Consider the following 56,316-nt stretch of genomic DNA (forward strand, 5'->3'; position numbering starts at 1 on the left):
CCATACATTTGCATCTGCGTGCGCCCCCTAAAATCCTCTCTACCTCCCGCCCCCCCCCCCCCCCCCCCCCCCCGGGGCGGTGACATCGCCGCGCCGGCGCGCCTGGCGGGCTACGAGCGGGGTCATCGGCTGGCCTCGCGGCCGCTGTATGAGGCCACCAATGCCATCGCCACGCTGTACACCGACGACCGCCTGCCGGCCCGCGCGCTGCGCAGTGCCGGCCTGCGCCTGGCCCAGGGCGTGGCCCCGTTCCGGCAGTTGATCGCCGCCCAGCTGACACGCGCCTCCTGACGGCGGGCGCGTCGCTGTGGCGGCCGCCGCTCAGGGTGCGTCGCTGTCGGCGATGATGTGAATGGTGGTATCGCCGAACTGCACCTGCTGGCCTGCGCGGATCTTGCAGGCCTTGCGCAGTTCGACTTCCCCGTCGACGAGGACCTGGCCGTCGCCGATGACGGTTTTGGCCTCGCCACCGCTGGTCACCAGGTCGGCCAGCTTGAGCAGCTGCTTGAGCTCGACGTAGTCGCGGTCCAGTTCGAATTCGAGGGTCTGCATGAAGCGGGTATCCTGGGAAGGGGCACGGACGGTCGACCGGGCCGGGAGAGGGCGCGTATTGTGCGCCAGCCCGGGGCCGGAACGGCATTCAGGCGGAAATCTGTACGCGTGGTTCAGGAACGATGCGGTATCATCGCGCCCTGAGCGAGTGAATTCTCCTCCGACCGAGCAGCGCCAGGGCACGCGATAAGAAAGGGCGCCCAAAGCGCGGACCATCCCCTTTTTTTATCGCATTGCCCGAAAAATGGCAGTGCCTTCGGAGTTTCCCATGTCCCAAGAATCCCCCGCGCCGCTGCTGTTCGCAGACCTCGGCCTGTCCGACGCTGTGATGAAGGCCGTCGCCGCCGTTGGCTATGAAACGCCGTCGCCGATCCAGGCCGCCACCATTCCGGCCATGCTGGAAGGCCGCGACGTCCTCGGCCAGGCCCAGACCGGTACCGGCAAGACCGCCGCCTTCGCGCTGCCGGTGCTGTCCAACCTCGACTTCAACCAGGCCAAGCCGCAGGTGCTGGTGCTGGCGCCCACCCGCGAACTGGCCATCCAGGTCGCCGAGGCGTTCCAGACCTATTCCTCGGGCATCCCCGGCTTCCGCGTGCTGCCGGTGTACGGCGGCCAGCCCTACGGCCAGCAGCTGCAGGCGCTGCGCCGTGGCGTGCACGTCATCGTGGGCACCCCGGGCCGCGTCATCGACCATCTCGACCGCGGCACCCTGGACCTGTCCGAGCTGAAGACCCTGGTGCTGGACGAAGCCGACGAAATGCTGCGCATGGGCTTCATCGACGACGTCGAAGCCGTGCTGAAGAAGCTGCCGGAGACCCGTCAGGTCGCCCTGTTCTCGGCCACCATGCCGCAGCAGATCCGCCGCATCGCCCAGACCTACCTGAAGAACCCGGCCGAAGTCACCATCGTCAGCAAGACGACGACCTCGGCCAACATCCGCCAGCGTTACTGGTGGGTGAGCGGCATGCACAAGCTGGACGCGCTGACCCGCATCCTGGAAGTGGAACCCTTCGACGCGATGATCATCTTCTCGCGTACCAAGGCGGCGACCGAAGAGCTGGCTGAAAAGCTGCAGGCACGTGGCCTGGCCGCGGCCGCCATCAACGGCGACATGCAGCAGGCCCAGCGCGAGCGCACCATCGGCATGCTGAAGGAAGGCAAGCTGGACATCCTGGTCGCCACCGACGTGGCCGCGCGTGGTCTGGACGTGGAACGCATCAGCCACGTGCTGAACTACGACATCCCGTACGACACCGAAAGCTACGTGCACCGCATCGGCCGTACCGGTCGTGCCGGCCGCACCGGCGACGCGATCCTGTTCGCCACCCCGCGCGAGAAGGGCATGCTGCGTGCGATCGAGCGCGCCACGCGCCAGCCGATCGAAGAAATGCAGCTGCCGTCCGTGGATGCGGTCAACGACACCCGTATCGCCAAGTTCATGAGCCGCATCAGCGACGTGCTGGATGCCGGCGGCAACGATTTCTATCGCGATCTGCTGCAGCGCGTGGAAAACGAGAAGAACGTGCCGGCGATCGACATCGCCGCTGCGCTGGCCAAGCTGCTGCAGGGCGATGCCCCGTTCCTGCTGACCCCGCCGGTGCGTGGCGCGCGTGAAGAGCGTGCCCCGCATCAGCGCAACGAGCGTGGCAATGACCGTGGCGAACGCCCGGCACGCTTCGAGCCGCGTTTCGAGCGTGGCCCGCGCCGTGAAGACGACCGTGGTCCGCGTCCGCCGCGTGCCGAAGGCGACTTCGGCGGCAACGACGGTGGCTTCGAGCGCGCCCCGCGCCGTGAGATCGCCCCGCGCGGTGCACCGGAGCAGGGCATGGAAACCTTCCGCATCGAAGTGGGCCATGTGCATGGCGTCAAGCCGGGCAACATCGTTGGCGCGATCGCCAACGAAGCCGGCCTGGAAAGCCGCTTCATCGGCCGCATCGACATCCATGACGACTTCTCGGTGCTGGACCTGCCGGCCGAGATGCCGAGCGACCTGCTCACCCACCTGAAGAAGGTGTGGGTGTCCGGCCAGCAGCTTCAGATGCGCAAGGTGGAGCCGGGTGAAGACCTGACCCCGTCGCCGCGCGCGCCGTTCAAGCCGAAGTTCGGCCGCGGCGGCAAGCCGGGCGGCCCGGGTGGCCCGGGCGGTCACCGTGGTCCGGGTGGTCCGGGCGGCAACGACCGTCCGCCGCGCCGGGACGGCTTCAAGCCGCGCGGTCCGCGCAACTTCTGATCGCCCCTGGCGGTCCCTGCAACGCCAGCCTCCGGGCTGGCGTTGTCGTTTCCGGGGGGAGGAGGGAGGGGGGGGCAGGTTTCGCGCCATCTCAACATCCTTGGCCCTAGCCTCGGCGATGGACCACGCAACGGAATCGGAACCCACACAACGACAGCGTCCAGGGGAATCGGCGATGCTTGGAAGTGGCAGGGCGGTTGGCGCCAGGGAAATACCGTATCCAACGCGGGGCCTGATCCTGCGTTTCGCGTTGCTGACCGGCATGGCCATCGGTCTGGTCGGCATTTCGGCCCTTATCCAGGAACTTCAGGCCGCCTCGACGGCGTGGATCGTCGGGCAGAGCCACTGGTCGCGGGCGCAGCAGCACGCCACCCTGGCTCTGTCGCGTTACCTGGCCACCGCCGATCCGGGCGACCTGGCCGACGCGCGCACGGCGCTGGCGGTCCCGCTGGGCGACCTGCAGGCGCGGCATGCGCTGGAGGCGCCGGACGCCGACCTGGCGCTGGCGCGTCGGGGCTTCCTGGCCGGCGACAATGCGCCCGGTGACGTCAACCGGCTCATTGTCTCGTTCCGCTATCTCGGGCACCTGGGCTATTTCCGCGATGCGGTCCGGCTGTGGCGCACAACCGATGCCGACCTGCTGCAGCTGCAGGCACTGGCCGACCAGGCGCAGGCCCTGCATGGCCGGGACGGCATGACGCCGGCGCTGCACGACGCGTTGCAGGCCCGGTTGCAGACATTGGATGTCAGCCTGCGCACCAAGGCCCAGGCGTTCTCGGCCTCGCTGCTGCGCACCTCGGGCATTGTGCGCATGACCACCCTGGTGGTGGGTGGGTTGTCGGTGCTGATGATCACGCTGGTGGCGGTGATGCTGGCGCGGCGCGTGCGCAACGATCTGATCGAACAGGAAAGCCGCTTCCGCGCGGCGTTCTACCAGGCCACTGTCGGCATGCTCAAGCTGGACATGGCCGGGCGCGTGATCGAGGCCAACCAGGCGATGGCCGATATCCTTGAGTACCGCCGCGATGCCCTGCTGCACCTGTCGCTGCAGGAGCTGCTGGTGGAGGGGGAAATGGTCGTCGACGGCACCGGCGCGATCGACTGGATGCGCCAGCTGCGCCCGGCCGAACTGCGTTTCCGGCGCGCCGATGGCGGCCTGCTGTGGGGGCGCTGGAGCGGCACGGTGGTGCATACCAAGGGGCGTGAGCCAGCCGCGTTCGCCATCGTCGAGGATGTGTCGCAGAACCATGCGCTGGCGCGTGAGGTGGAGCACCACGCCAGCCACGATCCGCTGACCGGGCTGGTCAACCGGCGCGAGATCGAACGCCTGATCGAGCTGGCGCTGCTGGACGTACGCGATCGCGGCGGCGTACATGCGCTGTGTTATCTGGACCTGGACTACTTCAAGCTGGTCAACGATGGACTCGGCCATGCCGCCGGCGACCAGCTGCTGCGCAATTTTGCCGACTATCTGGTGGGCGCGGTCCGCGAAGGCGACTGGGTCGGGCGGCTGGGCGGCGACGAGTTCGCGGTGTTCCTCGCCGATGCCAACCAGGAGGAAGCCAAGCGCGTGCTGCAGCGGGTGACCCGCACCCTGGGCCAGGTCAGTTTCCAGCACGGCGAAGGGTCGCCGAAGGTGAGCTGCAGCATCGGCGTGGTCGAAATCACCGCTGAAGCGCAGGACGTCAACTGGTTGATGAGCGCGGCCGACAGCGCCTGCTACGCGGCCAAGGAGGCAGGCCGCAACCGGGTGCACTGCTTCAACGAAAGCCGCATGGCGCTGGACGAGCGCAGGCTCGAGGCCGAGCGGTTGTCCAGCGTTGCCAGCGCGATCGCCGAGAACCGCATGCTGCTGTACGCCCAGCGCATCGAACGGGTCGGCGATCCGGGCTTCCTGCATTACGAGGTTCTGGTGCGCATGCGCACCCCGGAAGGCGCGCTGCAGGGCCCGGGCGAATTCATGGGCGCGGTCGAGCGCTACGGCATGGCGATGGCGCTGGACCGGCACGTGCTCGGGCTGTTGTTCCGTCACCTGCAGGTGTGCCCCACGCATGTGAAGCTGCTGGGCCTGTGCAACGTCAACGTGTCGGCACAATCCATCGCCGAGCCGACGTTCCTGGCGTTCGTGACCGACCTGCTGGAGCGCAATCGCGGCCTGGCCACCAAGCTGTGCTTCGAGATCACCGAGACCGCCGCGGTCAGCAACCTGGCGCAGGCGCGGATCTTCATCGACGCGGTCAAGGCGCGCGGCTGCCGGATGGCGCTGGACGATTTCGGCTCGGGGCTGTCCTCGTTCGGCTACCTGCGGCAGTTGCCCGCGGACATGCTGAAGATCGACGGCATGTTCGTGCGCGACATGGAGTCCGATCCGATCAACCGCGCCGCCGTGCGCGCCATCACCGAAGTGGGCCGCGAACTGCACATGACCGTGGTGGCCGAATGGGTGGAATCGGCCGACGTGGCCCGTCAACTGGCCGAGCTGGGGGTGCAGGGCCTGCAGGGCTACGCGATCGAGCGGCCGATCCCGCTGGAGCGGATGACCCAGCAGGGCCTGTGGGCGATCCACCCGGGCGCGGCGTCCGATGGGGCGCATGGGCCGGCGTGAAGACCCCGCCGGGGCCGGCAGCCGCGGCCCCGGCCCCGGGTCATCACCGCCGCGGCGGCGGTTCTTGCGATAATCCGCGCCAGGGGCGATGCACGGTGTGTGCGTTGGCGTGAAGCACGGGCAGGACGTTGTTGTGACAGGCAGGCACGGCTGGTGCGGGAAACAGGCAGTAGCGATGCTGCTGCTGGTGGTACTGATGCTGTGCGCCTGGCCCGGGCGGGCCGATGTGCCGCGTGCCGGCGTGGACTACCTCCTGCTGGGCCAGGCCACCTCCGAGCCGACCCCGCAGCGTGCGTGCGCGCCGGGGGTGCTGGCACGCCACCAGGACGTGCTCTCGATTGCCGCGCCTGCGCAGGGCTGGTCCGGTGAGCCGCAGGCGGTGGACGTGTTCGGCGTGCTGTCCGGTGAGGTGCGCATCAGCCACGGCCAGCGCCAGGTCTGCGGCAGCATGCATGACGCCCGCACCCGCGATTCGCGCTTCCGTGCCGGCGTGGGCATGGTGGTGGTGCCCAAGGCCGGCGACCGCGAGCCGATCGTCGTGTCCTGGACCCGGCCCCTGAAGGAGCGCTGGGTGCCGACCCTGCAGCTGGGTGCGCCCAGCCCGGTGCAGCAGAACGACACCGCGCGCCTGCTGGTCCGCGCGGCCTGCATTGCCGTGGCGATCGCGCTGGCACTGTCGGCGCTGATGGGGTTTGCCACCACGCGCGACCGCCTGTTTCTGCTCTACGTGGTGGTCTGCCTGGTGTTCGTGCTGTGGCAGGCGGTGCTCGGCGGGCTGAGCGGCTATCCCGAGCCGTGGCTGCCGGTGCATGACCGCGCCTCCTGGTGGCTGGTGGGGTTGACCGCCTTCTCCGAGGCGCTGCTGCTGCCGATCCTGTGGCGCCTCAATGGCGGCGACCGGCGCTGGCCGCGGTCGCGCGCGTGGCAGCAGGGAGTGTTGTGGGGCCTGGTGGCGGCCGGCTGCAGCGTGCCCTGGCTGGGCCTGCCTGCCTTGGGAACGCTGGCGCACACCCTGGAGATGCTGTACGTGCTCGGCTGCGGGGTGTGCCTGGGCGTGGGCATCTGGGCACTGTGGCGCGGCGATACGCAGGCGCTGGCCGGGTTGGGCGCGCTGCTGCCGTGGTGGATCCTGATCGTGGCCGAAGCGGTCGGCGCGACGTGGCTGATCGCCTACCGGATCGAAGCGCTGCAGGTGGCCACCACCTGGTTCCTGATGATGGCCGCGTTCGCGCTCAATCTGCGCCTGGGCCGGCTGCGCCAGCAGCGCGATGAGATGCGCCAGCTGGCCGACACCGATATGCTGACCGGCCTGCCCAACCGCCGTGCCGGGCTGCGCCTGCTCGCGGCGTATCTGGAGCAGGCGCGCGCGCAACCGCAGGCGCTGGCGATCGGCTTCCTGGACATCGACCTGTTCAAGGACATCAACGACCAGCACGGGCATGAAGTGGGCGACCAGGTCCTGGTGGCCGTGGCGCGCGCGTTGCGGGCCTCGGTACGCAACCAGGCCGACGTGATCCGGATGGGCGGCGAGGAGTTCCTGGTGCTGCTGCCGGGCGCCGGCCGCACCGCCGCCGCCGCGCGGCTGGAGGACCTGCGGCAGAAGGTGGCCGCGCTGACCCCGGGGCTCGGCGTGCCGGGCCTGAACGTGTCGGCCAGCATCGGCCTGGCGGTGCTGCGCGCCGACAGCGACGACCTGGCCGGCCTGCTGCGTCGTGCCGACCACGCCATGTACTGCGCCAAGCGGGCCGGTCGCAACCAGGTCTTCGATGCCGAGGCCCTGGCCGGGCAGCCCGATCCGCAGGTGGCGTGAGCCCGATTGCAGGCAAATCCGCAGCCGGACCCGGCTTTGCCGGATAATGGGCGGATGACCATCCGACTCAACAAGTACATCGCCGACACCGGCTTCTGTTCCCGGCGCGAAGCCGACCGCCTGCTCGGCGAGCGCCGCGTCACCGTCAACGGCATGCCCGCCGGCACCGGCGCGGTGGTCGGGGAGGGCGACCAGGTGCTGGTCGACGGCCAGCCGCTGCGCGCCCGCGAGGCGAAAAAGGCCGGCGGCCGCCGCCACGTCTATATCGTCCTGAACAAGCCGGTGGGCATCACCTGCACCACCGAAAGCGCGGTCAAGGGCAACATCGTGGACTTCGTCGGCCACGAGCAGCGCATCTTCCCGATCGGCCGCCTGGACAAGGATTCCGAAGGCCTGATCCTGATGACCAGCAACGGCGACATCGTCAACCAGATCCTGCGCGCCGAAAACAACCACCAGAAGGAATACCTGGTGGCGGTCAACAAGCCGGTCACCGACGAGTTCCTGCGTGGCATGGCCCGTGGCGTGCGCATCCACGACCAGACCACGCTGCCGTGCCGGGCCAGCCGCATCGCCAAGTTCGGTTTCCGCATCGTGCTGCAGCAGGGCCTGAACCGGCAGATCCGCCTGATGGCGGCCGAGTTCGGCTATCGCGTCACCCAGCTGCGCCGCGTGCGCATCGACAACGTCAAGATCGGCGCGCTCAAGCCGGGCCAGTGGCGCAACCTCACCGATGCCGAACTGCGCGGGCTGTTGCCCAAGCAGTTGGATTGGTGAGGGTCCGCTGACACCGGCACCGGCGCGGATTGGCTAGACTGCGACCGACTCGCCGGGAGCCGACACATGATCAAACCGTCCAGACCGGACAATGAGGAACAGCGCCTGCAGGCGCTGTTGCGTTATCAAGTGCTGGATACCCCGGCCGAACGTTCCTTCGACGACCTGGTCACCATCGCCACGGCGCTCTGCGGCACGCGCATGGGCGCGGTCACGCTGGTGGACCGCGACCGCCAGTGGTTCAAGGCGCGGCAGGCCCTGGACGTGCCGCAGACACCGCGCGACATCTCGTTCTGCGGCCACGCCATCCTGCAGCCGGACCAGGTGATGGTGGTGGAGGATGCCCGCGAAGATCCGCGTTTCTTCGACAACCCGGTGGTGGTCGACGACCCGCACATCCGCTTCTATGCCGGCGCGCCGCTGCTCAGCTTCGAAGGGCTGCCGCTGGGCACGCTGTGCGTGTTCGATGCCGCGCCGGGCCGGTTGTCGCCCGAGCGCATGCAGGCGTTGACCGCCTTGTCGCGGCAGGTCTCGCTGGTCATGGAACTGCGCCGATACGCCCACGAAATCCAGCAGCACATGAGCGAACGTGCGTGGTACGAGCAACGTCTGTCCGAGTACAACGCGCTGCTGGAACGGCAGAACGCCGACCTCGCCGAACAGAGCCGGACCGATGCGCTGACCGGCTTGCCCAACCGCCGGGCGATGGGCGCGTTCCTGGACGCGTCGCTGCACGATGCCGACGGCGCGCCGCGCGCGGTGTCGGTGGCCCTGCTCGATATCGATCACTTCAAGAACGTCAACGACCTGTACGGCCACGCCAGCGGCGACCATGTCCTGGCCGAACTTGGCCGGTTGCTGCGTGCCACCTTCGCCGGCAGCGGCATGGCGGCGCGCCACGGCGGTGAGGAGTTCGTGGTGGTGATGCCGGATACGCCGCTGGGCGTGGCCGAGATGCAGTGCGAATTCCTGCGCATGGCGGCGGCCGACCTGCCGCTGGGCATACCGCTGACGGTGAGCATCGGCGTTGCCGCCCACCGCCAGGGCGACACGGTCGAACAGACGCTGGCGCGTGCCGATGCCGCGCTGTACCGTGCCAAGCGCGAAGGCCGCAATCGCGTCGTGCCTGCCGAATAAGGATGTTCATGAACGTTGTTTCCGTGGTGCCGCTGTTGGCCGTTGCTTTGGCCGCGGCGCTGCCCGCGCATGCCGCCACGCCGGTGTACCGCCAGTTCCAGGACTGGGTCGTGGCCTGCGACAACGTCGCGCGCTGCGTGGCCTCCGGTGCTGCCGAAGGCGTCGATGGACGCATCACCGTGCAGCGCGCTGCGGGCCCGCAGGGCGCCATCGAGGTGAGCGTGGTGCTGCCCACGCGTGGCGGCAGTGCGCCGCTGCTGCTCGACGGCAAACCCGTGGCGCTGGCCGCGCCGGGCTGGACGCGCGCGCCCGATGGCGCCGAGCGGGTGCTGCGACAGACCCGCAGTCTGGCCGCTGCGCAGGGGTTCATCGATGCGGTGCGCAACGGCAGCGCGCTGCGCTTCGGTACCGGCGAGCGCGACGCGATACCGCTGGGTGGGCTCAGCGCGGCGCTGCTGCTGGTCGATGAAACCCAGGGCCGCCTCGGCGGCGGCACCGCGCTGCTGCGACGGGGCGATGCAGCGGCCAGCAAGGTGCCGGCCGCGGCGCCGTTGCCGCGGGTGACGCTGGCGCCGCCGCCGCGCCGCGCCCTCGACGCGGCCACCCAGGCACGGCTGATCGCCCAGGTGCGGCGCAGCCAGTCGGCCGTGATCCAGCGCGAAGACTGCAGCCAGCATGGCGGTGACGATGCCTTCGATGAGGCCGCGGCGCTGGACGATACCCAGGCGCTGGTGCTGATCGAGTGCCTGCGCGGCGCGTACCAGAGCTCCAGCCTGGTGTTCCGCGTGCCGGTGGCCGACGCGTCGCGCGCCACCCGCGTGACGCCGACCCTGCCGTTCGCGCTGCCTGGCGTGCGCACGCGCCTGGACATGCTGACCTCGGCCGCGTTCGAGGATGGCGTGCTCACCCATTCCGGGCGTGGTCGCGGCATCGGCGACTGCGGCAGTGGCGCGCGCTGGGGCTGGACCGGCACCACCTTTGCACTGCTCGCCTACGAGCACATGGGGGCCTGCCGTGGCGATGATGCGGCCGAATGGCCCGCGCTGTGGCGTACCGCCAACGCCCCCTGACGGCATCGGCACGGTCGCAGGCACTGCGACCGTGCCCCGCCACAACACAGGCCCCCCCTGTTGTCCCAACACGCATGTTCATAGACATACGCCCTTCCTCCCCCCCCCCCCCCCCCCCCGCCACACTGCGCGCTCTCCCTGTCGTCAGGACGCGCCCATGCTGCAGACCCTTGCCATCTCGCACTACCGCTCGCTGCATGGGCTGGTGGTGCCGATGCAGCGCCTGAACCTGGTGACCGGCGACAACGGCAGCGGCAAGTCCAGCCTGTACCGCGCGCTGCGCCTGCTGGCCGAAACCGCGCAGGGCGGGGTGGCCGCCGCGCTGGCCCGCGAAGGGGGGCTCGGCTCGGCACTGTGGGCCGGCCCGGAAGAGATCGACCGCCGCATGCGGGCCGGCGAGGTGCCGGTGCAGGGCACCGCGCGCCGCCATCCGGTGTCGCTGAAGCTGGGCTTCGCGGCCGAGGCGTTCGGCTATGCGATCGACCTCGGCCTGCCGGTGCCGGGCATGTCGATGTTCGACCGGGAACCCCAGATCAAGACCGAGTGCATCTGGGCGGGCCCGTTCGCACGCAGTGCCAACCTGCTGGTCGAGCGGCGTGGCCCGCGCGTGCGTCGCCGTGCCGGGCGCGGCTGGGACATGCTGGAGGAACCGCTGTCGGCGTTCGACAGTCTGTTCACCCAACTGGCCGATCCGCAGCGCATGCCCGAGGTGATGCAGCTGCGCGACTACATCCGATGCTGGCGCTTCCACGACCATTTCCGCACCGACATGGCCGCGCCGGCGCGGCAGCCGTGCCTGGCGATCCGCACGCCGGTGCTGGCCAACGATGGCCATGATCTCGCGGCCGCCTGGCAGACCATCGTGGAAATCGGCGATGTCGACGGGCTGACCGGTGCGGTGGACGATGCCTTCCCGGGCGCGCAGGTGGCTATCGACGCCTACGACGGCCGCCTGTCGCTGACGTTCCAGCAGCCCGGCCTGCTGCGGCCGTTGGCGGCCACCGAATTGTCCGACGGCACGCTGCGCTACCTGCTGCTGATCGCCGCGCTGTACACCCCGCGCCCGCCGCCGCTGCTGGTGCTCAACGAACCGGAAACCAGCCTGCATCCGGACCTGCTGCCGGCGCTGGCGCGGCTGCTCATCGCCGCCAGCGTGCGCAGCCAGGTCTGGGTGGTATCGCACGCGAGCCACCTGATCGCCGCGTTGCAGGAAGCGCCCGCCTGCCATGCAATCCGGCTGCACAAGGAAATGAGCCAGACCCGCGTGCTGGGCCAGGGGCTGCTGGATGCGCCGGCCTGGTACTGGCCCGCGCGTTGATCCCCGGCGTCAGTCGGCGATGTTGCGGGCTTCGGCCGTGCCCAGGATCTCCGGATGCTCGACCGGCTTGCGGCGGTTGAGCAGCGGATGCAGGAACACCGCGCCGACGATGATCGCCACGCCGGCGTAGAACAGGGGGGTGAGCTCGCGCTGTTCACTCAGCAGCACCATCGCCAGCAGGATCGCGTAGACCGGTTCCAGGTTGGTCACCAGCTGCACGGTGTAGGCACTGAGATGGCGCAGCGCCACCAGGGCCAGCGCGAACGGCAGCAGCGTGCACAGGCCGGCCAGGGCCAGCAGCAGCATGCCGTCGTGCAGGTCGGGCACCACCCATAGCGGGCTGGCCAGCGCCGGCAGCAGGAACGGCAGCAGCGGCGCAAGCAGCGTCAGCGTCACCGTGCCCGCGCCCAGCTCCAGCGCGGTGACTGTCAGCGGGTCGGCATGGCTGACCAGCCGCTTGTTGAGCGAACCGAACACCGCCACCAGCAAGGCCGACAGCGCGCCGATCAGTACGCCCAGGCGCATGCCGTGCGGCACGCCGCCGACCACCAGCGCCACCCCCGGCAACACGGCGATGCCGAACGCCAGTTCGCGCAGCTGGAAGGGGCGTTTGGCCACCCACGGTTCGATCACGGCGGTGAACACCGGCGCCAGCGCGATGCAGGTCGCCGCCACCGAGGCGTTGGCCAGCTTCACCGCGCCATAGAAGGTCAACCAATGCAGCGCGACCAGCGCGCCCACGCCGCAGTACCCGGCGAACAGGGCCGGCGAGAGCTGGCGCAGGCCGCGCCAGACCCGCGGCAGCAGCGCGAGCATGGCCACCACCAGCAGCATGCGCCACCACACCAGCGGCAGCGCGGGCAGGGTGATCAGCTTGCCGAGGATGGCAGTGACGCCCCACAGCAGCACACAGAAGTGGATTTGCAGCAGGGCTTTGCGGGTATCGGTCATCGGCATCCGCATATTGTGCGGGAAGCCGGCGGCCATCGCGATCCTGCTGCTGCCTACCGTCGCTGCGTGGCATGCTGCGCCAATGGATACCGACCACGCCTTGCCCCCCGTTCCGGCCCCGACCGTGGCCGCGCGCGCCTGGGCCGCGCTCACCGGCCTGGTGGCGGTGGCCGCGCTGGCCCTGCAGTACGGCCTGCTGCTGCAGACCGTCGGTGCCGCGGCCGGAAATGGCCAGGCCACGCTGCAGCTGCTGGGTTACTTCACCATTCTCAGCAACATCGCGGTGGCGGCGGTGTGCCTGGCACGGCTGCGCGGCAGCCGGAGCGGCCTGGCCGCGCCCGCCCCGAGTGCCGCGGTGGCGCTGTACATCGGCATCACCGGCCTGGTGTACGCACTGGTCCTGCGTCCGCTCTGGCAGCCGCAGGGCTGGCAGTGGTGGGCCGACGTCGGCCTGCACACCGCGGTGCCGCTGCTGTACCTGCTGGGCTGGCTGGCCGGGCCGCATGTCGGTCTGCGCTGGCGCGACCTGGCAGGCGCGCTGGTGTTCCCGACGCTGTACCTGGGCTGGGCCCTGCTGGTGGGCCGCTGGAGCGGCCACTATCCCTATCCGTTCCTGGACCTGGGCGTACTGGGCGGGGCCACGGTCGCGCGCAATGCGGCGGTGGTGGCAGCGGCGTTCATCGTCGTCGGGGCGCTGCTGTGGCGGCTGGATGCCCGCCTGGCACGCCGGGCTCAGGTGGCGCCCACCCGCCGCAGCTGATCGCGCAGCGCCATCGCCGCGCCGGGATTGCGCTGCTTGGCCGCGCCGATGAACAGCACGTACACCTCGCGCGCGGCGGCAAGCGGTGCCTCGGCAACCACATGCGGCAGGTCGGGGTTGTCCTCGCCGCGTGCCCAGCGCATCGCGCGCAGGCACCACTGTTCCAGCGCACGTTCGGGGTAGCCGGCGCGCAGGTTGCCGCGGGCGTGCATCAGCCGCGCGTAGATGAAATCGGCGGTGGGGTCGGCGAAGCTCGGGTAGTCGGCCGAGCCGCTGTACACCAGCGCGGCACCCTGCGCGCGGGCGGTGGCGATCAGGTCCGGCGTCCATGCTGCCGGGTTGCGCACCTCCAGCGCATGCTGCAGGCGAACGCCGCCGGCCTCGCGCGGCAGGCGCTGCAGGAAGGCGTCGAACGCCTCCGCATCGGCCGGGTGGCTGTCGCCGAACTGCCAGACCAGCGGGCCGAGCCGGTCGCCCAACGTGGCGATGCCCTCCACGAACGCGTCCACGCGCGGGCCGACCGTGGTCAGGTCGTGGGTCTGGGTGATGGTGCGCGGCGCCTTGGCCGAGAAGCGGAAACCGGCCGGGGTCTGGTCGCGCCACTGGGCGTACACCGCCGGTTTCTGCGCACGGTAGAAGGTGCTGTTGATTTCGATGCAGCCGAGCGCGCGGCTGGCGTGCGCCAGCTCATCGCGCTGGGGCAGCCCGGGCGGATAGAACATGCCGCCGCGCCAGGCCGGAAACACCCAACCGCCGATGCCGGTACGGATACGGCCGGGCGCTGCGCTCATGCGCCGCCTGCGTGGGCCTGCCACGGATCGTAGCTGCCGAACCACCACAGGTAGCCTTCGGGATCGCGGCAGGCGTAGCCGCGCCCGCCGTAGTCCTGGTCGGCGATGTCGATCACCACCTCCGCACCGGCCGCGACCGCGCGTGCGTAATGGGCATCGGGATAGGCCACGATCACGCAGGCGCTCTGGGTCTGGCGGCCGCCGACCTCGTCGGGCTGCACGCTGTGGCGGCCCCACGCGCTGCCGTTGTCCACCGAACCCAGCATGATCATGCCGTGGCCGTAGACCAGCTGGGCGTGGTGGACGGTGTCGCCATCGGCATACACCGCCTGCGGTTCGAAGCCGAACGCGCGCTGCAGCCAGGCGATCGCCGCCCGGGCGTCGCGGTAGCGCAGGCAGGGGATGATGGTGGCGACGGTGTTGGCTGGCGCGGTCATGCGGGCTCTCCGGGGCGGGCCGCCTTTCGGCACAGGCGAGCGTGAAGGGGCAGGCGTTACCATCGTGCGAAACCGGCGGCGAGCATCCCGGCGATCTCAACGCCCCCGCGACACGCAACTGGAGACACTGATTGAACACATCCTGGATCGGAGGCGTCGTGCTGCTGGCGTGCGCACCCCTGGCGTCGGCGGCCGTGCCGGCCGAACTGCAGCGGCTGGACGCGACGGTCGAGCGCGTCCGCAGCGAATTTGACGTGCCCGGCATCGCGGTGGCGGTGGTCAAGGACGGCCAGGTCGTCCTCGAACGTGGCTACGGCGTGCGCGAACTGGGCAAGCCGGCACCGGTGCAGGCCGATACGCTGTTCGCGATCGCATCCAACACCAAGGCCTTCACCGCCACCTCGCTGAACCTGCTGGCCGAACAGGGCAAGCTGAAGATGGACGACCGGGTGATCGACCACCTGCCGGGCTTCCGCATGTCCGACCCGTACGTGACCGGCGAAATGCGCATCCGCGATCTGCTTTCGCACCGCAGCGGGCTGAGCCTGGGCGCCGGGGACCTGCTGTTCTGGCCGACCACCACCTACACCAACCAGGAGGTGGTGCAGCGCCTGGCCAAGGTGCCGCTGAAGGCCGGTTTCCGTGACCGCTACGCCTACGACAACATCCTCTACGCCGTGGCCCAGCAGGTGATCGAACAGGTGTCCGGGCAGTCCTATGCGGACTTCCTGCAGCAGCACATCTTCACGCCGGTCGGCATGGCCGGTACGCGCTACAACGCCGATCACCTGCAGCCGGGCGACAACGCGGCCGTGGGGCATGCCAAATATGATTTCACCGCCCTGCGCACGGTGGCGCCGCTGACCTGGTCCAACAACGCCGGCGCCGGCGGCATCTACTCCAGCGTGCATGACATGGCGCGCTGGATGAACGTGCAGCTGGCCCACGGCACGCTGGAGAACGGCACCGCGCTGTTCAGCGCCAAGACCCAGAAGGCGATGTGGCAGATGATCACGCCGCAGACGGTGCCCGAGCCGAGCGTGCCGCAGCTGGCGGCGGCCCGGCCGAATTTCGCCGGGTACGGCGAAGGCTGGAGCCTGAGCGATTACCGGGGCCAGAAGCTGGTATGGCACACCGGCGGCTGGCCGGGCATGGTGTCGCGCGTGACCCTGTTGCCCGAACAGAACCTGGGCATCGTGGTGCTGACCAACCAGGAAGTCGGGGCGGCCTTCAACGCGATCACGATGGACGTGCTGGACGCCTATCTGGCGGCACCGCAGACCGACTGGGTCGGTGCCTATGCCGCGGCGGTCGCCAAGGCCCAGGACAAGGCCGACGAGGGCTGGGCCCGGCACCAGGCCGCGCGTGATGCGAAGGCCCGCCCGTCGCTGCCGCTGTCCGGCTACGCCGGTGGCTACCGTGATCCGTGGTACGGCGATGTGTTCGTGGAGCAGAAGGCCGGCACGCTGCGCCTGCGTTTCGGCAAAACCGCGCAGCTGGTCGGCACGATGGAGCCGTGGCAGCACGATACCTTCCTGGTGCGTTGGGACGACCGTTCGCTGAATGCCGATGCGTTCGTCACCTTCAGCCTGGACCCGGACGGCAAGGTCCGCGAGGCGCGCATGCAGGCGGTGTCGTCGTTGACCGACTTCAGTTTCGATTTCCAGGACCTGCTGCTGACGCCGATCGCCACCGACGCCAAGGGCTGAACCGCGCGCCCCGCGTGTGGCGCGGGTGAAAACAAACGGCAGGCCGCGGTGGGATAATCGCGGCCTGCTTCTTTTTGTGGGAAATGGAATGTTCCGCTGGTTCGAGTCGCTGATTCCGGTATTCCCGCCGATCGATGGCCGCATGCCGCCGCGCAAGGTGCTGCCGTTCTACGTTCACTACCTGCGCCCGGTGTGGCCGGTGCTGCTGGCCACGCTGATCGCGGGGCTGCTGCTGGCGCTGGTGGAAGTGGCCATGTTCGACTTCCTCGGCCGCATCGTGGACATGGTGGGCGAGCAGCCCGATCCCGGCTTCTTCGCCGCGCACGCCGACACGCTGCTGTGGATGGCCGGCATCACGCTGATCGCGCGCCCGATCCTGGTCGGCCTGCACAACCTGCTGGTCAACCAGGCGATCGTGCCGGGGCTGAGCAACCGCTCGCGCTGGCTGATGCACAACTACGTGGTGCGGCAGAGCCTGAGCTTCTTCCAGAACGATTTCGCCGGCAGCATGGCCAACCGGGTGATGCAGACCGGCACGTCGCTGCGCGAATCGGCGGTGCAGATGGTCGATTCGCTCTGGTACATCGTGGTCTACACCGGGACGGCGCTGTACCTGTTCGCGCAGGCCGACTGGCGGCTGATGATTCCGCTGGTGCTGTGGCTGGCCGCCTACGTGGCAATCATGTGGTACTTCGTGCCGCGCGCGAAGGAGCGTGCCTGGATCGCCTCCGAAGCGCGCTCCAAGGCGATGGGCCGCATCGTCGATGGCTACACCAACATCCCCACGCTCAAGCTGTTCGCCCACGGCGGCCGCGAGCAGGCGTACGTGGCCGAGGCGATCGACGAGCTGGCGGTCAAGCACCGCCGCCAGACCCGGATCACCACGTCGATGGACCTGACCATCGCCATCGTCAACGGGTTCCTGATCGCGGGCACCTGCGGGCTGGCCTTGTGGCTGTGGAACGGCGGGCACATCACGGTGGGCGCGATCACGCTGGCGACGGGCCTGGTGATCCGCATCCACAACATGTCCGGCTGGATCATGTGGACCATCAACGGCATCTTCGAGGACATCGGTACGGTGCAGGATGGCATCACCACCATCGCCCAGCCGTTGACCGTGCAGGACCGCCCCGACGCGGTCGCGCTGGAGGTCCGCGAAGGCGGGGTGCATTTCGATGACATCCATTTCCACTACGGCAAGACCGACGGCGTGATCGCCGGCCTCGACCTGGTGGTGGCGCCGGGCGAGAAGATCGGCCTGGTGGGTCCGTCCGGCGCGGGCAAGTCGACGCTGGTCAATGTGCTGCTGCGGCTGTACGACCTGGAAAGCGGGCACATCCGGATCGACGGCCAGGATATTGCCGGGGTCACCCAGGAGAGCCTGCGCCGGCAGATCGGCGTGGTCACCCAGGACACCTCGCTGCTGCACCGCTCGATCCGTGACAACCTGCTGTACGGACGACCGGACGCCACGGAGGAGCAGTTGCGCGCGGCGGTATCCAAGGCGCGCGCGGCCAGCTTCATCGAGACGCTGCGTGACGGCGAGGGCCGTTCCGGTTACGACGCCCACGTGGGCGAGCGCGGGGTCAAGCTGTCCGGTGGCCAGCGCCAGCGCATCGCGATTGCGCGGGTGCTGCTCAAGGACGCGCCGATCCTGGTACTGGACGAGGCGACCTCCGCGCTGGATTCGGAAGTGGAAGCAGCCATCCAGGACAATCTGGACGAACTGATGGCCGGCAAGACGGTGATCGCGATCGCCCACCGGCTGTCCACCATCGCGCGCATGGACCGGCTGGTGGTGATGGACCAGGGCCGGATCGTGGAGACCGGCACGCACGCCGAACTGGTCGCCGCCGGTGGCCTGTACGCACGGCTGTGGGCCCGCCAGACCGGCGGGTTCGTGGCGGCTGATGCTGGGTAAGGCAACGGCAACGGCAACGGCAAATGCAGCGTTTCTGTTCCTGCGTGTGGGACGGTGGACGGGCAGCCCTCTACGGGACACGCCGTAAATACATCCATGTAGGCTTGTCAAAAACATCCATGTTTTTGACAGTCCCTACGAGGGCTGCCCGTCGACGGTCCCCGACAGTTGGACACGCGCGGAGGGAAAGAGCAGCGACGCCTGGCGTCGCTGCCATACCATCCGCTTCACGTGCTGCATGAGGGGGAGCGGGGCTGCGCGCCGCCCTCCCCGCACGGAACATCGGAAACGCTGCTTTACGCGCGAAAATGCAAACGGCCCGGCAAACACCGGGCCGTTTGCCATGCGTGCCGACCAACGGTCGGCCCCCCACAGATCAGTTGCCGATCGGATATCAGCCAGCCACTGACAGTGGACCGGTGAGTCACCGACAGGGAAACAGCGTCGGCAGTCGTTGCCGTCATTGCACGCCGCACACATGAAACCCACCGGAGGAGGGGCGTCAGCCCTATCCGGGACCGTAGAAAACAGGGATGTTTTCTACGAGCCCCCAGGGATGGGTTCACGGCGTGTCCCGGATAGGGCTGATGGCCCTCCTCACGCGGAACAAGCGAGACGCTGCTCTGCTTCACAGGCGAGCAAATACAAACGGCCCGGTAAACACCGGGCCGTTTGCCGTGCGTGCCGACCAACGGTCGGCACCCACAGATCATCACAGATCAGGTTGCCGACCGGTTACTCGATCGGCTGATCCAGCATCAGCTGGCGCGCGAAGCGCACCGGCGGGGCGCCGTAGGACAGCATCTGGTCGTGGTAGGCCTTCAGATTGAACTTGGCACCCTGCTTTTCCTGCACCGCCTTGCGGGTGTCGAAGTGTTCCTGCGCACCCACGAAGTAGGTCGGCAGCTGCGCCGAGGTGAGCTGTGCGCGCACCCACTTGCCCGAGGCTTCGCTTTCCTGCTGGAACGCATCGTGGGTCATCAGCTGCATCGCCTGCTCACGCGACCAGTTGTCCACGTGCACGCCCTGATCGAGGATCGCGTTGGAGATCGTGCGCAGGTAGAACTTCAGCTGCACCAGGTGGAACAGCGGGTCGTTGTCCAGATAGCCCTGCTCCTGCATCATCCGCTCGGTGTAGACCGCCCAGCCTTCGGCGAACAGGCCCGAACGCAGCACCGCGCGCAGGGTCGAGGGGAACTTGCCCGAGTGCCAGCCTTCCAGGTAATGGCCCGGCGTGCCTTCGTGGATGCTCAGCAGGTGGATCATGCGGCTGTTGTACTCGCGCAGGAACGAGTCCACCTGCTTGTCGGTCCAGTCGTCCGGAATCGGCGAGACCGCGTAGAACGTCTTCAGGTTCTTGTCCAGCGGGCCCGGCGAATCGCAGTAGGCCACCGCCACGCCGCGCTGGAACTCCGGCATCAGGATGATGTCCACCGGCGAGTCGGGCAGCGTCATCAGATCGTGCTTGCGCACGAACTCGGTGGACTGCGCCAGCGCGGCCTTGGCATCGTCCACCACCTTGTCGCGGGCCGGCTTGTCGGCGTACGCCAGTTCCAGCGCTGCCTCGATGGCCGCCTGCTGCTGCGCGTCGGTCGGGTTGGCCGGCAGGGCCGGCGCGCCGGGCGTGTCCTTCAGCACGGTCTGCGCGATGCCGTACATGTCCTGGCGGACGCGCTTGAGTTCGGCACGCGCGCGCTCACCGATCTCCGCGCGCGACAGCGACGAATTCAGCGCGAACTTCAGCTTCTGGTCGTACAGATCCGCGCCGATGCGGAAGTCGCCCTTGGCGTTGGGCACCAGCGTCTTGTCCAGCCAGGTCTGCTGCTCGTCGACCGCCTTCTTCAGCCCGTCGATGGCGGCCTGCAGGCGCTTCTGGTCCTCGGCCGACAGCTCGCCCATGTGCGGCACGATGAACGAATCGACGATGCTGAGGATGCCGCGGTTCTGCTTGGCCACCGTCTCGGCATGGATCTTCGGCACGCGTGCCGGTTCCAGGTTTTCACGCGCCTGGGCGAAGATCGCCGGCAGCTTTTCCATGCGCGCGGTGGCCGCCTTCAACCGTTCCGGCAGCGGCGCGAACTCGCGCGCCATCAGGCTGTAGATCGCGCTGCCGGCCAGGCCGTTGTAGATCTGCGGGTCCCACCTGGACGACTGCAGCACCTCGGCGTTCCAGATGTCCGACTGCAGCTGGTTGCGCAGGATCGCCGCATCCACCTGGTTCTCGCGCGACAGCTTGCTCACGTCGATGCGGTCCAGGTCGGCGACCAGGCCCTTGTAGGCGGTCAGCATCTTCTGCTGGCCGGCCGCGCTCAGATCGTCGATCTCGCTGTCGTAGCGGTGGTCGCCGATCTGGGTGGCGCTGATCGGCGACAGCTGCATCCACGTGTCGAGCGCGCGCTTGGACAGGTCGGCGAAGGCGGTATCGACAGCGGCGTCGCTGGTGCTGGCCGCAGCGGCCGGGGCGTCGGTTGCGGCCGGCGGAGCGTCGGCCTGCTGGCAGCCGCCGAGGGCGGCGACCAGGGCGAGGGCAAGGAGATGCTGGCGCATCGTGGATCCTGTACTGGGGACAATCCCCGAGGATAGGCCCGCCGGGGGGCTTTGTCCCCGTGCCATTGGATTACCATGACGCTTTCCGGTCGGGAGAGGTGCCATGCAATACGAAGGAAGCTGCCATTGCGGGCAGATTGCGTTCGTGGTCGAGGCCGCCGACCCCATCGCCGAGGTACTGGACTGCAACTGCTCGCTGTGCCGCCGCCGGGGAGGGCTGCTGTGGTTCGCCCCCCGCGCTGCGCTCACCCTGCGCACCGACCCGGCGCAGGTGGCCACCTACCAGTTCAACCGACAGCACCTGGAGCACCACCACTGCCGCACCTGCGGCACCGCCCCGTTCAGCGAGGGGGTGGACCCCCGCAGTGGCCAGGCGATGGTGGCGGTGAATGTACGTTGCCTGCCCGGGGTCGACCTCGACGGGCTCACGATCACGCGATTCGATGGAGCAAGCCAGTAATGAAACGGATGACGTGGCACCTTGCCGGTGCCCTCGCAGGGACGCTGTTGCTGACCGCGACCGGGTGCAGCAAGAACGCCGAGATGGCCGCAGACAGCGGCGGTGGCGCCGGCGCGGTGGCGTCGCCTGAAGGGGCCGCGCTGGCCTACGAGCATGACCTGGACATCCGCCTGGATGCCGCGCAGATCGGCCCGCGCGTCAAGCAGATCGCCGACGCGTGCCAGGCTGCCCGCTTCGGCGACTGCGCGGTGCTGCAGGTGGGCCAGCAGGGCGGCGAGTACCCGACCGGCTCGATCCGCGTGCGCATCGCGCCCAAGGGCGTGGAGCCGATCATCGGCCTGGCCGGGCAGGGCGGTGAGGTTTCCTCGCGCAACACCCATGCCGAGGACCTGGCCCAGCAGGTGGCCGATACGGCGCTGACCAAGGCCCGGCTGGAGAAGGAACACGCGCGCCTGCTCGCCTACCAGGACAGCAAAAACATCACCACCGCCGATCTGCTGGTGGTGAGCCAGCGGCTGGCGGAGATCGAAGCCGGCGTCGAACAGGCCAACAAGGACGCCGCGCAGCAGCGCCGCCGGATCGACACCCAACTGGTCACGATGCAGTTCCATACGCCGTCAGGGCAGCGCAGCCGCAGCGAAATTGGCGAGGCGCTGCGCGAGTCCGGTGCGATCCTCACCTCCAGCGTCGCATTCGTCATCCGCGCGATGGCCGCGCTGCTGCCGGTGGCCGTGGTGCTGTGGGTATTCGGGTGGATCGGTCTGAAGCTGTGGCGTCGCCGTCAGCGCCGCCTGCAGGCAACGCACTGAGCGAACCACGACGGTGCCGGCGTCTGCCGGCACCGCGCGCAGATCAGCCTTCGTCGTGCTCGTACTCGACGAACACGTCCAGCTCCAGCGCCAGCTCCTGCACCGCATCGCGCACGCGCTGGGCGGTGTAGGCGTTGCCGACTTCCACTTCCAGTTCGTGGATGCCCGGGCCGATGTCGTCGGACAGACCGGCCGAGCTGGAATCGTCGTCGTCCATGTGTGGCATCAGATCGTCGGTTTCTTCCACATGTTCAATGCCCTCGATGCTCTGCAGCAGGTCGGTGATGGCACGCGCATCGTCTTCGCTGCCGGTGATTCGAAGTCGCAACAGGGCCATGAGTGCGCCTTGGGGGAAAGGGATATCCAGCCTAGCCGCGCAGCGGACAAGAGCGGGTGACGACCGGCCGCGCTAGCGACCGTCGGCAGGCAGGCCCAGCAGTTCGTCCGGCAGCGCCGGCACCGGTGTACGTTCGTCCAGTGCTTCGCGCCGCAGCCAGTCCATGAAGGCCAGTGCGGTCGGGCTGAGCGGGCGGTGTTCGGCATGGACCACGTAGTAGGCATAGCGCGCTTTCAGCGCCGGGCCGGGCAGCCGCACCAGTTCGTAACGCTGCAGGTACGGCTGGGCGATGTGCTTGCGCGCCAGCACCGCGCCGATCCCGTAGACCGCCGCGCGCATCGCATCGGTGCTGTCGCTGAACGTGTGCAGCGCCGGCAGTTCGAGCCCGCGCACGCCGGCGGCACGGAACCAGTCGCGCCAGCCCTGCGGTGACATGTCGCTGATCAACGGCAGGCGGGCGATCTGCGCCGGCTCGCGCAGCGCGGCGACCCCGGCCAGCGCCGGCGACGCGACCGGGCACAGTTCGTCGTCCATCAGATGGTGCGCGCGCAGCCCCGGCCACTGGCCCAGCCCGTAGCGGATGCCCAGTTCCGGCCCGTTCTCATCGAACCGGACCAGTTCGGTACTGGTCTGCAGCTCGATGCGCATGCGCGGGTACTGGAGGGTGAAGCGCGGCAGGCGGGGCACCAGCCAGCAGTACGACAGCGAACGGATGGTGGTGATGCGCAGCGGCACGGTGTCCGCCTGCGGGTGCAGGTTGCCGGCCACTGCATTGAGGTCACTCAGCGCTGCGGCCGCCGCATCGGCCAGTTGCCGGCCTTCCACCGTGAGCCGCACGCCGCGTGCGTGGCGCTGGAACAGCACCGTGCCCAGCAGGTCTTCCAGCTTGCGTACGTGGTGGCTCACCGCACTGGCGGTGAGATGCAGCTCCTGGGCGGCATGGGCGAAATCCTGGTGGCGCGCGGCAACCGCGAACACCCCCAGCGCAGGCAGCAGGGCAGGCCGGAGAATCATGGTTGAGACCCAAATCAGATTTGTGGCTTGCCCGGATACTACGCGCTTGTGGGCCCGTACCGGTAAGCGGATGCTGTGCGCCTGTCCCCCGGAGCCGATCCCATGTTGCCGTCCGTGAACGTCGTCCAGCCACGCATCTGCCTGTGGTCCGGGAGCCTGACATGAGCGGTGCACCGCTGGCCACCGGCGTGGTCGAGCGCGATTGGCGCACCCCGCTGGAACTGACCGTGCTCGGCGCGATCTGGGGCTGCTCGTTCCTGTTCATGCGCGTGGCCGTGCCGTCCTTCGGGCCCTACGCCCTGGTCGAGGTGCGGCTGCTGCTGGGCGCGCTGGTGCTGCTGCCGTTCCTCTGGCAGGCACGCGCGCAGTTCCCGGCGCGGCGCTGGCTGTGGCTGGCCCCCATCGGCCTGATCAATTCGGCGATCCCGTTCGTGCTGTTCGCCTGGGCCGCGCAACGGGCGCCGGCCGCGATCGGCGCGATCTGCAACGCAATGACGGTGCTGTTTGCCGCGCTGATCGCCTTCCTGTTCTTCGGCGAGAAGATCGGCATGCGCCGCGCCATCGCCCTGCTGGTCGGCTTCGCCGGCGTGGTGGTGCTGGCCACCGCCAAGGTGTCCGGGCTGAGCATCGGCGCGGCAGTGGTTGCCGGTGCCCTGGCCGCGCTGCTGTACGGGCTGGGCGTCAACCTGGTCAAGCGCCACATGACCGGCCTGCCGCCCGCCGCCTCGGCCGGCGCCACCCTGGGCTGCGCGGCGATCCTGCTGCTGCCGATGGCGCTCACCCACTGGCCGACCGCCCCGGTCCCGATGCTCGCCTGGGCCTGCGCGATCGCCCTGGGCGTGGTCTGCACCGGCCTGGCGTTCCTGATGTTCTACCGCCTCATCGCACGCATCGGCCCGGCCCGCGCGTCCACGGTGACCTACCTGGTGCCGATGTTCGGCGCGCTGTTTGCGTGGCTGTTCCTCGGCGAGCCCGTGACCTGGGCGATGGTGGTCGCCGGCGCGTTGATCCTCGGCAGCGTGGCAGCCTCGCAGAAGCGATAGGCTGCCCTCTTACCGCACCGGCACCGGAATATTGCACAGGTCGATGTGGCCGGCCGGCCGCTTGTAGAAATCGTCCACCCGGTTGCGGCGCGCTTCGACCGTATCGGCGAAGGTCTTGGAATCGGTACGCAGCACCTGCAGCGCCGGCCGTTGCGCCGCCGGCACGTCGCTCGCGCGCTGGATCGAGCGGATCGGCGTGCGCTGCGCCGCATCGGCGTAGAACCCCATCGGCGCCGGCCCGCGCGGCAGTGCGCTGAGCAGTTCCATGCCCTGCAGCACGCGGCCGACCAGCGTGATGTTGCGGTCCAGCTGGCGCGGCGACTGCCCGGTCACCACGTACAGTTCCGCGCCGATGCTGCTGTCTTCGTCGTTGCTGCGGCCGGCACCCAGTGCGCCGTAGCAGTGCGCCAGCCAGGTCTTGCCGTCCTGCGCGTCCTGGCCCACCGCGAAACCATCGACGAAACCGGTGCGGTCGGCCCAGCCATCGCGATCCGGCAGCACCGCCACCTTCAGGCCCGTGCTGTCGCGCTGGAACTCGGCCGGCAGTTTGCGCTTGGCCGAACCCAGTGGCTTGGCCTTGGCCGCATCGTCGGCATCGGCATCGCCGAACTGCACCACGAAATTGTCCTGCGCCCGGTAGATCGATTCGCCGTCCCAGAAATGCTCGTGCGCCAAGGTCTGGATGTTGGCCACGTGCTGAGGTGCGAAGGCCGGTGCCAGTTCGATGATGACCCGGCCGCCCTCCAGGTTCATGTACAGCAGGTTGGCCGGGTCCGGTGTGCGCCAGTCACTGTCCGGCGAGGCCGCCAGGATCTGCTGCGGGCTGCGGTAGGGCGTGGCCGCCGACGCAAGGGAAGGCACGGCACATGCCAGGGCGAGGGCAAGCAGGGCAGGACGACGTAGCGACATGGCGGACCCGTTCAGGAAGGTTCCGCCGATTGTGCGCGATGCGCGGCTGCCGCCGCCAGCGTGGCCCCTGACGCCCGGCATGGTGACTAACGGCACGTTCGCTATAGTTCACTTCGCACTAGTGTTGACTCCACGCTAGTCGGAGATGGCCATGAGCGACCTCGATGCCCAACTGAAGAAGTTCCAGAAAGAGCTCAGTGCCGGCACGGTTTCACTGGCGCTGCTGGCGGTACTGGCCAAGGCCGGCGAACCGCTCTACGGCTACCTCATCGCCAAGGAGCTGGAACGGGTGGGCGAGGGGGTGCTGAGCGGCAAGCAGAGCGCGCTGTACCCGGTACTGCGCAATCTGGAAGGGGCCGGATTGCTGGAAAGCCATGTCGAACCGTCGATGGCCGGCCCGCCGCGACGCTACTACCGCATCAATGAACGCGGCCGCGAGGTACTGGAGCAGTGGATCCAGGCCTGGCGCGCCACCCGCGATTCCGTCGATTCCGTGTTGGAGGGGGTACTGCAATGAACGACCCGACCACGGCAGGCAGCAGCCTGCCCACCACCATCCCGCAGTACCTGGCGCAGCTGCGCGACGCCCTGCACGATGCCGATCCGGCGATGGTGCAGGACGCGCTTTACGATGCCGAGGAATACCTGCGCTCGGAGCTGGCCGCCCAGCCGGGCCGCAGCGAGGCCGAGGTGATCGCCGATGTCGCCGGCAGCTACGGCGCGCCGGACGAAGTGGCCGAGATCTACCGGGAAACCGAGATCACCGTGAGCCGCGCGCTGCGAACGCCTACCGCCGGTGCAGTGCCGGTACGCCGTGCCCCGCCCGTTGCGGCTGGCGTCGCCGCGGGTGTGGCGGGCGCGACGGCCGCCAGCGCCGTGCCGCCGCCGCAGGCACCGGCCAGGCCGCGCTCGCTGCTGGCACGCTTCTTCGGCGTGGCGCTGGAAGCGCGCACCTACGGCGCCCTGTTCTACATGCTGCTGTCGCTGGCGACCGGCATCTTCTTCTTTACGTGGGTGGTTACCGGGTTGTCGCTGTCGCTGGGGTTGCTGATCCTGATCATCGGCATTCCGCTCACGGTGCTGTTCTTCGGCTCGGTACGTGGCCTTGCGCTGCTGGAAGGGCGGCTGGTGGAAGCGCTGCTGGGCGAGCGCATGCCGCGCCGGCCGCGCTATGCCGACCGCAGCCGCAGCTGGCTGCAGCGGATCGGCGACATGTTCACCGACGGCCGCACCTGGCTGACCCTGCTGTACTTCGTGCTGATGCTGCCGCTGGGCATCGTGTACTTCACCATCGCCGTCACGCTGCTGTCGATGTCGCTGGGCTTCATCTGGGCGCCGGTGGCGGCGCTGTTCACCGGCACGATGCCGGGCATCTACATCGATGGCGACCAGATGCTGTCGATCTGGGCCACGCCGCTGCTGGCCGTGACCGGGATCCTGCTGCTGTTCGTGACCATGCACCTGGCACGCGGCATCGGCCATCTGCACGGCCAGCTCGCCAAGCACCTGCTGGTGCGTCTGTAACCGTCGTGCCGGCCGCCGGCCGGCTCCAGACGGCGATGGAACGGAGCCGGCCAGCAGCCGGCTCCGTCCGCGTCACCCGGCCTTCTTGCGGATCGGGGTGACGTTGCTGGCGGCCTTGGCCGCCTTTTTCGGTTTGGCGGCGGCGGCCTGCGCGTTGGCGGCCGCGAAGAAATCGCGCACCTTCGGGTACACCGTCTCGCGCCAGCGGCGGCCGCTGAAGATGCCGTAATGACCTGCGCCTTCGACGATGAAGTGCTCACGGCGCCCGGCCGGGATGCCGGTGCACAGCGCCTGCGCCGCTTCGGTCTGGCCCAGGCCGGCGATATCGTCCAGTTCGCCCTCGATGCTCAGCAGTGCGGTGCCGGTGATCGCGGCGGGGTCCACGCGCTCACCCTGCACGTACCACTCGCCGCGCGGCAGCAGGAACTCCTGGAACACCACGCGGATCGTGTCGAGGTAGTACTTGGCCGGCATGTCCAGCACGGCGTTGTACTCGTCGTAGAAGCGGCGGTGCGCGTCGGCATCCTCCATGTCGCCCTTGACCAGGTCGGCATAGAAATCCCAGTGCGAACTGAAGTGGCGGCTCGGGTTCATCGACAGGAACCCGGCGTGCTGCAGGAAGCCCGGATACACGCGGCGGCCGGCACCGGGGTAGGTGGCCGGTACGGTGTGGATCACGTTGTTCTCGAACCACGACAGCGGGTTCTGCGTGGCCAGGTTGTTCACCGCGGTGGGGCTGCAGCGCGCATCGATCGGACCACCCATCATCACCAGCGAACGCGGGGTGGGTTCGCCACGGCTGGCCATCAACGAGACGGCAGCAAGCACCGGCACCGTCGGCTGGCACACGCTCACCACGTGCAGGGTGTCGCCGCCCAGGTGGCGGATGAACTCCTGCACGTAGGCGATGTAGTCCTCCAGCCCGAACTCGCCTTCGCTGCCGGGCACCATGCGCGCGTCCACCCAGTCGGTGACATACACGCGGTGGTCGCGCAGCAGCGTGCGCACGGTATCGCGCAGCAGCGTGGCGTGATGGCCGGACAGCGGCGCCACCACCAGCACGAACGGCTGGTTGAGCATGGTGTTGAGCTGGTCCGCTTCGTTGCTGTGGCGCTTGAAGCGCAGCAGCTTGCAGAACGGCTTGGTGATTTCTTCGTGGACCACGATCGGCACGCGCTCGCCATCGACGTCGATTTCGTTGATGCCCCATTCGGGCTTCTCGTAATCCTTGCCGATGCGGTGGAACAGCTCGTTCACCGCCGCCAGACGATCGGCGCCCGGCATCTGCGACCACCAGTGTCCCTGGTTGGCGAAGAACTTCGCGTTGGCCTGGGCCTGGTGCACCCAGGGGGCGAGCAGGTTGCGGGTCAATTCATGCAGCTGATAAAGCATGACGTCCGAATATGTATGGTCTTATGTTGCCGCGCAGCATAGCGCACCCGTCGCCCGGGTGCGTTAATGCGGGAGCGTCTCATCCAGTACTGCGATCAGGGCGCTGCGCGTTCCAGCGCCGCCGCGTGGCCGGCCAGTGCCGGTGAGAGCCAGCAGTGCGAGCCCAGCGCGGTGAAACCGACCGTCTTGAGCTGGCTGCGGTACCAGCGCGCCGGGCGTGCCTGGAAGCCCTCGTGGTCGCCTTCAAACGCATCGTCGGCGCTGAACGCTTCCAGGAAGGCGACACCGCCGGTCAGCTCGGCAAACCCGGCCAGTGCCGGGCGCAGTTCGCGGCTGGGCACGTAGTGCATCACGTCCGAGCACACCAGCAGGTCCACCGGCGCGCACGGGCGCAGCCAGGCGAAATCGCCGACCCGGGCCATGTGCAGATTGCGGCTGCGCCCGTAGCGGTGCACGGCGTACTCGCTGCTGTCAAAGCCGAGATACTGCACCCGCGGACGCAGCTTGAGCAGCGGCGCACGCCAGGCGCCTTCGCCGCAGCCGATGTCCAGCACGCTGCGGATCGGGCGTTCCAGGTAGTACTCGGCGCTGGCCACGGCCAGGGCGACCTTGCGCGCCAGGCGCGCGGGTCCGCCGGTCTGGTCGGGTTGGTACCAGCGCTGGAAATAGGCCTGATCGTAGGTCTTGTGCATGAAGGAGCCGGGCAACGGAAGAAACGGACGCCATCGTACTGCGTCAAACCGTCGCGCATGCGCGGCAGGGGTGAATCGGTGAAAATGGGCCACTTCCTGCGCCAGCCGATGGAGCGAGCACATGTATCTCTGGGTCAAGACGTTCCATCTGCTGTTCGTGGTTGCGTGGATGGCGGCGGTGTTCTACCTGCCGCGGATTCTGGTCAACCTCAGCGAGACCGCCGGCCAGTTGCCGGTGACCGAGCGCCTGCAGCTGATGGGCCTGCGGCTGTACCGGTTCGGCCACATGATGTTCGGCTTCGCGCTGCTGCTCGGTCTGGTGCTGTGGCTGGGCTACCGGGTGATTCCGGATTTCCCGACGATGGCGCCGCCCGGCGCGGCCGGCTGGCTGCATGCCAAGCTCGGGCTGGTGGTGCTGCTGCTGGTCTACTACTCGTGGACCGGACGCCTGTTGAAAGCATCGGTGAAGGGCAGGGCCCTGCCGTCCTCGCGCGCGCTGCGCTGGTTCAACGAGCTGCCGCTGGTGCTGTTCATCGGGGTGGTGTGGCTGGTGCTGGCCAAGCCGTTCTGAACCGGCCACCGCATCGGCCGCGTGCCGGTGCGGTGCACAAAAAAAGCCGGGCGCCTGCGCGTCTGGCTTTTTTCGTTTTCGTCGCCGCCGGTCAGGCGGCGTCGTACGCGCCATAGCTGCGCAGGCGCTCGTAGCGCTTCTGCAGCAGATCGCCGGTGGACAGCGTTTCCAGCTGGTCCAGCTCGTTGAGCAGCACGGCCTTCAGGCGCTTGGCCATCTGGGTCGGGTTGCGGTGGGCGCCGCCGGTGGGCTCGCGCACCACCTTGTCGACCAGGCCCAGGCCCTTCAGACGCGTGGCGGTCAGGCCGAGCTGTTCGGCGGCGTCCTTGGCCTTGCCGGCGTCCTTCCACAGGATCGAGGCACAGCCTTCCGGGCTGATCGTGGAGTACACGCTGTATTCCAGCATCACCGTACGGTCGCCAACGCCCAGCGCCAGCGCGCCGCCGGAGCCGCCTTCGCCGATCACGGTGCAGATCACCGGGACCTTCAGTTCGGCCATCTCCATCAGATTGCGGGCGATCGCCTCGGACTGGCCGCGCGATTCGGCGTCGATGCCCGGCCAGGCGCCGGCGGTATCGATCAGGGTCAGCACCGGCAGGCCGAAACGTTCGGCCATCTTCATCAGGCGCAGGGCCTTGCGGTAGCCCTCCGGCTTGGGCATGCCGAAGTTGCGCTTGATCTTTTCCTTGGTGTCGCGGCCCTTCTGATGGCCGATCAGCATCACCGAACGGCCACCGATGCGGGCCAGGCCGCCGATGATGGCCTTGTCGTCGGCGAAGGCGCGGTCGCCGGCCAGCTCCTGGAACTCATCGCAGATGATGCGGATGTAGTCGGCGGTGTAGGGACGCGAGGGGTGACGGGCCAGCTGCAGGATCTGCCACGAGGTCAGGTTGCGGAAGATCTGCGCGGTGCGCACCCGCAGCTTGTCCTGCAGGGCGTGCACTTCGGCCTCGACATTGACCGCAGGACCGGCGCTGGCGCTGCGCAGTTCCTGGATCTTCGCCTCCAGATCAGCGATGGGTTGCTCGAAGTCGAGGTAGTTCGGATTCATCGGAAGCCGTCGTGAAGTAAAGAGGGAAAGTGTAGCCGAATGCGCCGAAAAGCCCCGTACGCCGTCGTCTGGAAAGGCGACGGTAACGCAGCGGGGCGGGGCGCGCCAGTCGTGGCCGGCCTCAGGGAACGACCAGCACGGCACTGCCCATCAGGCGGCTGCGGGTGTGCACGAAGGTGTTGTAGCCCTCGTTGGCGTCCACCGGCAGCGTGGCCCCCAGTCTGGCGGTCGCGGCGGTGAACGCCAGCTGCGCCTGGTGGGCCTCCTGCTGCAGCTGCAGCTGGCTGTCGGCGGTGGTGGCGTGCAGGTAGCGGGTGTAGAGCTCGCGCAACGGGCCGGCATGGGCTTCGAAGGCCGGGTCCAGCGCCGGCAGGGTGGCCGGTGCGGCCTCCAGCGCGTAGTGGGGTGCGACGTAGCCGGCCGGCTGCGCGCGCAGGTACGCACCGGGCTGGCCCGCGCCGTCTTCGACATAGGCGATGAAGTCCGGGGCGGTGAAGATCTTGGTGCTGATGCGGCCGCCGCTCTCGTCCACATGGGCCACGGTCTGCACGTCCGGGAAGGGCTCGCGCACATCGAAGGTCCAGGTCCTGTCGATGAACAGGTCGTGGGTCTTCCGGTAGGGGCCGTCGAAGGGGACGCCGCCCAGTTCGATGCGGTGGTCGAGGCGGCCGAAGTTGGCGCGCTTGCTGTCGCCGGTGACGTAGATCTCCTGCGCGATCACATACTCGGCGAGGGTGGGATTGATCAGCCCGCCCTTGCCGCGTGCGTACACGATGAAGCGCACATCACCCAGCGGCGCGCTCTGCAGGTGGTGCTCGCCGGGCGTGAGGTTGACCGGGCGCGAGGCGTGGGCGGCGATCGGCAGTTCGTTGCCGTCGATGCGCACGATCAGCGGGGCATCGCGCGGGTTGTCGATCACGAAGGTCTGGGCGGGACTGGAACAGCCGGCGATGGCAACGGCTGCGGACAGCAGCACGGTGAAACGCTTGATCAAAACGAAGTACCTGTAGTGCGGATGGAGCGGATCAGTTCGCCCACGGGGGGCTGTAGCGCACCTTCAGGGTGCGTACGGCGGGGTCGGCGCGAAGCGCATCGACGAGGTGGCTGTCCACGCGCACGGCGATGTCGCCGGCCACGTCGAGCATGCCGGCGATGGGCCCCTGGTCGGAGTCCAGCAGCAGGTCCAGGCGCAGCGGCGTGCGGCCCGGGCGATGACGGTCCAGCAGCGCATTGATGCGCGCCCACACCGGGCGCCCCTGGCGCAGGTCCAGGCGCAGCGACAGGCGCGTGGCGTAGTTGGCACAGATGTCCTCGAAGTCCCAGCACTGGCGGATGCGCAGGGCGTAGCCGCCGTTGAATTCGTCTTCGCGCAGGCCGCCCTTGACCACCAGGATGCGGTCCTTGGTCATCAGGTGGCCGAACTCGGCCAGGCCATCGGAGAACGCGCTGCATTCGACCCGGCCCTTGCCGTCTTCGAGCTGCATGAACACCTGGCTTTCGCCCTTGCGCCGCACGCCGACCACCAGGCCGGCGAGGATCACCGGGGTTTCCTGGCGCCAGGCGCGCTTCTCGCCGTCCTTGCTCGGGCGTGCGGGCGGAATCAGTTTCTCCAGCATGCCCAGGTCGGTGCCGACCAGTTCCTTGACGTCGTCGGCATGCGGATCGAACGGGTGGCCGCTGAGGTAGAAGCCCAGGGTTTCGCGCTCGCCATCCAGCAGCTGGCCGAGCGCCCATTCGTTGACTTCAGGCAGTTCCAGCTGCATCGCGGTGGTGACCGGATCGGGCGCGCCGAACAGCGAGTTCTGGCCGGAGGCCTTCTCGCGCGCCATCTGATCGGTGGCCTTGAGCACCTCGGGCAGCTGCAGCATGAGCGACGCGCGGTTCTTGCCGAGCCCGTCCATCGCGCCGCAGTTGATCATCGCTTCCAGCGTGCGGCGGTTGAGCTTGCCGGACTCGGCGCGCATGCAGAAATCCAGCAGCGATGCGTAGCGCCCGCCACGCTGGCGTTCTTCCACGATCGCTTCGCAGGCGCCCTGGCCGACGCCCTTGATCGCGCCCAGGCCGTACACGATGGTGTCGGCGCTGGAGGCTTCAAACATGTAGGCCGATTCATTCACGCGCGGCGGCAGCACGGTCAGGCCGAGGTTGCGCACTTCGGCGAGGAAGCCGACCACCTTGTCGGTGTTGTCCATGTCCGAGGACAGCGTGGCGGCCATGAATTCGGCGGGGTAGTGCCGTTTCAGCCAGGCGGTCTGGTAGCTGACCAGCGCATAGGCGGCCGCGTGCGACTTGTTGAAGCCGTAACCGGCGAACTTCTCCATCAGGTCGAAGATCGCGTCTGCCTTGGCTTCGCCGACGCCGTCCTTGGCCGCGCCTTCGCGGAAGATCTCGCGGTGCTTGGCCATTTCGGCCGGCACCTTCTTGCCCATCGCGCGGCGCAGCAGGTCCGCGCCGCCCAGCGAGTAACCGCCGACGATCTGCGCCATCTGCATCACCTGCTCCTGGTACACCATGATGCCGTAGGTGTCTTTCAGGATCGCTTCGGTGCGCGGATCGGGGTAGATGATCTCTTCCTGCCCGTGCTTTCGCGCGTTGAAGGAGGGAATCAGGTCCATCGGGCCGGGTCGGTACAGCGACACCAGCGCGATCAGGTCTTCGAAGCGGTCGGGGCGCGCGTCCTTCAGCAGGCGGCGCATGCCCGAGGATTCGAACTGGAACACCGCACCGGTATTGCCGTTGGCGAAGATGTCCTTGTAGGTGGGGGCGTCGTCGAGCGGCAGCGCGGTGATGTCCACCGGCGGAATGCCGGCGCGCGCGTGGCGCTTGTTGATCGCCTTGACCGCCCAGTCGATGATCGTCAGCGTGCGCAGGCCAAGGAAGTCGAACTTCACCAGGCCGATTTCTTCGACGTCGTTCTTGTCGAACTGGGTGACCGGGTTGCGGCCACGGCCGCCTTCGTCATGTTCGGCGAACAGCGGGCAGAATTCGGCCAGCGGTTCGGGCGCGATCACCACGCCACCGGCATGCTTGCCGGCGTTGCGGGTGAGATCCTCGAGCTGGCGGGCCAGGTCGATGAGGTCGCGCACATCGTCTTCGGACTGGTAGCGCTGGATCAGCTCCGGCGAGGCCATTTCCGAGTCCTTGCCTTCGCCCATCGCGTCCTTGAGCGAGATGCCCAGGATGTTGGGGATCAGCTTGGAGACGCCATCGACCAGGCCGTACGGGAAGCCCAGCACGCGGCCGGAGTCGCGCACCACCGCCTTGGCCGCCATCGTGCCGTAGGTGATGATCTGGCTGACGCGCTCGCGGCCGTACTTGCGCGCGACGTAGTCGATGACTTCGTCGCGGCGGTCCATGCAGAAGTCGATGTCGAAGTCGGGCATCGACACGCGTTCGGGGTTGAGGAACCGCTCGAACAGCAGGTTGTACGGGATCGGGTCGAGGTCGGTGATCTGCAGCGCCCAGGCCACCAGCGAGCCGGCACCGGAACCACGGCCGGGGCCGATCGGAATGCCTTGGTTTTTGCCCCACTGGATGAAGTCGGCCACGATCAGGAAGTAGCCGGGGAAGCCCATCTTGATGATGGTGGCGAGCTCGAACTCCAGGCGCTCGACGTAATCGGCGCGGGTCTTGCCGTCGGCCAGCGGGTTCTTTTCCAGCCGCGCGTCCAGTCCCTTGCGCGATTCGCTGCAGATCCAGCTGTCGAGAGTTTCGTTGTCCGGCACCGGGTAGTTGGGCAGGAAGTAGGTGCCCAGGCGCATTTCGATGTTGCAGCGCTGCGCAAGCGCCAGCGTGTTGTCGATCGCGTCGGGGATGTCGGCGAACAGCGCGCACATCTCCTCGGGCGATTTGAGGTACTGCTGGTCGCTGTAGTCGCGCGGGCGCTTGGGGTCATCCAGCACGCGGCCGGACGAGATGCACACACGGGCTTCGTGCGCGCTGAAATCCTCCGGCTGCAGGAAGCGCACGTCGTTGCTGGCCACCACGGGCAGGCCACGCTGGCCGGCGGCCTGCAGGGCAAACTGGTTGAACGCTTCCTCGCCGTCGCGACCGGTCCGGGTCAGTTCCAGGTGCAGGCCATCGCCGAACACGCGCTGCCAGTCGGCGAGCTGCTGCTCGGCCAGGTCGTGGCGGCCATCGCTGGCAAGGCGCCCGGCCAGGCTGTCGCGGCCGGCCAGGGCAAACAGGTTGTGACAGCCGGCCTTGAGCCAGTCCGGATGCACGGCCACGCCGCCTTCCGGGCGGTGGCCTTCCATCCAGGCGCGGGTCAGCAGGCGCGAGAGGCTCAGGTAGCCGTCGCGGTCGCGGCAGAGCAGGGTCATGCGCCAGGGCGTCATGCCCTCTTCGGCGATCATGATGTCGGCACCGGCGATCGGCTTGATGCCGACGGTTTCGGCCGCTTTATAGAACTTGACCAGCGCGAACAGGTTGTTCAGGTCGGTCACTGCCAGCGACGGCAGTTTCAGTTCCACCGCGCGGCTGAGCAGGTTGGCCTGCTTGGCTTTCTTCGGGTCGGCCTGATCCGGCTTCGCCGGGACACGAATGGTCGAATCCGCCAGCGAAAATTCGGTGTGGACGTGGAGATGTACGAAACGGGAAGTGGACATGCCGGGCCAATGTAATGCCCGGTCAGGGTAGCGGCGCGGCCGACCCCGAACAAGGCTTGACAGGGAGGTTACAGGCGCTGGGGTTAAGTCTGGGGTAGCGGCAGTTGGAGCTGGAGCCGGAGCTGCGGGGCGGAGGGATGTCCTGGTTGGGCCGGCGTGGGCGGGTATGCGGGACACGCCGTAAATCCATCCCTGGAGGCTCGTAGAAAACATCCATGTTTTCTACGGTCCCGCATACCCGCCCACGCCGGCCCTCCACAGTGCGTCGGTCGCCACGGGAGATCAAATGCCGGGGTCGGTTTTTCCGATGTGCTACCGGGCGTGAATCGGCGGCAGGGTCGATCGCAGGACGTCTGCCGTGACATCATCCACGTCCGGCAACGCATGACCCTCAAACGAAACGCGTACCGACCAACGGTCGGTACCCACCGCATTTACGGCGTTTTCCCATGTCCACCGATCACCTGTCGAAGGCGGGTCGGGGTGGGTTGGCGGGACCGTAGAAAACATGGATGTTTTCTACGAGCCCCCAGGGATGGGTTCACGGCGTGTCCCGCCAACCCGCACCGTCCCGCCAAACCAGAATGACCACGGGCCATCGGCTGCTCGCCTGGATGCATGAAGCAGCCGGGCAGAGCCCGGCTCTACGCGATGCCTGCGACCACGCATTCCCGCACCGGCGCGAAGCTGCGGCGGTGGGCGGGGCAGGGGCCGTGGGTGCGCAGGGCGGCCAGGTGGGCCGGGGTGCCGTAGCCCTTGTGCTGGTCGAAGCCGTATTCGGGGTGCTGGTCGTGCAGCGTCAGCATGTAGCGGTCACGGCTGACCTTGGCCAGGATCGAGGCGGCCATGATCGCGCGGTCCAGCGCATCGCCGCCCACCAGCGCCTGGGCCGGGCAGGGCAGGCCCTTGGGCACGACGTTGCCGTCGATGCGGGCGAACTGCGCCACGTGCGCCACGCCCTCGACCGCGCGGCGCATGCCGAGCATCGTGGCCTGGTAGATGTTGAGCGCGTCGATCTCGGCCACGTCCACCATCACCACGTGGAAGGCCAGCGCTCGCTGCTGGATCTTGTCGAACAGCGCGTCGCGGCGCAGCGCCGTCAGCTGCTTGGAGTCGTCCAGGCCGTTCAGGCGCGGGCGGTCCGGGCAGAACACCACGGCCGCCACCGCGACCGGGCCGGCAAGCGGGCCGCGCCCGGCTTCGTCCACACCCGCGACGTAGCGCGGTGCGACCGTTGCCAGTGCCGCACCATCGAACAGCGCCAGCGATGCGGCTGCGGCGTGGCGGCGGCTCACGCCGCCTCGCCTGCGCGCGGCTGGCGCATCAGCAGTTCGGCCACCGCATCGGCGGCACGCGCCGAGGCGTCGCGGCGCAGCTGCAGGTGCAACTGCGCGTAGGTGCCCTGCAGATCGGCGATACGCTGCGGGTGGTCGAACCACTGCAGAATCGCGGCCGCCAGCTTGTCCGGCACACAGTCGTGCTGGATCAGCTCCGGCGCCAGATCCTTGCCGGCCAGGATGTTGGGCAACGCGAAGCGGTCGACCTTGATCAGGCCCAACGCCTTGACGATGCGATAGGTCAGCTCGGCCACGCGGTAGCCAACCACCATCGGGCGCTTGACCAGCATCGTTTCCAGCGTCGCCGTACCCGAGGCCAGCACCACCACGTCGGCGGCGATCATCGCCTCGCGCGCCTGGCCATCGAGCAGGTGCGAATGCGCCACCGGCAGCGCCGAGCGCGACAACTGTTCCTGGATCAGGCGGCGGCACGCCGGATTGGCGGCCGGAACCACCACATGCAGGCCCGGAATACGCTCGGAAACCTGCCAGGCGGCTTCGAAGAACGCTTCGCCCAGCTTGCCGATCTCGCCCAGGCGGCTGCCCGGCAGCACCGCCAGCACCTTGGCGTTGGCAGGCAGGCCCAGCGCCATGCGGGCCGCATCGCGGTCGCTGTGCAATGGAATGTCGTCGGCCATCGGATGGCCCACGAAGCGCGCATCGATACCGTGCCGCGCGTAGATCGGCGGCTCCATCGGGAACAGGCACAGCACCAGGTCGGCGCTGGCGCCGATCTTCTCTGCCCGCTTCTCGCGCCAGGCCCAGACCGACGGGCTCACGTAGTGCACCGTGGTGATGCCGCGTTCCTTCAGCCAGCGCTCCACACCGAGGTTGAAGTCCGGTGCGTCGATGCCGATGAACACATCCGGCTGCCATTCCAGCGCACGCGTACGGAATTCGCCGCGCAGCTTCAGCAGGCGCGGCAGGTGACGCAGAATTTCAGTCAGCCCCATCACCGCCAGCTCGCTGGCATCGAACCAGGTCTGGCAGCCGGCGCTGCGCATCGCATCCCCGCCGATCCCGGCGAACTCGGCATTCGGGAAGCGCAGGCGCAGCTCGCGGACCAGGCCGGCACCGAGCAGGTCGCCCGATGCCTCACCGGCGACCAGTGCGATCCGCACCGGGCGGTCGGACGTACGTACCGGCGCCAGCGCGGTGTTCTCCAGCGCATCCACGACCGCCGCGAGGTCGATGATCTCGGCGGTCGTGCCGGTGGGAAGGGGCCCGCCCGGTACCGTCATCGCAGCAGCGGCCTCTCGGCGTGCTCGATGAAGTCCAGCAGGTCCTTCACGTCCGCGCTGTGCAGGGCCTGCTCGGCCAGCTGCACCTTGGCCTCGGCCAGCGGCAGGCCGGCCACATACAGCGTGCGGTACGCGCGCTTGATGCTGGCGATCCGCTCGGCATCGAACCCACGGCGCTTGAGGCCCTCGCTGTTGATGCCGCGCGGGCGGCCCAGCGTATCGCTGCCGACCATCGTGAACGGGGGCACGTCGCCATTGGTCAGCGCGCCCATGCCGAGGAACGCATGCGCGCCGATCCGGCAGAACTGGTGCGCCCCGGCGAAGCCGCTGATGATCACGTAGTCGCCCACGGTGACGTGGCCGGCCAGCGTGGTGTTGTTGGAGAACACGCAGTGGTTGCCGACATGGCAGTCGTGCGCCACGTGCGTATAGGCCAGCATCCAGTTGTCATTGCCAACCGAGGTGATGCCGCCGCCGCCTTCGGTGCCGCGGTTGATGGTGACGAACTCACGGATGACGTTGTCATCGCCCATCACCAGCTCGGTGCGCTCGCCTTTGTACTTCTTGTCCTGCGGCTCGCCGCCGATCGCGGCATGGCCGATGAAGCGGTTGTTGCGGCCGATCCGGGTCGGACCGTGGATGGAGCAGTGCGGACCGACCTCGGTGCCGGCGCCGATCTCGACATCGGCACCGATCAGCGTGAACGCGCCGACGCGCACGTCGGGCGCCAGCCGGGCCGACGGGTCGATCACCGCGGTGGGATGGATCAGGGAGGCGTTGTCGCTCATCGCAGGTCTCCTGCCGGGCTCATTCGCGGGTGCCGGCGCACAGCACTTCGGCGCATGCCACGATCTCGCCGTCGACCTTGGCCACACAGTCATACACCGCCATGTTGCGGATCACGCGCTTGATCTCCACATGCATTTCCAGCACGTCACCGGGGACGACCTGCTTGCTGAAACGGGCCTTGTCCACCTTGACCATGTAGAACAGCTTGGACTGCGCATCGCGGCCCAGGGTGAGCTGGGTGAGCACGCCGCCGGCCTGGGCCATGGCTTCGATGATGAGCACGCCGGGCATGATCGGCTGGCCGGGGAAGTGGCCCTGGAAGAACGGTTCGTTGATGCTGACGTTCTTCGTGGCGACGATGGTGCGCTTGTCGTAATCGATCGAAACGACCTTGTCGACCAGCAGGAACGGGTAACGGTGCGGGATCAACGCCTGGATTTCGGTGATGTCCGGCAGCTTCTGTTCGTGGCTCATTCCTTCTCCTTGCTCACAGACAGGATGCGACGGGCCAGTGCATCGAGCTGCTTGAAGCGCGCGGCGTTTTTGCGCCACGTGCGGTTGTCGGTCAGTGGGGTGCCGGACGAGTATTCGCCCGGCTCATGAATGGAGTTGCGCACCACCGACTTGCCGGTGATGACGACCTTGTCGCAGATTTCGAGGTGGCCGACCACGCCGACCGCGCCCCCGAGCAGGCAGTAGCGGCCGATCTTGGCGCTGCCGGCGATGCCGGTGCAGCCGGCGATGGCCGAGTGCGCACCGATCTGCACGTTGTGTGCGATCTGCACCAGGTTGTCCAGGCGCACATCGTTGTCGAGCACGGTGTCTTCCAGGGCGCCGCGGTCCACGCAGGTGTTGGCGCCGATCTCGCAGTCGTCGCCGATGCGCACGCCGCCGAGCTGCGGCACCTTGATCCAGTGGCCGGCATCCATCGCCAGGCCGAAGCCATCGGCACCGAGCACGGCGCCGGGATGGATGCGCACGCGCTTGCCGAGCTTGACCCGGGTCACCAGGGTGACCCGCGCGATCAGCTCGCAGCCGGTATCCAGGGTGCAGTCCTCGCCGATGATGCTGCCGGGGCCGACGATGCAGTTCTCACCGACCACGCTGCGCGCGCCGATGGTGACGAACGGGCCGATGTGGGCGCTGGCGGCCACCTGCGCGTCGGGATCGATGATCGCGCTGGGGTGGATGCCCGGCGGCCGGGTCGGCGCGATGTCGAACAGCGCGGCGATCTTGGCGAAGGTCGTGTACGGGTCCTTGGCGACCAGCGCGGTGCCGGGCGCAGCGTCGGCGTCCTCGGCGCGCAGCACCACGATCGCGGCCTGGCTGTCGGCAAGCTGGGCGCGGTAGCGCGGGTTGGCAAGGAAGGTCAGCTGGCCGGAGCCGGCATGGGCAAGGGTGGCCACGCCACGGATGGCGGTGCTGCCATCACCGTGGACCTGCAGGCCAAACTGCTCGGCGAGTTGCTGGGCGGTATAGGTAGGTGTGTTCACGCGGCGAGTTTACCGTGTGGCGTGACTTCGGTCATGTTCGGGGTAGTCCGGTGGCCGCCACCACGTAGAGCGGGGCGCTGCTCGGCTACTGCTGGGGTCAGGCGACCCGTGGGCGCCCTCCGGCTGCGCTGGCGTGTCGGGACGGTGCGGCTCCACGGGGACACTCGGTCGGTACAAAACAAAACGCCGGGCAATGCCCGGCGTCTCGTAATGCCTCCGGTGGGGAGGCGACCTGCCTTCGTCGGTCAGAACTGACCGCCGAAGGTGAACTGCAGCCGTTCGATTTCGTCGCCGTCTTCCTTCTTGAGCGGGAAGGCGTAGCTGATCGAGATCGGGCCGACCGGTGCGCGCCACAGCAGCGCCACGCCGGTGGACACACGCAGCTCGTTGGCCTTGAAGTTGTCCACCCCGGTGTACACGTTGCCGAAGTCCAGGAACGCCGAGATGCGCGCCGAGGGGCTGTCGAACAGACGCGGGAAGTAGGCTTCGATCGAGCCGACGGTCTTCAGCGAACCACCCAGCGGCTGGCCATTGGTGTAGCCATTGATGGCTTCCGAACGCGGGCCCAGCGTGTTGTCTTCGAAGCCGCGCACCGAGTTGGTGCCGCCGGCGTAGAAGTTCTCGTAGAACGGCAGGCCCGTGGCAGTCACGGTCTTGCGGTAGTCCGACGAGGACGTGTTGCAGTCCACAGTCTGCACCGGGTTGGGGTTGGCGGCGGACGGCGGGGTATAGCAGAGGTCGCGGGTGACGTCCTTGCCGTAGCTGTCGCCGTAGCCGATTTCCGCACGGGTGTTGATCACCAGCGAGGGCATGATCGGCCAATACTTGGAGAACTGGTAGTTCAGCTTGTAGTACTCGACCGTCGAGCCCGGCAGCGTGGTTTCCAGACCGACGCGCTGGTAGGTGCCGCGGGTCGGCATGAAGTAGTCGTTACGGGTATCGCGCGCCCAGCCCAGCTCGGTGCGCCAGGAGTGGAACGTGCGCTGGCCGACGGCATTGATGTAGTCGACGATCGCCTGCGGCGTGGCGCCCTGGTAGGTGGTGATCTGGTTGCTGTCGATGCCGAACATCAGCGAGACGGTGTCGTTCTCGGTGATCGGCACGCCGAAGATCATCTGCGCCGCACCGTTGGTGCTGTTGTACTGCGCGGTGTTGAAGTCGGAGTAGTCCAGTTCGCGCCAGGACAGGTTGTAGCCCAGCGAGACGCCGTCATCGGTGAAGTACGGGTTGGTGTAGGAGAAGCCGTAGCGCTGCAGGTAGCTGCTGCGCGAGGCTTCGACCGACACGCGGTTGCCGCCGCCGAGGAAGTTGTTCTGCGACAGCTGCACCGAGGTGGTCATGCCGTAGGACTGGGAATAGCCCAGGCCGAACACGAAGCTGCCCGAGGTGGTTTCCTTGACGTTGTAGACCACGTCCACCTGGTCATTGCTGCCGGTGACCTGCGGGGTTTCCACGTCCACCGCCTCGAAGTAGCCCAGGCGCTGCAGACGGATCTTGGAGCGGTCGATCGCGGCCTGCGAGTACCAGCTGTTCTCGAACTGGCGCATTTCGCGACGCAGCACTTCGTCGGAGGTGCGGGTGTTGCCCTTGAAGGTGATGCGACGCACCTGCACGCGCGGGCCCGGCACGACCTGCATGTTGATCGCCACGGTACGGTCGGCGCGGTTGCTGGTCGGGATCGGGTTGACCTTGGCGAAGGCGTAGCCGATGTTGGACAGCGAGTTGGTGATCGCATCCGAGCTGAATTCCAGCAGCGCACGCGAGAACGTGTCGCCGGACTTCTGGATCACCATGCGCTCGACATCTTCCTGCGGGAGGATGGTGTCGCCGGTGACCTTGATCTCGGAAATCTTGTACTGCTCACCCTCGGTCACGCCGGCGGTGATGAACATGTCGCGCTTGTCGGGGCTGATCGACACCTGGGTGGAGTCGACGCTGAAGTCCACGTAGCCGCGGTCCAGGTACCAGGAGTTGAGCTTTTCCAGGTCGCCGGAGAGCTTTTCCTTGGAGTACTGGTCGTCGCGGCGGTACCACGAGGCCCAGTTGTGCTCCTTGGATTCCCAGGTTTCCAGGATGTCCTCGGAGGCGAACTTCTCGGTGCCCACCAGGTTGACGTGCTGGATCTTGGCGGCCTTGCCTTCCTTGATCGCGATGGTGATGTCCACGCGATTGCGGTCCAGCGGGCTCACGGTCGGGGTGATGTCGACGTTGTATTTGCCGCGGTCGTTGTACTGACGGCGCAGTTCCTGGGTCACGCGGTCCAGGCTCAGACGGTCGAAGGTGCCGCCCTCGGTCAGGCCGATGTCGCTCAGGCCCTTGAGCAGCTGGTCGCTCTTGATGTCCTTGTTGCCGGTGACGGTCAGCTTGTTGATCGCCGGGCGCTCACGCACGGTCACCACCATGATGTTGCCCTGGCGGTCGATCTGCACGTCTTCGAAGAAACCGGTCTTGTACAGGGCGCGGATGGTCTCGCCGACCTTGTTGTCGGTCAGGGTGTCGCCACGCTCCACCGGGAGGTAGGTGAACACGGTACCGGAGGTGATGCGCTGCAGACCATCGACACGGATGTCGCTGACGGTGAAGGGCTCGGCTGCCTGCGCCAGGGCGGGCACGCCGAAACCGGCGGCGAGTGCGAGGGCAAGCAGGCGGCGATTGGGGAGTCGCGTCATGTCACGTCCGGTTGGAGTCGATTTCAACATTGCGGGATGCCGGCGTGTAAGACGACGACAAAAGAAAAAAGTTCATCGCTGGGCCAGACCGAGGATGTCGTTGTAGAACGCCAATCCCATCAGTCCCGCCAGCAGCGCCAGGCCGATGTACTGACCGGCGGCCATGGCGCGCTCACTGAGCGGGCTGCCCTTGACCAACTCGATAAGGTAATACAGCAGGTGCCCGCCGTCCAAGATGGGGATGGGCAGCAGGTTGATGATGCACAGGCTCAGCGACAGCAGGGCCAGGAAATACAGGAACCAGTCCACGCCGCGCTTGGCGGTCCCATTGGCCACCTGGGCGATCGTGACCGGCCCGGAGACGTTCTTCAGGGAGGCGTTGCCGGTCACGATGCGGCGCATCATGCCCAGCGAATCGCCCGCCAGACGGGCGGTTTCGCGCAATGCCACCGGCACGGCGGCGAACGGGCCGAACCTCAGCTCGGCGTCGTAGGCCGGGGCATGGCCCTGCGGGAAGGCGATGCCGAGCTGCCAGGTCGCCTGGCCGCGGGGGTCCTTGCCTGCCTGGGGGGTGACCTCGAGCGCCAGGCGTTCGCCGGCGCGCAGCACGTCGATCATGCCCGGGCCGCCGCGCTGGCCCAGGGCCAGCACCTGCGCCGGCACCTGGTCGGCGGCCTCGATGCGCTGGCCGTCCACGGCCACGATCAGGTCGCCCGGCAGCAGCACCCCGTCGGCGGCCGAGCCCGGCACCACGCTGTCCACCAGCGCCGGCTGCAGCCAGTACTGCCAGTTCAGGCCCGCCAGCACCGGCACGCGGCGCTCGTCGAAGCCGGCCGGCAGCTGCGACAGCGGCAGGGTGCGGGTCCGCTGCTGGTCCTGCGTGTCCAGCACCTCGACCTGCGCATCCTGGCGGTCCATCGCGGCGGTGGTCAGGGCCATGCTGGCCTCGCCGGCGGTGACGACGTCGCGCCCGTCCACCCGCAGCACCCGGTCGCCGGCCTGCAGGCCTGCGGCCTGGGCCATGCCGGTGGTGCGGCCGATGGTGGCCGAATAGTCCTGGCGGCCGATCACGAACATCGCCCAGAGCAGGAACACGCACAGCAGCAGGTTGGCCAGCGGGCCGGCGGCCACGACCGCGATCCGCTGCCACACGGTCTTGTTGTTGAAGGCCTGCGAGCGCTCGGCCAGCGGTACCTCGACCTCGCGCTCGTCGAGCATCTTCACGTAGCCGCCGAGCGGAATGGCGGCGATCGCGAATTCGGTGCCGGCGCGGTTGCGGCGCATCCACAGGGGGCGGCCGAAGCCGACAGAGAAGCGCAGCACCTTGACCCCGCAGCGGCGGGCGACCCAGTAGTGGCCAAACTCATGGAAGGTCACCAGCAGCCCAAGGCTGACGATCATCCACCAGACCGATCCGATGAAGTCACCCATGAGCGATGGCAGAGTAAGAGGGAGCGTCGGGCATTCAGGCGGGGTCGATGGCGGCTTCGGTGATCTGGCGGGCACGGCGGTCCGCGCTCAGCAGGACCTCCAGTGTATCGGCGGACTCCACCGACAGTGTTGACAGAGCGTTAGCCACCAGCGCCGGAATGGCAAGGAAAGCGATTCGACCCTGAAGAAACGCTGAAACCGCGACTTCGTTGGCCGCATTGAGGATGGCCGGGGCGGTGCCGCCGGCGGCCATCGCCTGCCAGGCCAGCGCCAGGCAGGGGAAGGCGTCGGTGTCGGGCGCCTCGAAATCCAGCCGGCCCTGGGTCAGCAGGTCCAGCCCGCCGACACCCGATTCGATCCGGCGCGGCCAGCCCAGGCCCACGGCCAGGGTGGTGCGCATGTCCGGCAGGCCGAGCTGGGCCAGGGTGGAGCCGTCCACGAACTCGACCAGCGAATGGACCAGGCTCTGCGGGTGCACCAGCACGTCGATGCGCTCGCCGGGCACCTTGAACAGGTGGTGAGCCTCGATCACTTCCAGGCCCTTGTTCATCAGCGTCGCCGAATCGACCGAGATCTTCGGGCCCATCGACCACTTCGGGTGCGCCACGGCCTGGGCCGGAGTGACCTCCGCCAGCTCGGCGCGGCGGCGGCCGCGGAACGGCCCCCCCGAGGCGGTGAGGATGATGCGGCGCACGCCGGCACCGTCCAGGCTGGCGTCGCAGGAGCGCAGGCACTGGAAAATGGCGCTGTGCTCGCTGTCGATCGGGATGATCTCGGCGCCCGCGGCGGCGGCCTGGCGCATCAGCAGTTCGCCGGCCAGCACCAGCGATTCCTTGTTGGCCAGCAGGATGCGCTTGCCGGCCCGGGCCGCAGCCAGCGTGGACGACAGCCCGGCCGCGCCGACGATGGCCGCCACCAGGGTGTCGCAGGCGTCGCTGGCGGCCAGGGCATCCAGCGCGGCTGCACCGGCATGGGCCTCGGTGGCCAGCCCGGCGGCCTGCAGGCCGGCGCGAAGGGCCGGATACAGGGTCTCGTCGGCGATCACGGCGTGATCGGGCCGGTGCGCCACGCACAGCGCCACCAGGGCGTCGACCTGGCGGCCGGCGGCCAGCACGCTGGCGCGATACTGGTCGGGATGGCGCGCCATCACGTCCAGCGCGGATGCGCCGATCGAACCGGTGGCGCCGAAGACGGCGACCTGGCGGGGGGCGTTGACGCTGGTCATGCTCAGAATCCGAAGATTTCCTTGCCGAGGGCGAACACCGGCAGGGCCGCCAGTACGCCATCGACGCGGTCCAGCACGCCGCCGTGACCAGGAATGATGTGGCCGGAGTCCTTAGCGCCGGCGTGGCGCTTGATCAGGCTCTCGAACAGGTCGCCCAGCACCGAGGCGAACACGGTGACCACTGCGGTGATGGTCAGGCCCACCAGATGGCCGCTGTCGACCCCGGCCAGGACGCCGAAGCCCAGCGCCACCAGCAGGCCGGCGACCATGCCGCCACCCAGGCCTTCCCAGGTCTTGTTGGGGCTGATCCGCGGTGCCAGCTTGGTGCGACCGAAGGTGCGGCCGGCGAAGTAGGCACCCGAATCGGCCGCCCACACCACCGCCAACGCGGTCAGCAGCCACAGGTGGCCATTGCTGCCGCTGGCATGGATCAGCACCAGCGAGGCCCAGGCCGGCACGATGGCCAGCGTGCCGGCCAGCAGCTTGAGCGCGCGCGCCGGGCTGCTGGGGCTGGCGCCGAAGTTGAAGAAGCGCAGCCAGACCAGGGCCAGCACCCACCAGCCGATGCCGATCAGGGCGGCGATCTGGTACAGCACCAGCGAGCCGTCGCCGGCCCACACGATCAGCACCATCAGCACCAGGTTCAGGACCAGCAGGACGGTGCGGGCGAGGGTGTCGTCGACGTCGGCCAGCTTCAGCCATTCCCACAGGCCGATCAGGAACACGGCAGCGGCGGCGGCGGCCAGCCACGGGGTCGGCAGCAGCAGGATGGCCGCAATGGCGACCGGCGCCATGATCAGTGCGGCGATGACTCGGGTTCTGGTCATGGGGTCGTGGTCTCGGTGGCCAGGGCGGCGATCTGGGCGCTGGTCAGGCCGAAACGACGTTCACGCGCGGCATAGGCATCCAGGGCCTGCTGCAGGACGGCGGCGTCGAACTCGGGCCACAACACGTCGGTGAACCACAGTTCGGTATAGGCCAGCTGCCACAGCAGGAAGTTGCTGATGCGGGTGTCGCCACCGGTCCGGATGAACAGGTCCGGCGGCGGCAGGTCGGCCAGCGCGATGCGGCTGCCGAGCATGGCTTCGTCGATCTGCTCGGGCAGCAGGCGGCCGGCCGCCACTTCGGCGGCAAGCTCGCGCGCGGCCTGCACGATGTCCTGGCGACCGCCGTAGCTGGCCGCGATGTTCAGGGTCATCGCGCGGTTGTCGGCGGTGCGCTGCTCGGCCAGCTGCATGCGGCTGACCAGGCCGGCGCCGAAGCGCTGGCGGTCGCCGATGAAGCGCACGCGGACGCCACGACGGTGCAGTTCGTCCACTTCGCGGTCGAGCGCATTGAGGAACAGCTTCATCAGCGCATCCACTTCCTCCTGCGGCCGTCCCCAGTTTTCACTGGAGAAGGCGAACAGGGTCAGCACGGCAATGCCGCGCTCCAGGCAGAAGTCGATGGTGCGGTTGACCGCGCGCGCGCCGGCACGATGGCCGATCACGCGTGGGCGACGACGCTTCTGTGCCCAACGCCCGTTGCCATCCATGATGATGGCGAGGTGGCGGGGCAGGGGCGCGGCAGGGCCGCTGGACGGGGCTGAGGTCATGGGGGCTCAGACCGCCATCAGTTCCTTTTCTTTCTCGGCCACGACACTGTCGACGTCCTTGATGGACTTGTCGGTCAGCTTCTGGATGTCGTCTTCACCGCGCTTCTTGTCGTCTTCGCTGATCGACTTGTCCTTGAGCAGCGCGGCGATCGCCTTGTTGGCGTCCTGGCGGATGTTGCGGATGGCGATCTTGGCGCCTTCGCCTTCCTTCTGCACCTGCTTGCCCAGCTCCTTGCGGCGCTCTTCGGTCGGCGGCGGCAGGTTCAGGCGGATCACAGTGCCGGCCACGTTCGGGGTCAGGCCGAGGTCGGAGGCGTAGATGGCCTTCTCGACGTCCTTGATCATGCCCTTGTCGAACAGGGTGATGACCAGCGAATGGCCTTCGGACACGCTGATCGAGGCGACCTGGTTCAGGGGGGTGTCGGTGCCGTAGGCCTTGACGGTAATCCGGTCCAGCAGCGACGGCGATGCGCGGCCGGTGCGGATGGAGGTGAGGGTGTGCTTCAGAGCATCGATGCTCTTTGCCATGCGCGTCTGCGCGTCCTGCTTGATATCGTTGAGCATCGCCCGAATCCTGGATGTAACTGGAATCGGGCGATTATAGGCGAATACGGGCCGATACCGGGCCCATCGGGGCCAGTTCCGCCCCGCTGCGTGTGCTGCGGTTGCGGAATCGGCGCCGTTTGCCGGGGCGGCCGGGTTCAGGCAGCGGTATCGCGGCCCTGCACCAGGGTGCCGATGTTCTCGCCGTGCAGGATCTTCAGCAGCTCACCGGGCTGGCCCATGTCGAACACGCGCAGCGGCAGGTCGCTGTCGCGCGCCAGTGCGAAGGCGGCGGTATCCATCACTTCCAGGCCGCGGCGAATCACTTCGTCGTAGCTGAGGGTGTCGAAGCGCACGGCATCGCTGTACTTGTTGGGGTCCTTGTCGTAGACGCCATCGACCTTGGTGGCCTTCAGCAGCAGGTCCGCGCCGATCTCGATCGCGCGCAGGGCAGCGCCGGAGTCGGTGGTGAAGAACGGGCTGCCGACGCCGGCGGCGAAGATCACCAGGCGGCCCTTTTCCAGGTGGCGGATGGCGCGGCGACGGATGTAGTCCTCGCACACATCGTTGATCTTGATGGCGCTCATCACGCGCGCCTTGGCACCGAGCTTCTCCAGGGCGTCCTGCATGGCCAGCGCGTTGATCACGGTGGCGAGCATGCCCATCTGGTCGCCGGTGACCCGGTCCATGCCGCCAGCTGCCAGGCCGGCGCCGCGGAAGATGTTGCCGCCGCCGATGACGAGGGCGACTTCCGCCCCGGCCTGCTGGGCTTCGAGCACTTCACGCGCCAGCCGGTGGATCACCTTGGGGTCGATGCCGTAGTCCTCGTCTCCCATCAGCGCCTCCCCGGAAACTTTCAGCAGGATGCGGCGATAGGTGAGATTGGACATGGTGGCCTCTGGATGCGTGGAAAACGCGGGAATTCTACTGGAAGCCGGGCCGCGGAGCAGGATTATTTTGCTGCACTGCGGCGCCCGTGGCGCGGCCGCCCGGGCGGTGTCGCACCCGCCCCGGTCAGGCCGGGGCAGAGCTCGGCGAGCGAGCGATGACGCGGTTGCGGCCCAGATTCTTGGAGCGGTACAACACGTCGTCGGCGGCCTTCAGAAGGTCCTGAACATCGGCAAAACGCTCGTAGCCGCCCTGGGTGGCCACGCCGGCCGAGAAGGTCACGAACAGGGGGCCTCCCTCCAGTTCGGCCATCGGGGTGTTGACGATGTTGGCCAGGACCCGGCGCACCACTTCCAGCGCCACCGGTTCGGTGGTGTTGGGCAGCAGGGCGATGAATTCCTCGCCGCCGAAGCGGGCCACGGTGTCACTGTTGCGCAGCTGTTCCTGCAGCTTGCTGGCGAACATGCGCAGGACCTGGTCGCCCATCAGGTGGCCGTGGGCGTCGTTGATCTTCTTGAAGTCGTCGAGGTCGATGAAGGCCACCGACAGGGGCCAGCCATGCCGGGTGGCGCGCAGGAACTCCTGTTCCAGCACGGCCTCGAGCTGGCGGCGGTTGAGGACGCCGGTCAGGGCATCGCGATGGGCCTGCTCGGCCAGCCGGTTGGCGCGCGCCTCGAACTCATCGGCGCGCTTGCGGGCCTGGGCGGCGTCCTGCATCTCGCGCAGGTTGCGCAGGGTGGCCAGTTCCTGGGCGTGGTCGATCAGCTGCTGGACGCGCGCCGGGGAGAACAGGGGGGTCTCGAACAGGGCGCCGATGTCCGGCAGTGCCTCGCTGATGCGGGCCAGGACCTGGTCGAACTGGGCGCTGTCCAGCTGCAGCTTGGCGTTGACCAGGTGCAGGGCATGTTCCCGCGCCGCATCGGCGTCGCGGCTCAGCCAGATGTCGGCCACCGCGCCCGAGACGGCGACGCAGGCCTGGAAGGTGTCTTCGGTGGCCTCGGGCTGCTCGCTGCGCGCGATGCTGTCGACCAGGTAGCGCGGCAGTGCCCACGCGTCGGCGATCCAGGCGCCGACGTCGGCATGGCTGCAGTCGAGGTGTTCGCGCTCGAGCGCCACCAGCGCTTCGTTGTCGGCGGCCTGGCGCAGCAGCGGCAGGTAGCGCTCCGGCTCGGCCTGGGCCAGCGCAAGCACACCGATGTCCTGCAGCAGGCCGGCCAGCATCAGCTCTTCGGCCTTGCGCAGGCCGCGCGCCTGGCCAAGCAGGCTGGCGGCGAGGGCGCTGAGAATGCTGCGTCGCCACGCGCGTTCGCGCAGGTCCTGCCCTTCGCCCGGGCCGGTGAGGCCCTGGGTGACGGTAAAGCCGAGGGCGAGGCTGACGGTGGCGTTGAGGCCGAGCATGGTCAGCGCCTGGCCGAGGTTCTCGATCCGGCGACGGCTGGCGTACAGCGGCGAGTTGGCGATGCGCAGCATGCGTGCGCTCAACGCCATGTCGATGGCGATGATGTCGGCGGCGGTGGTGATGTCCGCTTCCGGGTCCTGCGCCAACTCGATGATGCGCAAGGCGATACCGGGCGGCGAGGGCAGGTTGCGGCAGAGCGCCAGGGCGGCTGTCAGCTCGGGAGGCATGGCGGGGCTATTGATGTGTTGTGGCAAGAATACATGGTGTGCGTCACAGATTTGATCGTGGATTCTTGCGTTGTTATGGAAACTGACGTTGGCAATAGTGCGCCGATGCGCCATGCAAGGCAAAACCAGTGGGCAGACTGCATGAGGCAGGCGCGGCAGGTTCTTTGGTAACACATCCGCCGGCGAATGGGGGAAAGTCGGGTGGGCGCGGGGGGCGTCGCGCACGGCCGATTGCGTCATGGGGGCCGGTGGGCGCTACCATTCGCGCTCTCATTCTCAAGGACGCTGCCCCATGACCGTGAAGTCGCTTCAGGAATTCCTGTCCACCACGCAGGAAAAGGATGTCAGCGCCGATGCGTTCGAGCTGGAAAGCCCGCGCATGCTGGAGGTGCGTGTCGATGGGCTGGTGTGGGCGAAGGCGGGGTCGATGGTGGCCCGCAAGGGCGGGGTGAAGTTCACCCGCCAGGGCATCCTGGAACAGGGGCTGGGCACGCTGCTGAAGAAGATGGTGAGCGGCGAAGGCCTGCAGCTGATGAAGGTGGAAGGGCAGGGGCGGGTGTACCTGGCCGATGCAGGCAAGAAGGTGACGCTGCTGCGCCTGGCGGGCGAGTCGATCTTCGTCAACGGCAACGATGTGCTGGCCTTCGAAACCGGGATCGAGTCGAAGATCACGATGATGAAGAAGGTGGCGGGGATGCTGTCCGGCGGGCTGTTCAACATCAAGTTGAGCGGGCACGGGATCGTGGCGGTGACGTCGCACTACGAGCCGATGACGCTGCGGGTGACGGCGCAGGGCGGGCCGGTGTTCACCGATCCGAATGCGACGGTGGCGTGGTCGGGTTCGCTGGCGCCGGAGGTGGTGGCGGACGTGTCGCTGGGCACGCTGGTCGGCCGCGGCTCGGGCGAGAGCCTGCAGATGAAGTTCGCCGGCGAAGGCTGGGTGGTGGTGCAGCCGTACGAGGAAGTGTCGTTCCAGTCCAAGGGCTGAGGCGGTTGTGCGGTTGCGGTTGCGCTGGCAACTGCAACTGCAACTGCAACTGCAACGGCAACTGCAACGCGTCGTTTGGCCCCGGGGTGGGTCGGCGTGGGCGGGTTGGCGTGACACGCCGTGAATACGTCCATGTAGGCTTGTCGAAAACATCCATGTTTTCGACAGTCCCGCCAACCCACCCACGCCAACCCTCCACACATTGGCGGTGTGCAGAGAGAAGGCGGCATGCCGCGCAAGAAACGCCCCTTGCATGCCGCACGCCTGCACCTATGCAGAGGAGGGCGGGCAGCCCCATGCGGGACTGTCGAAAACATGGGTCCGGCGCATGCGCCGGACGGGGTGGGCAGGACGCCCAGCCCAGGCCTTGCCGCAGGCGCAGGAAAGCGCATGCGTGCAAGTTTTCGACAAGCCCCCAGGGATGGGTTTACGGCGTGTCCCGCATGGGGTTGCCCGTCCTCCTCCTCGCGCGGAAGATCAAGACGCTGCTCTTCGCAGAAAACACCCAGATGCCACCCACAAAAAAACCCGGCCGAAGCCGGGTTTTTTCGTTATCGCGCCAGCGCCGAAGCGCAGGCGGGATGGATCAGGCCAGACCGGCCTGCTTCATCACTTCGGCCGCGTAGTCTTCCACGACCTTCTCGATGCCTTCGCCAACGGCCAGGCGCTTGAAGCCGACCACGTCGCCGCCGGCAGCCTTCAGCACCTGCTCGACCGACTGGTTGGTGTCCAGCACGTACGGCTGGCCGTACAGGGTCACTTCGTTGACGATCTTGGCGATCTTGCCGCTGATGATCTTTTCCAGGATGTCGGCCGGCTTGGACTTGTCCTTGTCGGACATCTTGGCCAGTTCGATTTCCTTTTCCTTCGCCACGAAGTCGGCCGGCACATCGGCAGCCTTGTTGTGCGGCGGGTTCATGGCAGCCACGTGCATGGCCAGGCCACGGGCCAGGTCGGCGTCGCCGCCGGCGAGTTCAACCAGCACGCCGATGCGGCCGCCGTGCACGTAGGCAGCGACGTTGTTGGTCGATTCCAGGCGCACGATGCGACGCACGTCGACCTTCTCGCCGACCTTGGCGATGACGGCGGCGCGGGCTTCTTCGACGGTCTCGCCGGTCGGCAGCTTGGCGGCCTTCAGCGCGTCGATGTCGGCAGCGCCCGAGCTCAGGGCGGTGGCGGCAACGGCCTTGGTGAAGTCCAGGAAGTTGCTGTCCTTGGCGACGAAGTCGGTTTCGGAGTTGACTTCGACCAGCACGGCCTTGTTGCCGTCCTGGGCGGCCACGATGATGCCTTCGGCAGCAACGCGGTCAGCCTTCTTGTCGGCCTTGGCCAGGCCCGACTTGCGCAGCCATTCGGCCGAGGCGTCGATGTCGCCGCCATTTTCGGTGAGTGCCTTCTTGCACTCCATCATGCCGGCGCCGGTGCGCTCGCGCAGTTCCTTGACCAGGGAAGCAGTGATTTCCACGGGATTTCCTCACGAAAGAAAGGGGTTGGGCCGGCATGGTGGCCGGCCCGTGTGACAGTGTCCTGTCGTCGCGCCGTCGGCAGCGGACAGGATCGGTGGGCGCGTGGCGCCCACCAGGGGCCTGGATCAGGCCTGGGCTTCGCCCTTGTCGGCAGCGGCCTTCTTGGCCGGAGCGCGGCGAGCCGGCTTGCCTTCTTCGGCGGCCGGGGCTTCGGCGAACTCTTCTTCACGGACGGTGGCAGCGTGCGGGGCAGCAGCCTTGCCTTCCAGCACGGCGTCGGCAGCGGCGCGGGCGTACAGCTGCACAGCGCGGATGGCGTCGTCGTTGCCCGGGATCGCGTAGTCGACCAGTTCCGGGTTGTAGTTGGTGTCGACGACAGCGATCACCGGGATGCCGAGCTTCTTGGCTTCCTTGATGGCGATGTCTTCGTGGCCGATGTCGATGACGAAGATCGCGTCCGGCAGACGGTTCATGTCCTTGATGCCGCCCAGCGAGGCTTCCAGCTTGTCACGCTCGCGACGCAGGCCCAGCACTTCGTGCTTGACCAGCTTGTCGAAGGTGCCGTCGGTTTCGCCGGATTCCAGTTCCTTCAGGCGGGCAACCGACTGCTTGACGGTACGGAAGTTGGTCAGGGTGCCGCCCAGCCAACGCTGGTTCATGAACGGCATGCCGCAACGCTCGGCTTCTTCGCGGATCGACTCGCGGGCGCTGCGCTTGGTGCCCAGGAACAGGATGGTGCCGCGCTTCTGGGCAATGCTGGAAATGAAGTTCATCGCGTCATTGAAGAGCGGAACGGTCTTTTCCAGGTTGATGATGTGGATCTTGCCGCGGGCGCCGAAGATGTACTGGCCCATCTTGGGGTTCCAGTAACGGGTCTGGTGGCCGAAGTGGACGCCGGCTTCCAGCATCTGACGCATGGTGACCTGGGGCATTGCAATACTCCTGAGTGGGAACCGGCCGCCACGGGTAATAGATGGGCGGTCCGCCGTGAGGCGGGAGGTTCCGGGGTTGGGCTTCCCGGTCGTCTCCGTGGCCGAACTCCTTGCGGAGCACCCCGGCACGGATGGGGACGACAGGTGTGGATTCACCGGTGACGTCCGGTGTGGACGGTTTTCACGCGAAGAGCGCGGGAAATCCCGTCGATTATAGCCCGGCTGCGGTACCCAGCGCAATTGGCGGGGTGGCCGGGGCCAGATCGGCCTCCGCAGCATCGTCCAGGCGGGCCCGGAAATGCCCGTCGCGGTAGCCGTCGGCCCGCGCCGGCAGGGACCACCGGCGGGCGTGGCCGGGCAGGACGTAGCCGGCCAGGCCGGTGATCAGCGGATGGCGCCGGCCGCGGCGGTCAACAAAGGCCAGGTCGGCCAGGCGGACATGGCGATGGCCGTCATTGTAGAGGTGGAGGGCCGGTGTGGGCGGATCGCCACCGAGCGACACGGTCAGCTCGGGCGGGCCGGCGGCGACGCCGTCGGCGGCCAGGAACACCGGCAGCGAGACCTGCAGGGGTGGGCTGTCCGGCCCCGCGCGGAGCAGCAGGCGGTAGCTGCGCTCCTGCACAAGCGGGGCGGTATCCAGCCGCACCACGCGCAGCCGCTGCCGGCCGCCCGGTGCGATGGTGAGCTGCGCCGGGCTCAGGGCCACGTCATCGGCCGGGGTCAGCACCTCCTGGTCGGGCGTCTGCACCCAGCGGTACAGCCGGGCGTGGCCCGTCCACGCGCCCGGGTGGGTATTGCGCAGCCAGAGTTCGCCGTCGGCGCTGCCGGCGGGGAGGGTGACCTGCAGCGGAGCGATCTCGAGCGCCTGGCCCGCCGCGACGCCGGGCAGAAGCCCTGCCAGCACCGCGAGCAGCGCCGCCCTCCGCAGGATCAGAAGATGAAGGTGGGGGGCCATGCGCGCTCCGGGCCGGGCGGTGCCGTGTCATCGGCCGGGGCCAGCGCCTGCACCTGCGCCGGTGGCGCGGTGCCATCGCCGCTGCGCTGGTGGGCTGCCTGGCAGGCATCGGCCGCCGGGCCGGACGGCAGACGGCAGGCCTCGACCACCCGCAGGGTGATCCGCAGGGGCGTGGCGGGGGCGCAGAAGGCCGCGGGGGCGGCCAGGCTGGCGATCAGGCTCAACGCCAGCAGGGGGACGGAACGGCGGCGGATCATCCACGTCGACAACAGGGAGGGCGACGGGGTTATCGGCGCTGCGGCGCCACGCTTGAGGGGCGCTGCCGGCCTAGAACGTGATGGTGACCTGGACGCGGTCGTTGTAGCTGCCTTCGGCCACCGCACCGGCCGTGGCCGGTGCACGGCCATAGACGGTGATCGGCTGCGCGCTGCCGGTCCCCGTCTGGGCGAGGGTGTCCACGTTCTGCGCGTCGCCCCAGCGCAGGGTGCGCGCGCTGTCGCGGTACAGCTCATAGGGAATGCTGTAGGCGGCGTTGGTGACGTGCCGCATCCGCCGCACGCTGGTGCCGCCGGCATACAGGCCGTTGTCCAGCGCGACCGTGAACGGCGTGCGCTTCAGGCAGGTGGTGGTGATGGTGGAGGTCTGGTCGATCGCGCTGGCGATGCTGCCGGCGCGGCTGCCGAAGTCCATGTCGGTGGCGACCGTGGCGCTGCACTGCGCGAGCACGTTGGCGGTAACGGTGAACGGGAAGGCGTTGGTGGCGGTCTTGTGCCCGGTGGTGCCGGCAGTGCAGCTCGCCGGGGTGGTCGAGCCGCCCAGAAGGACCTCGTTGTAGGCGTATTCCAGGGTGACCGCGCTGCCGGAGAAACTGCTGGTGTAGCTGCCGAAGGCCAGCGCCTGGTTGGCCGGGATCTGGCCGTAGAGGGTCAGCGTGACTTCGCCATTGCCGCCAAGGACGGGCACCGGATACTTCAGATCGACCACCTGCGCGGGGGGCGTTCCGCCCGGCAGCAGTCCCCACGGGATGGTGCGCGCGGCATCGGTGTACAGCTGGAATGCCATGCTGTCGCCGAAGGTGTTGGTGATGCCGCGGAACGGGGACAGGGTGGTGCCCGTGCTGCCGGTTCCGATGCCGACACAGACCCGTACCGACGCGTCGGCGAGCAGGGACAGGCCGACGGTGCTGCACTGGATCTTGAACGAGACCATCACGTTGGTCGGGGCCGCTGCGCCATTGGTGATGGTGCCAAAGGCGAGCGTACCCGGCGCGGTCGCGGTGCAGGTGGTGGCCGCCCGCGCCGGCGCCGGTGCCAGCCACAGGCACGCCACCAGCGCCGCCAGCCACAGCCCGCTGCGCCAGGCGCTGCTCATGGGGGCACCGGCAGGCAGCGCAGCGGGCCGATGCGCAGGGGCGTACCGTCGGCCGTGCCGACCACCGCGACCTCGACGTCGCAGCGGCCGCGCTCTGTCTCCACGCGCAGGCGGCTCTGCGCCGGCAGATCGTCGAGGTACGCCTCGCCGTCATAGCCCACGATGGTCTGGCGGCCATCGGGCAGGTGCACGCGGCTGCCGGGGGGCAGGGCCGCGCCCTGCGGATCGTGCAGCACCACGGTGGCCTGGCGGGTACGCCGCAGGCCGAACGAAACGCCCAGTCCGGCGTTCTGGCGCGGCGTCACCCAGGTGTCTACCCGATCCGCGCGCATCTCGGCCGGCAGGTCCAGCGTGTCGATGGAGAGGCGATTGCGCTGCCAGGACAGCAGCGGCGTGACCAGCAGCAGGCCGTTGGCATCGGTCACCCCGATCAGGCGGTTCTCCAGCCGCACCGGGATGCCGCCAAACCCGGCGGTGGACACCACCGCGAACGCATCCGGCACCTCGCGTGCGGCGAAGACATGGCCCCCCATCCAGACCAGGCTGCCGGCGGCACTGGCATAGGCGTAGTTGGCATCGCCCTGGCGCGAGGCACCGAACGCGTAGCGGCCCACCCGGTTCAGCCAGCCCAGTTCGGCCAGTCCGCCCGCACCTCCGTCGCCGTCGCGCGCCTGCAGCCGCCAGCCGAATCCGCCCTGGCTGCCGTCGCCCGGCACCGGCTGGGAGACATCCACGGCATAC

At 68.3% G+C, this 56,316-nt stretch carries 49 protein-coding genes and 1 pseudogene (1 of these 50 only partly in view); 18 read left to right on the top strand and 32 right to left on the bottom strand.

The window, feature by feature from the left end:
• Window positions 1–291: pseudogene (locus ACO6VK_RS03155) on the top strand (hypothetical protein); the annotation flags it as partial.
• A gap of 30 nt (window positions 292–321) precedes the next feature.
• Here the strand turns inward: ACO6VK_RS03155 and ACO6VK_RS03160 are convergent.
• Window positions 322–552, bottom strand: coding sequence for an RNA-binding S4 domain-containing protein (locus tag ACO6VK_RS03160; protein ID WP_411850404.1), 231 nt, complete (start codon window positions 550–552; stop codon window positions 322–324).
• A 268-nt stretch (window positions 553–820) separates the two neighbouring features.
• Here ACO6VK_RS03160 and ACO6VK_RS03165 point away from each other — a divergent pair, with 268 nt between their 5' ends.
• From ACO6VK_RS03165 to ACO6VK_RS03195, 7 genes are all read left to right on the top strand, one after another.
• On the top strand, window positions 821–2,782 hold the full coding sequence (locus ACO6VK_RS03165) for a DEAD/DEAH box helicase (RefSeq protein WP_411850405.1): 1,962 nt from the start codon (window positions 821–823) through the stop codon (window positions 2,780–2,782).
• A gap of 262 nt (window positions 2,783–3,044) precedes the next feature.
• Window positions 3,045–5,387 carry a putative bifunctional diguanylate cyclase/phosphodiesterase gene (locus ACO6VK_RS03170; protein WP_422505535.1) on the top strand — a complete coding sequence of 781 codons (2,343 nt, stop codon included), beginning with the start codon at window positions 3,045–3,047 and terminating at the stop codon, window positions 5,385–5,387.
• 175 nt (window positions 5,388–5,562) lie between these two features.
• A complete protein-coding gene (locus tag ACO6VK_RS03175) occupies window positions 5,563–7,197 on the top strand; it encodes a sensor domain-containing diguanylate cyclase (protein WP_422505536.1) in 1,635 nt (544 codons plus the stop codon).
• Between the two features lie 54 nt (window positions 7,198–7,251).
• Window positions 7,252–7,974 (top strand): pseudouridine synthase, encoded by a 723-nt coding sequence (locus ACO6VK_RS03180; protein WP_422505537.1) that lies wholly within the window; start codon window positions 7,252–7,254, stop codon window positions 7,972–7,974.
• 66 nt (window positions 7,975–8,040) lie between these two features.
• Window positions 8,041–9,111 carry a GGDEF domain-containing protein gene (locus ACO6VK_RS03185; protein WP_422505538.1) on the top strand — a complete coding sequence of 357 codons (1,071 nt, stop codon included), beginning with the start codon at window positions 8,041–8,043 and terminating at the stop codon, window positions 9,109–9,111.
• A gap of 8 nt (window positions 9,112–9,119) precedes the next feature.
• Window positions 9,120–10,181, top strand: coding sequence for a DUF1176 domain-containing protein (locus tag ACO6VK_RS03190; protein WP_422505539.1), 1,062 nt, complete (start codon window positions 9,120–9,122; stop codon window positions 10,179–10,181).
• A 157-nt stretch (window positions 10,182–10,338) separates the two neighbouring features.
• The gene (locus ACO6VK_RS03195) at window positions 10,339–11,499 is read left to right on the top strand and encodes an AAA family ATPase (protein ID WP_422505540.1); all 1,161 of its coding nucleotides are present in this window, start codon (window positions 10,339–10,341) and stop codon (window positions 11,497–11,499) included.
• Between the two features lie 9 nt (window positions 11,500–11,508).
• On the opposite strand, the gene ACO6VK_RS03200 is transcribed toward ACO6VK_RS03195, so the two are convergent.
• A complete protein-coding gene (locus ACO6VK_RS03200) occupies window positions 11,509–12,456 on the bottom strand; it encodes a DMT family transporter (protein ID WP_422505541.1) in 948 nt (315 codons plus the stop codon).
• Window positions 12,457–12,532: 76 nt separating this feature from the next.
• On the opposite strand from ACO6VK_RS03200, the gene ACO6VK_RS03205 reads away from it, so the two are divergent.
• Complete coding sequence (locus ACO6VK_RS03205; RefSeq protein WP_422505542.1) at window positions 12,533–13,210, top strand: Pr6Pr family membrane protein; 678 nt, start codon at window positions 12,533–12,535, stop codon at window positions 13,208–13,210.
• Here ACO6VK_RS03205 and ACO6VK_RS03210 read toward each other — a convergent pair.
• A complete protein-coding gene (locus tag ACO6VK_RS03210; RefSeq protein ID WP_422505543.1) occupies window positions 13,183–14,001 on the bottom strand; it encodes a DUF72 domain-containing protein in 819 nt (272 codons plus the stop codon). The two genes, ACO6VK_RS03205 and ACO6VK_RS03210, sit on opposite strands and share 28 nt — an antisense overlap.
• Complete coding sequence (locus ACO6VK_RS03215) at window positions 13,998–14,438, bottom strand: VOC family protein (protein ID WP_422505544.1); 441 nt, start codon at window positions 14,436–14,438, stop codon at window positions 13,998–14,000. Before ACO6VK_RS03215 ends, ACO6VK_RS03210 begins: the two co-directional genes overlap by 4 nt.
• 131 nt (window positions 14,439–14,569) lie before the next feature.
• Here ACO6VK_RS03215 and ACO6VK_RS03220 point away from each other — a divergent pair, with 131 nt between their 5' ends.
• Together ACO6VK_RS03220 and smrA are read left to right on the top strand one after the other, a co-directional pair.
• Complete coding sequence (locus ACO6VK_RS03220) at window positions 14,570–16,147, top strand: serine hydrolase (protein WP_422505545.1); 1,578 nt, start codon at window positions 14,570–14,572, stop codon at window positions 16,145–16,147.
• An 88-nt stretch (window positions 16,148–16,235) separates the two neighbouring features.
• Complete coding sequence (gene smrA, locus ACO6VK_RS03225) at window positions 16,236–18,071, top strand: multidrug efflux ABC transporter SmrA (RefSeq protein WP_422505546.1); 1,836 nt, start codon at window positions 16,236–16,238, stop codon at window positions 18,069–18,071.
• A 735-nt stretch (window positions 18,072–18,806) separates the two neighbouring features.
• On the opposite strand, the gene ACO6VK_RS03230 is transcribed toward smrA, so the two are convergent.
• Window positions 18,807–20,618: a DUF885 domain-containing protein gene (locus ACO6VK_RS03230; RefSeq protein WP_422505547.1), complete on the bottom strand. Its 1,812-nt coding sequence runs from the start codon at window positions 20,616–20,618 to the stop codon at window positions 18,807–18,809.
• A 103-nt stretch (window positions 20,619–20,721) separates the two neighbouring features.
• Here ACO6VK_RS03230 and ACO6VK_RS03235 point away from each other — a divergent pair, with 103 nt between their 5' ends.
• Both ACO6VK_RS03235 and ACO6VK_RS03240 read left to right on the top strand, forming a co-directional pair.
• A complete protein-coding gene (locus ACO6VK_RS03235) occupies window positions 20,722–21,078 on the top strand; it encodes a GFA family protein (protein ID WP_411850417.1) in 357 nt (118 codons plus the stop codon).
• Window positions 21,078–21,887: a DUF4349 domain-containing protein gene (locus ACO6VK_RS03240; RefSeq protein WP_422505548.1), complete on the top strand. Its 810-nt coding sequence runs from the start codon at window positions 21,078–21,080 to the stop codon at window positions 21,885–21,887. Before ACO6VK_RS03235 ends, ACO6VK_RS03240 begins: the two co-directional genes overlap by 1 nt.
• A 43-nt stretch (window positions 21,888–21,930) precedes the next feature.
• Here the strand turns inward: ACO6VK_RS03240 and ACO6VK_RS03245 are convergent, their stop codons facing one another.
• Both ACO6VK_RS03245 and ACO6VK_RS03250 read right to left on the bottom strand, forming a co-directional pair.
• Window positions 21,931–22,224 carry a hypothetical protein gene (locus ACO6VK_RS03245; RefSeq protein WP_422505549.1) on the bottom strand — a complete coding sequence of 98 codons (294 nt, stop codon included), beginning with the start codon at window positions 22,222–22,224 and terminating at the stop codon, window positions 21,931–21,933.
• Window positions 22,225–22,296: 72 nt separating this feature from the next.
• Window positions 22,297–23,238 carry a LysR substrate-binding domain-containing protein gene (locus ACO6VK_RS03250; protein ID WP_422505550.1) on the bottom strand — a complete coding sequence of 314 codons (942 nt, stop codon included), beginning with the start codon at window positions 23,236–23,238 and terminating at the stop codon, window positions 22,297–22,299.
• Between the two features lie 161 nt (window positions 23,239–23,399).
• Between ACO6VK_RS03250 and ACO6VK_RS03255 the strand changes: the two genes are divergently transcribed.
• Complete coding sequence (locus tag ACO6VK_RS03255; RefSeq protein ID WP_422505551.1) at window positions 23,400–24,281, top strand: DMT family transporter; 882 nt, start codon at window positions 23,400–23,402, stop codon at window positions 24,279–24,281.
• A 9-nt stretch (window positions 24,282–24,290) separates the two neighbouring features.
• Here ACO6VK_RS03255 and ACO6VK_RS03260 read toward each other — a convergent pair whose 3' ends face one another.
• Complete coding sequence (locus ACO6VK_RS03260) at window positions 24,291–25,190, bottom strand: peptidylprolyl isomerase (protein ID WP_422505552.1); 900 nt, start codon at window positions 25,188–25,190, stop codon at window positions 24,291–24,293.
• 151 nt (window positions 25,191–25,341) lie between these two features.
• On the opposite strand from ACO6VK_RS03260, the gene ACO6VK_RS03265 reads away from it, so the two are divergent.
• Together ACO6VK_RS03265 and ACO6VK_RS03270 are read left to right on the top strand one after the other, a co-directional pair.
• The gene (locus ACO6VK_RS03265) at window positions 25,342–25,707 is read left to right on the top strand and encodes a PadR family transcriptional regulator (RefSeq protein WP_422505553.1); all 366 of its coding nucleotides are present in this window, start codon (window positions 25,342–25,344) and stop codon (window positions 25,705–25,707) included.
• Entirely contained in the window at window positions 25,704–26,714 is a 1,011-nt protein-coding gene (locus tag ACO6VK_RS03270; RefSeq protein ID WP_422505554.1) for a sensor domain-containing protein, read from the top strand. Before ACO6VK_RS03265 ends, ACO6VK_RS03270 begins: the two co-directional genes overlap by 4 nt.
• 72 nt (window positions 26,715–26,786) lie before the next feature.
• Here the strand turns inward: ACO6VK_RS03270 and ACO6VK_RS03275 are convergent, their stop codons facing one another.
• Both ACO6VK_RS03275 and ACO6VK_RS03280 read right to left on the bottom strand, forming a co-directional pair.
• The gene (locus tag ACO6VK_RS03275) at window positions 26,787–28,106 is read right to left on the bottom strand and encodes a polyhydroxyalkanoate depolymerase (protein ID WP_411850425.1); all 1,320 of its coding nucleotides are present in this window, start codon (window positions 28,104–28,106) and stop codon (window positions 26,787–26,789) included.
• A gap of 95 nt (window positions 28,107–28,201) precedes the next feature.
• Window positions 28,202–28,798 (bottom strand): class I SAM-dependent DNA methyltransferase, encoded by a 597-nt coding sequence (locus ACO6VK_RS03280; RefSeq protein WP_422505555.1) that lies wholly within the window; start codon window positions 28,796–28,798, stop codon window positions 28,202–28,204.
• Window positions 28,799–28,919: 121 nt separating this feature from the next.
• On the opposite strand from ACO6VK_RS03280, the gene ACO6VK_RS03285 reads away from it, so the two are divergent.
• Window positions 28,920–29,369: a CopD family protein gene (locus tag ACO6VK_RS03285; protein WP_422505556.1), complete on the top strand. Its 450-nt coding sequence runs from the start codon at window positions 28,920–28,922 to the stop codon at window positions 29,367–29,369.
• Between the two features lie 91 nt (window positions 29,370–29,460).
• On the opposite strand, the gene ACO6VK_RS03290 is transcribed toward ACO6VK_RS03285, so the two are convergent.
• The 16 genes from ACO6VK_RS03290 to ACO6VK_RS03365 form a co-directional block, all read right to left on the bottom strand.
• Entirely contained in the window at window positions 29,461–30,420 is a 960-nt protein-coding gene (locus ACO6VK_RS03290; RefSeq protein WP_422505557.1) for an acetyl-CoA carboxylase carboxyltransferase subunit alpha, read from the bottom strand.
• A gap of 121 nt (window positions 30,421–30,541) precedes the next feature.
• A complete protein-coding gene (locus tag ACO6VK_RS03295) occupies window positions 30,542–31,414 on the bottom strand; it encodes a hypothetical protein (protein ID WP_422505558.1) in 873 nt (290 codons plus the stop codon).
• A gap of 31 nt (window positions 31,415–31,445) precedes the next feature.
• Window positions 31,446–35,027, bottom strand: a complete 3,582-nt coding sequence (dnaE, locus tag ACO6VK_RS03300) for a DNA polymerase III subunit alpha (protein ID WP_422505559.1) — start codon at window positions 35,025–35,027, stop codon at window positions 31,446–31,448.
• 644 nt (window positions 35,028–35,671) lie between these two features.
• Window positions 35,672–36,322 (bottom strand): ribonuclease HII, encoded by a 651-nt coding sequence (locus ACO6VK_RS03305; protein WP_422505560.1) that lies wholly within the window; start codon window positions 36,320–36,322, stop codon window positions 35,672–35,674.
• A complete protein-coding gene (lpxB, locus tag ACO6VK_RS03310) occupies window positions 36,319–37,605 on the bottom strand; it encodes a lipid-A-disaccharide synthase (protein WP_422505561.1) in 1,287 nt (428 codons plus the stop codon). Before lpxB ends, ACO6VK_RS03305 begins: the two co-directional genes overlap by 4 nt.
• A complete protein-coding gene (gene lpxA / locus ACO6VK_RS03315; RefSeq protein ID WP_422505562.1) occupies window positions 37,602–38,393 on the bottom strand; it encodes an acyl-ACP--UDP-N-acetylglucosamine O-acyltransferase in 792 nt (263 codons plus the stop codon). The genes lpxB and lpxA overlap by 4 nt, the downstream gene beginning before the upstream one ends.
• 19 nt (window positions 38,394–38,412) lie before the next feature.
• A complete protein-coding gene (gene fabZ / locus ACO6VK_RS03320) occupies window positions 38,413–38,868 on the bottom strand; it encodes a 3-hydroxyacyl-ACP dehydratase FabZ (RefSeq protein ID WP_136004262.1) in 456 nt (151 codons plus the stop codon).
• Window positions 38,865–39,887, bottom strand: a complete 1,023-nt coding sequence (lpxD, locus tag ACO6VK_RS03325) for a UDP-3-O-(3-hydroxymyristoyl)glucosamine N-acyltransferase (protein ID WP_422505563.1) — start codon at window positions 39,885–39,887, stop codon at window positions 38,865–38,867. The genes fabZ and lpxD overlap by 4 nt, the downstream gene beginning before the upstream one ends.
• Window positions 39,888–40,132: 245 nt before the next feature.
• Window positions 40,133–42,556: an outer membrane protein assembly factor BamA gene (gene bamA / locus ACO6VK_RS03330; protein ID WP_422505564.1), complete on the bottom strand. Its 2,424-nt coding sequence runs from the start codon at window positions 42,554–42,556 to the stop codon at window positions 40,133–40,135.
• Between the two features lie 72 nt (window positions 42,557–42,628).
• A complete protein-coding gene (rseP, locus tag ACO6VK_RS03335) occupies window positions 42,629–43,987 on the bottom strand; it encodes an RIP metalloprotease RseP (protein ID WP_422505565.1) in 1,359 nt (452 codons plus the stop codon).
• Between the two features lie 34 nt (window positions 43,988–44,021).
• Window positions 44,022–45,212, bottom strand: a complete 1,191-nt coding sequence (locus ACO6VK_RS03340; protein WP_422505566.1) for a 1-deoxy-D-xylulose-5-phosphate reductoisomerase — start codon at window positions 45,210–45,212, stop codon at window positions 44,022–44,024.
• Between the two features lie 2 nt (window positions 45,213–45,214).
• Window positions 45,215–46,039 (bottom strand): phosphatidate cytidylyltransferase, encoded by an 825-nt coding sequence (locus tag ACO6VK_RS03345; RefSeq protein ID WP_422505567.1) that lies wholly within the window; start codon window positions 46,037–46,039, stop codon window positions 45,215–45,217.
• The gene (gene uppS, locus ACO6VK_RS03350) at window positions 46,036–46,806 is read right to left on the bottom strand and encodes a polyprenyl diphosphate synthase (RefSeq protein ID WP_422505568.1); all 771 of its coding nucleotides are present in this window, start codon (window positions 46,804–46,806) and stop codon (window positions 46,036–46,038) included. Before uppS ends, ACO6VK_RS03345 begins: the two co-directional genes overlap by 4 nt.
• Window positions 46,807–46,812: 6 nt before the next feature.
• The gene (gene frr, locus ACO6VK_RS03355; RefSeq protein ID WP_017355310.1) at window positions 46,813–47,370 is read right to left on the bottom strand and encodes a ribosome recycling factor; all 558 of its coding nucleotides are present in this window, start codon (window positions 47,368–47,370) and stop codon (window positions 46,813–46,815) included.
• A 137-nt stretch (window positions 47,371–47,507) separates the two neighbouring features.
• On the bottom strand, window positions 47,508–48,239 hold the full coding sequence (gene pyrH / locus ACO6VK_RS03360) for a UMP kinase (protein ID WP_411850440.1): 732 nt from the start codon (window positions 48,237–48,239) through the stop codon (window positions 47,508–47,510).
• A gap of 124 nt (window positions 48,240–48,363) precedes the next feature.
• Window positions 48,364–49,863, bottom strand: coding sequence for a GGDEF domain-containing protein (locus ACO6VK_RS03365; RefSeq protein WP_422505569.1), 1,500 nt, complete (start codon window positions 49,861–49,863; stop codon window positions 48,364–48,366).
• Window positions 49,864–50,155: 292 nt separating this feature from the next.
• Here ACO6VK_RS03365 and ACO6VK_RS03370 point away from each other — a divergent pair, with 292 nt between their 5' ends.
• Window positions 50,156–50,851, top strand: coding sequence for an AIM24 family protein (locus tag ACO6VK_RS03370; RefSeq protein ID WP_411850442.1), 696 nt, complete (start codon window positions 50,156–50,158; stop codon window positions 50,849–50,851).
• Between the two features lie 586 nt (window positions 50,852–51,437).
• Here the strand turns inward: ACO6VK_RS03370 and tsf are convergent.
• From tsf to ACO6VK_RS03400, 6 genes are all read right to left on the bottom strand, one after another.
• On the bottom strand, window positions 51,438–52,316 hold the full coding sequence (gene tsf / locus ACO6VK_RS03375; RefSeq protein ID WP_422505570.1) for a translation elongation factor Ts: 879 nt from the start codon (window positions 52,314–52,316) through the stop codon (window positions 51,438–51,440).
• A 126-nt stretch (window positions 52,317–52,442) separates the two neighbouring features.
• A complete protein-coding gene (gene rpsB, locus ACO6VK_RS03380; RefSeq protein ID WP_422505571.1) occupies window positions 52,443–53,249 on the bottom strand; it encodes a 30S ribosomal protein S2 in 807 nt (268 codons plus the stop codon).
• Between the two features lie 211 nt (window positions 53,250–53,460).
• A complete protein-coding gene (locus ACO6VK_RS03385; RefSeq protein WP_422505572.1) occupies window positions 53,461–54,204 on the bottom strand; it encodes a molecular chaperone in 744 nt (247 codons plus the stop codon).
• Window positions 54,180–54,461, bottom strand: a complete 282-nt coding sequence (locus ACO6VK_RS03390; protein ID WP_422505573.1) for a hypothetical protein — start codon at window positions 54,459–54,461, stop codon at window positions 54,180–54,182. Before ACO6VK_RS03390 ends, ACO6VK_RS03385 begins: the two co-directional genes overlap by 25 nt.
• 70 nt (window positions 54,462–54,531) lie before the next feature.
• Window positions 54,532–55,575, bottom strand: a complete 1,044-nt coding sequence (locus ACO6VK_RS03395) for a spore coat U domain-containing protein (protein ID WP_422505574.1) — start codon at window positions 55,573–55,575, stop codon at window positions 54,532–54,534.
• On the bottom strand, window positions 55,572–56,316 hold the 3' portion of the coding sequence (locus ACO6VK_RS03400; RefSeq protein ID WP_422505575.1) for a fimbria/pilus outer membrane usher protein. Its footprint extends 1,592 nt past the window's final position; only the last 745 of its 2,337 coding nucleotides appear in the window; the start codon falls outside the window, past its right edge — the gene reads right to left on this strand; it ends in the stop codon at window positions 55,572–55,574. Before ACO6VK_RS03400 ends, ACO6VK_RS03395 begins: the two co-directional genes overlap by 4 nt.

Source organism: Stenotrophomonas sp. GZD-301 (assembly GCF_049310345.1).
Taxonomy (GTDB): domain Bacteria; phylum Pseudomonadota; class Gammaproteobacteria; order Xanthomonadales; family Xanthomonadaceae; genus Stenotrophomonas.

What these genes read in the sequence shown, in the direction of transcription:
- ACO6VK_RS03160 (WP_411850404.1), bottom strand. Translation starts at nt 552, where the DNA reads ATGCAGACCCTCGAATTCGAACTGGACCGCGACTACGTCGAGCTCAAG.
- ACO6VK_RS03165 (WP_411850405.1), top strand. Translation starts at nt 821, where the DNA reads ATGTCCCAAGAATCCCCCGCGCCGCTGCTGTTCGCAGACCTCGGCCTG.
- ACO6VK_RS03170 (WP_422505535.1), top strand. Translation starts at nt 3,045, where the DNA reads ATGGCCATCGGTCTGGTCGGCATTTCGGCCCTTATCCAGGAACTTCAG.
- ACO6VK_RS03175 (WP_422505536.1), top strand. Translation starts at nt 5,563, where the DNA reads ATGCTGCTGCTGGTGGTACTGATGCTGTGCGCCTGGCCCGGGCGGGCC.
- ACO6VK_RS03180 (WP_422505537.1), top strand. Translation starts at nt 7,252, where the DNA reads ATGACCATCCGACTCAACAAGTACATCGCCGACACCGGCTTCTGTTCC.
- ACO6VK_RS03185 (WP_422505538.1), top strand. Translation starts at nt 8,041, where the DNA reads ATGATCAAACCGTCCAGACCGGACAATGAGGAACAGCGCCTGCAGGCG.
- ACO6VK_RS03190 (WP_422505539.1), top strand. Translation starts at nt 9,120, where the DNA reads ATGAACGTTGTTTCCGTGGTGCCGCTGTTGGCCGTTGCTTTGGCCGCG.
- ACO6VK_RS03195 (WP_422505540.1), top strand. Translation starts at nt 10,339, where the DNA reads ATGCTGCAGACCCTTGCCATCTCGCACTACCGCTCGCTGCATGGGCTG.
- ACO6VK_RS03200 (WP_422505541.1), bottom strand. Translation starts at nt 12,456, where the DNA reads ATGCCGATGACCGATACCCGCAAAGCCCTGCTGCAAATCCACTTCTGT.
- ACO6VK_RS03205 (WP_422505542.1), top strand. Translation starts at nt 12,533, where the DNA reads ATGGATACCGACCACGCCTTGCCCCCCGTTCCGGCCCCGACCGTGGCC.
- ACO6VK_RS03210 (WP_422505543.1), bottom strand. Translation starts at nt 14,001, where the DNA reads ATGAGCGCAGCGCCCGGCCGTATCCGTACCGGCATCGGCGGTTGGGTG.
- ACO6VK_RS03215 (WP_422505544.1), bottom strand. Translation starts at nt 14,438, where the DNA reads ATGACCGCGCCAGCCAACACCGTCGCCACCATCATCCCCTGCCTGCGC.
- smrA (WP_422505546.1), top strand. Translation starts at nt 16,236, where the DNA reads ATGTTCCGCTGGTTCGAGTCGCTGATTCCGGTATTCCCGCCGATCGAT.
- ACO6VK_RS03230 (WP_422505547.1), bottom strand. Translation starts at nt 20,618, where the DNA reads ATGCGCCAGCATCTCCTTGCCCTCGCCCTGGTCGCCGCCCTCGGCGGC.
- ACO6VK_RS03235 (WP_411850417.1), top strand. Translation starts at nt 20,722, where the DNA reads ATGCAATACGAAGGAAGCTGCCATTGCGGGCAGATTGCGTTCGTGGTC.
- ACO6VK_RS03240 (WP_422505548.1), top strand. Translation starts at nt 21,078, where the DNA reads ATGAAACGGATGACGTGGCACCTTGCCGGTGCCCTCGCAGGGACGCTG.
- ACO6VK_RS03245 (WP_422505549.1), bottom strand. Translation starts at nt 22,224, where the DNA reads ATGGCCCTGTTGCGACTTCGAATCACCGGCAGCGAAGACGATGCGCGT.
- ACO6VK_RS03250 (WP_422505550.1), bottom strand. Translation starts at nt 23,238, where the DNA reads ATGATTCTCCGGCCTGCCCTGCTGCCTGCGCTGGGGGTGTTCGCGGTT.
- ACO6VK_RS03255 (WP_422505551.1), top strand. Translation starts at nt 23,400, where the DNA reads ATGAGCGGTGCACCGCTGGCCACCGGCGTGGTCGAGCGCGATTGGCGC.
- ACO6VK_RS03260 (WP_422505552.1), bottom strand. Translation starts at nt 25,190, where the DNA reads ATGTCGCTACGTCGTCCTGCCCTGCTTGCCCTCGCCCTGGCATGTGCC.
- ACO6VK_RS03265 (WP_422505553.1), top strand. Translation starts at nt 25,342, where the DNA reads ATGAGCGACCTCGATGCCCAACTGAAGAAGTTCCAGAAAGAGCTCAGT.
- ACO6VK_RS03270 (WP_422505554.1), top strand. Translation starts at nt 25,704, where the DNA reads ATGAACGACCCGACCACGGCAGGCAGCAGCCTGCCCACCACCATCCCG.
- ACO6VK_RS03275 (WP_411850425.1), bottom strand. Translation starts at nt 28,106, where the DNA reads ATGCTTTATCAGCTGCATGAATTGACCCGCAACCTGCTCGCCCCCTGG.
- ACO6VK_RS03280 (WP_422505555.1), bottom strand. Translation starts at nt 28,798, where the DNA reads ATGCACAAGACCTACGATCAGGCCTATTTCCAGCGCTGGTACCAACCC.
- ACO6VK_RS03285 (WP_422505556.1), top strand. Translation starts at nt 28,920, where the DNA reads ATGTATCTCTGGGTCAAGACGTTCCATCTGCTGTTCGTGGTTGCGTGG.
- ACO6VK_RS03290 (WP_422505557.1), bottom strand. Translation starts at nt 30,420, where the DNA reads ATGAATCCGAACTACCTCGACTTCGAGCAACCCATCGCTGATCTGGAG.
- dnaE (WP_422505559.1), bottom strand. Translation starts at nt 35,027, where the DNA reads ATGTCCACTTCCCGTTTCGTACATCTCCACGTCCACACCGAATTTTCG.
- lpxB (WP_422505561.1), bottom strand. Translation starts at nt 37,605, where the DNA reads ATGACGGTACCGGGCGGGCCCCTTCCCACCGGCACGACCGCCGAGATC.
- lpxA (WP_422505562.1), bottom strand. Translation starts at nt 38,393, where the DNA reads ATGAGCGACAACGCCTCCCTGATCCATCCCACCGCGGTGATCGACCCG.
- fabZ (WP_136004262.1), bottom strand. Translation starts at nt 38,868, where the DNA reads ATGAGCCACGAACAGAAGCTGCCGGACATCACCGAAATCCAGGCGTTG.
- bamA (WP_422505564.1), bottom strand. Translation starts at nt 42,556, where the DNA reads ATGACGCGACTCCCCAATCGCCGCCTGCTTGCCCTCGCACTCGCCGCC.
- rseP (WP_422505565.1), bottom strand. Translation starts at nt 43,987, where the DNA reads ATGGGTGACTTCATCGGATCGGTCTGGTGGATGATCGTCAGCCTTGGG.
- ACO6VK_RS03340 (WP_422505566.1), bottom strand. Translation starts at nt 45,212, where the DNA reads ATGACCAGCGTCAACGCCCCCCGCCAGGTCGCCGTCTTCGGCGCCACC.
- ACO6VK_RS03345 (WP_422505567.1), bottom strand. Translation starts at nt 46,039, where the DNA reads ATGACCAGAACCCGAGTCATCGCCGCACTGATCATGGCGCCGGTCGCC.
- uppS (WP_422505568.1), bottom strand. Translation starts at nt 46,806, where the DNA reads ATGACCTCAGCCCCGTCCAGCGGCCCTGCCGCGCCCCTGCCCCGCCAC.
- frr (WP_017355310.1), bottom strand. Translation starts at nt 47,370, where the DNA reads ATGCTCAACGATATCAAGCAGGACGCGCAGACGCGCATGGCAAAGAGC.
- pyrH (WP_411850440.1), bottom strand. Translation starts at nt 48,239, where the DNA reads ATGTCCAATCTCACCTATCGCCGCATCCTGCTGAAAGTTTCCGGGGAG.
- ACO6VK_RS03365 (WP_422505569.1), bottom strand. Translation starts at nt 49,863, where the DNA reads ATGCCTCCCGAGCTGACAGCCGCCCTGGCGCTCTGCCGCAACCTGCCC.
- ACO6VK_RS03370 (WP_411850442.1), top strand. Translation starts at nt 50,156, where the DNA reads ATGACCGTGAAGTCGCTTCAGGAATTCCTGTCCACCACGCAGGAAAAG.
- rpsB (WP_422505571.1), bottom strand. Translation starts at nt 53,249, where the DNA reads ATGCCCCAGGTCACCATGCGTCAGATGCTGGAAGCCGGCGTCCACTTC.
- ACO6VK_RS03385 (WP_422505572.1), bottom strand. Translation starts at nt 54,204, where the DNA reads ATGGCCCCCCACCTTCATCTTCTGATCCTGCGGAGGGCGGCGCTGCTC.
- ACO6VK_RS03390 (WP_422505573.1), bottom strand. Translation starts at nt 54,461, where the DNA reads ATGATCCGCCGCCGTTCCGTCCCCCTGCTGGCGTTGAGCCTGATCGCC.
- ACO6VK_RS03395 (WP_422505574.1), bottom strand. Translation starts at nt 55,575, where the DNA reads ATGAGCAGCGCCTGGCGCAGCGGGCTGTGGCTGGCGGCGCTGGTGGCG.